General features: G+C 49.3%; 66 protein-coding genes and 2 pseudogenes (1 of these 68 cut by a window edge). 26 read left to right on the top strand and 42 right to left on the bottom strand.

The window, feature by feature from the left end; genetic code table 11:
- From BUB68_RS11465 to BUB68_RS11455, 3 genes are all read right to left on the bottom strand, one after another.
- Window positions 1-291: the 5' portion of a DMT family transporter gene (locus tag BUB68_RS11465; RefSeq protein WP_256625908.1), read on the bottom strand. 144 nt of this gene lie to the left of the window's left edge; the window shows 291 of its 435 coding nt (coding positions 1-291); the start codon lies at window positions 289-291; its stop codon lies beyond the left edge, outside the window.
- Window positions 231-722, bottom strand: coding sequence for a helix-turn-helix domain-containing protein (locus BUB68_RS11460; RefSeq protein ID WP_073091444.1), 492 nt, complete (start codon window positions 720-722; stop codon window positions 231-233). The genes BUB68_RS11465 and BUB68_RS11460 overlap by 61 nt, the downstream gene beginning before the upstream one ends.
- Before the next feature lie 90 nt (window positions 723-812).
- On the bottom strand, window positions 813-1,268 hold the full coding sequence (locus BUB68_RS11455) for a MarR family winged helix-turn-helix transcriptional regulator (protein ID WP_073091441.1): 456 nt from the start codon (window positions 1,266-1,268) through the stop codon (window positions 813-815).
- 189 nt (window positions 1,269-1,457) lie between these two features.
- Here BUB68_RS11455 and BUB68_RS11450 point away from each other — a divergent pair, with 189 nt between their 5' ends.
- Genes BUB68_RS11450 through BUB68_RS11430 form a run of 5 tightly spaced genes read left to right on the top strand, consistent with a single transcriptional unit; the run spans window position 1,458 to window position 4,169 of the window.
- The gene (locus BUB68_RS11450; protein ID WP_073091438.1) at window positions 1,458-1,790 is read left to right on the top strand and encodes a hypothetical protein; all 333 of its coding nucleotides are present in this window, start codon (window positions 1,458-1,460) and stop codon (window positions 1,788-1,790) included.
- A gap of 40 nt (window positions 1,791-1,830) precedes the next feature.
- A complete protein-coding gene (locus tag BUB68_RS11445; protein ID WP_073091436.1) occupies window positions 1,831-2,373 on the top strand; it encodes a rubrerythrin family protein in 543 nt (180 codons plus the stop codon).
- A gap of 41 nt (window positions 2,374-2,414) precedes the next feature.
- Window positions 2,415-3,362: an NAD(P)/FAD-dependent oxidoreductase gene (locus tag BUB68_RS11440; RefSeq protein WP_073091433.1), complete on the top strand. Its 948-nt coding sequence runs from the start codon at window positions 2,415-2,417 to the stop codon at window positions 3,360-3,362.
- On the top strand, window positions 3,356-3,586 hold the full coding sequence (locus BUB68_RS11435; RefSeq protein WP_073091431.1) for a glutaredoxin family protein: 231 nt from the start codon (window positions 3,356-3,358) through the stop codon (window positions 3,584-3,586). Before BUB68_RS11440 ends, BUB68_RS11435 begins: the two co-directional genes overlap by 7 nt.
- 37 nt (window positions 3,587-3,623) lie before the next feature.
- Window positions 3,624-4,169 carry a glutathione peroxidase gene (locus BUB68_RS11430; protein ID WP_073091429.1) on the top strand — a complete coding sequence of 182 codons (546 nt, stop codon included), beginning with the start codon at window positions 3,624-3,626 and terminating at the stop codon, window positions 4,167-4,169.
- A 78-nt stretch (window positions 4,170-4,247) separates the two neighbouring features.
- Here the strand turns inward: BUB68_RS11430 and BUB68_RS11425 are convergent, their stop codons facing one another.
- From BUB68_RS11425 to iorA, 3 genes are read right to left on the bottom strand one after another with little or no spacing between them, the layout of a single operon-like run.
- Entirely contained in the window at window positions 4,248-5,483 is a 1,236-nt protein-coding gene (locus BUB68_RS11425) for a phenylacetate--CoA ligase family protein (protein ID WP_073091426.1), read from the bottom strand.
- Window positions 5,484-5,505: 22 nt separating this feature from the next.
- Window positions 5,506-6,078 carry an indolepyruvate oxidoreductase subunit beta gene (locus BUB68_RS11420; RefSeq protein WP_073091424.1) on the bottom strand — a complete coding sequence of 191 codons (573 nt, stop codon included), beginning with the start codon at window positions 6,076-6,078 and terminating at the stop codon, window positions 5,506-5,508.
- Window positions 6,075-7,892, bottom strand: coding sequence for an indolepyruvate ferredoxin oxidoreductase subunit alpha (gene iorA, locus BUB68_RS11415; protein WP_073091422.1), 1,818 nt, complete (start codon window positions 7,890-7,892; stop codon window positions 6,075-6,077). Before iorA ends, BUB68_RS11420 begins: the two co-directional genes overlap by 4 nt.
- A gap of 473 nt (window positions 7,893-8,365) precedes the next feature.
- On the opposite strand from iorA, the gene BUB68_RS11410 reads away from it, so the two are divergent.
- From BUB68_RS11410 to BUB68_RS11400, 3 genes are all read left to right on the top strand, one after another.
- A complete protein-coding gene (locus BUB68_RS11410; protein ID WP_073091419.1) occupies window positions 8,366-8,836 on the top strand; it encodes a YaiI/YqxD family protein in 471 nt (156 codons plus the stop codon).
- A gap of 25 nt (window positions 8,837-8,861) precedes the next feature.
- Window positions 8,862-9,158: a hypothetical protein gene (locus BUB68_RS15670; RefSeq protein WP_256625905.1), complete on the top strand. Its 297-nt coding sequence runs from the start codon at window positions 8,862-8,864 to the stop codon at window positions 9,156-9,158.
- A gap of 563 nt (window positions 9,159-9,721) precedes the next feature.
- Window positions 9,722-10,714, top strand: a complete 993-nt coding sequence (locus BUB68_RS11400; protein ID WP_073091417.1) for a tyrosine-type recombinase/integrase — start codon at window positions 9,722-9,724, stop codon at window positions 10,712-10,714.
- Between the two features lie 94 nt (window positions 10,715-10,808).
- On the opposite strand, the gene BUB68_RS11395 is transcribed toward BUB68_RS11400, so the two are convergent.
- From BUB68_RS11395 to BUB68_RS11375, 5 genes are all read right to left on the bottom strand, one after another.
- Window positions 10,809-11,012, bottom strand: coding sequence for a protein kinase (locus BUB68_RS11395; protein WP_073091414.1), 204 nt, complete (start codon window positions 11,010-11,012; stop codon window positions 10,809-10,811).
- 152 nt (window positions 11,013-11,164) lie between these two features.
- Window positions 11,165-11,653: a QueT transporter family protein gene (locus tag BUB68_RS11390; RefSeq protein ID WP_073091412.1), complete on the bottom strand. Its 489-nt coding sequence runs from the start codon at window positions 11,651-11,653 to the stop codon at window positions 11,165-11,167.
- Window positions 11,650-11,904, bottom strand: coding sequence for a hypothetical protein (locus tag BUB68_RS11385; protein ID WP_073091482.1), 255 nt, complete (start codon window positions 11,902-11,904; stop codon window positions 11,650-11,652). Before BUB68_RS11385 ends, BUB68_RS11390 begins: the two co-directional genes overlap by 4 nt.
- Before the next feature lie 31 nt (window positions 11,905-11,935).
- Complete coding sequence (locus tag BUB68_RS11380) at window positions 11,936-12,151, bottom strand: hypothetical protein (RefSeq protein ID WP_073091409.1); 216 nt, start codon at window positions 12,149-12,151, stop codon at window positions 11,936-11,938.
- The gene (locus BUB68_RS11375) at window positions 12,142-13,647 is read right to left on the bottom strand and encodes a Y-family DNA polymerase (RefSeq protein WP_073091407.1); all 1,506 of its coding nucleotides are present in this window, start codon (window positions 13,645-13,647) and stop codon (window positions 12,142-12,144) included. Before BUB68_RS11375 ends, BUB68_RS11380 begins: the two co-directional genes overlap by 10 nt.
- A gap of 311 nt (window positions 13,648-13,958) precedes the next feature.
- Here BUB68_RS11375 and BUB68_RS11370 point away from each other — a divergent pair, with 311 nt between their 5' ends.
- Both BUB68_RS11370 and BUB68_RS11365 read left to right on the top strand, forming a co-directional pair.
- Entirely contained in the window at window positions 13,959-14,876 is a 918-nt protein-coding gene (locus tag BUB68_RS11370; RefSeq protein WP_073091404.1) for a LysR family transcriptional regulator, read from the top strand.
- Between the two features lie 111 nt (window positions 14,877-14,987).
- On the top strand, window positions 14,988-16,112 hold the full coding sequence (locus tag BUB68_RS11365; RefSeq protein WP_073091401.1) for a 5-methyltetrahydropteroyltriglutamate--homocysteine S-methyltransferase: 1,125 nt from the start codon (window positions 14,988-14,990) through the stop codon (window positions 16,110-16,112).
- A gap of 27 nt (window positions 16,113-16,139) precedes the next feature.
- Here the strand turns inward: BUB68_RS11365 and BUB68_RS11360 are convergent, their stop codons facing one another.
- The 3 genes from BUB68_RS11360 to BUB68_RS11350 all read right to left on the bottom strand — a co-directional run bounded on the left by BUB68_RS11360 (window position 16,140) and on the right by BUB68_RS11350 (window position 18,365).
- On the bottom strand, window positions 16,140-16,958 hold the full coding sequence (locus tag BUB68_RS11360) for a D-alanyl-D-alanine carboxypeptidase family protein (protein ID WP_081371979.1): 819 nt from the start codon (window positions 16,956-16,958) through the stop codon (window positions 16,140-16,142).
- A 179-nt stretch (window positions 16,959-17,137) separates the two neighbouring features.
- Window positions 17,138-17,680 carry a hypothetical protein gene (locus BUB68_RS11355; protein ID WP_256625903.1) on the bottom strand — a complete coding sequence of 181 codons (543 nt, stop codon included), beginning with the start codon at window positions 17,678-17,680 and terminating at the stop codon, window positions 17,138-17,140.
- Between the two features lie 136 nt (window positions 17,681-17,816).
- Window positions 17,817-18,365: a PadR family transcriptional regulator gene (locus BUB68_RS11350; RefSeq protein ID WP_073091397.1), complete on the bottom strand. Its 549-nt coding sequence runs from the start codon at window positions 18,363-18,365 to the stop codon at window positions 17,817-17,819.
- A gap of 161 nt (window positions 18,366-18,526) precedes the next feature.
- Between BUB68_RS11350 and BUB68_RS11345 the strand changes: the two genes are divergently transcribed.
- Together BUB68_RS11345 and BUB68_RS11340 are read left to right on the top strand one after the other, a co-directional pair.
- Entirely contained in the window at window positions 18,527-19,636 is a 1,110-nt protein-coding gene (locus tag BUB68_RS11345; protein WP_073091395.1) for an alpha/beta hydrolase, read from the top strand.
- A gap of 6 nt (window positions 19,637-19,642) precedes the next feature.
- The gene (locus tag BUB68_RS11340; protein WP_073091393.1) at window positions 19,643-20,908 is read left to right on the top strand and encodes a PucR family transcriptional regulator; all 1,266 of its coding nucleotides are present in this window, start codon (window positions 19,643-19,645) and stop codon (window positions 20,906-20,908) included.
- Window positions 20,909-20,983: 75 nt separating this feature from the next.
- On the opposite strand, the gene BUB68_RS15285 is transcribed toward BUB68_RS11340, so the two are convergent.
- On the bottom strand, window positions 20,984-21,154 hold the full coding sequence (locus tag BUB68_RS15285) for a hypothetical protein (protein ID WP_178139518.1): 171 nt from the start codon (window positions 21,152-21,154) through the stop codon (window positions 20,984-20,986).
- 163 nt (window positions 21,155-21,317) lie between these two features.
- On the opposite strand from BUB68_RS15285, the gene BUB68_RS11335 reads away from it, so the two are divergent.
- The 6 genes and pseudogenes from BUB68_RS11335 to BUB68_RS11310 all read left to right on the top strand — a co-directional run bounded on the left by BUB68_RS11335 (window position 21,318) and on the right by BUB68_RS11310 (window position 26,121).
- A complete protein-coding gene (locus tag BUB68_RS11335; RefSeq protein ID WP_073091391.1) occupies window positions 21,318-21,848 on the top strand; it encodes a phenolic acid decarboxylase in 531 nt (176 codons plus the stop codon).
- Between the two features lie 77 nt (window positions 21,849-21,925).
- Window positions 21,926-22,498 (top strand): cytochrome c3 family protein, encoded by a 573-nt coding sequence (locus BUB68_RS11330; protein ID WP_073091390.1) that lies wholly within the window; start codon window positions 21,926-21,928, stop codon window positions 22,496-22,498.
- A pseudogene (locus BUB68_RS15665) lies at window positions 22,453-24,180 on the top strand (FAD-dependent oxidoreductase). Before BUB68_RS11330 ends, BUB68_RS15665 begins: the two are co-directional and overlap by 46 nt.
- A gap of 149 nt (window positions 24,181-24,329) precedes the next feature.
- The gene (locus BUB68_RS11320; protein ID WP_256625902.1) at window positions 24,330-24,689 is read left to right on the top strand and encodes a cupin domain-containing protein; all 360 of its coding nucleotides are present in this window, start codon (window positions 24,330-24,332) and stop codon (window positions 24,687-24,689) included.
- 71 nt (window positions 24,690-24,760) lie between these two features.
- Window positions 24,761-25,195, top strand: coding sequence for an Rrf2 family transcriptional regulator (locus tag BUB68_RS11315; RefSeq protein WP_073091386.1), 435 nt, complete (start codon window positions 24,761-24,763; stop codon window positions 25,193-25,195).
- 15 nt (window positions 25,196-25,210) lie between these two features.
- Window positions 25,211-26,121: pseudogene (locus BUB68_RS11310) on the top strand (DUF5131 family protein).
- A 244-nt stretch (window positions 26,122-26,365) separates the two neighbouring features.
- On the opposite strand, the gene BUB68_RS11305 reads toward BUB68_RS11310, so the two are convergent.
- Genes BUB68_RS11305 through BUB68_RS11285 form a run of 5 tightly spaced genes read right to left on the bottom strand, consistent with a single transcriptional unit; the run spans window position 26,366 to window position 28,716 of the window.
- Window positions 26,366-26,995: a CatA-like O-acetyltransferase, family 2 gene (locus tag BUB68_RS11305; RefSeq protein ID WP_256625900.1), complete on the bottom strand. Its 630-nt coding sequence runs from the start codon at window positions 26,993-26,995 to the stop codon at window positions 26,366-26,368.
- Entirely contained in the window at window positions 26,992-27,180 is a 189-nt protein-coding gene (locus tag BUB68_RS11300; protein ID WP_073091382.1) for a hypothetical protein, read from the bottom strand. Before BUB68_RS11300 ends, BUB68_RS11305 begins: the two co-directional genes overlap by 4 nt.
- Window positions 27,177-27,872: an MmcQ/YjbR family DNA-binding protein gene (locus BUB68_RS11295; protein ID WP_073091380.1), complete on the bottom strand. Its 696-nt coding sequence runs from the start codon at window positions 27,870-27,872 to the stop codon at window positions 27,177-27,179. The genes BUB68_RS11300 and BUB68_RS11295 overlap by 4 nt, the downstream gene beginning before the upstream one ends.
- Window positions 27,869-28,249, bottom strand: a complete 381-nt coding sequence (locus tag BUB68_RS11290; protein WP_073091378.1) for a DUF488 domain-containing protein — start codon at window positions 28,247-28,249, stop codon at window positions 27,869-27,871. Before BUB68_RS11290 ends, BUB68_RS11295 begins: the two co-directional genes overlap by 4 nt.
- Window positions 28,246-28,716 (bottom strand): GNAT family N-acetyltransferase, encoded by a 471-nt coding sequence (locus tag BUB68_RS11285; protein ID WP_073091376.1) that lies wholly within the window; start codon window positions 28,714-28,716, stop codon window positions 28,246-28,248. The genes BUB68_RS11290 and BUB68_RS11285 overlap by 4 nt, the downstream gene beginning before the upstream one ends.
- 187 nt (window positions 28,717-28,903) lie before the next feature.
- Here BUB68_RS11285 and BUB68_RS11280 point away from each other — a divergent pair, with 187 nt between their 5' ends.
- Window positions 28,904-29,749: a deoxyribonuclease IV gene (locus BUB68_RS11280; RefSeq protein ID WP_371914862.1), complete on the top strand. Its 846-nt coding sequence runs from the start codon at window positions 28,904-28,906 to the stop codon at window positions 29,747-29,749.
- A complete protein-coding gene (locus BUB68_RS11275) occupies window positions 29,746-30,900 on the top strand; it encodes a glycerate kinase family protein (protein ID WP_256625899.1) in 1,155 nt (384 codons plus the stop codon). Before BUB68_RS11280 ends, BUB68_RS11275 begins: the two co-directional genes overlap by 4 nt.
- Window positions 30,901-30,973: 73 nt before the next feature.
- On the opposite strand, the gene BUB68_RS11270 is transcribed toward BUB68_RS11275, so the two are convergent.
- Window positions 30,974-31,600, bottom strand: a complete 627-nt coding sequence (locus tag BUB68_RS11270; protein WP_073091375.1) for a GNAT family N-acetyltransferase — start codon at window positions 31,598-31,600, stop codon at window positions 30,974-30,976.
- Between the two features lie 362 nt (window positions 31,601-31,962).
- Here BUB68_RS11270 and BUB68_RS15280 point away from each other — a divergent pair, with 362 nt between their 5' ends.
- From BUB68_RS15280 to BUB68_RS11255, 3 genes are all read left to right on the top strand, one after another.
- A complete protein-coding gene (locus BUB68_RS15280) occupies window positions 31,963-32,283 on the top strand; it encodes a TetR-like C-terminal domain-containing protein (RefSeq protein WP_178139520.1) in 321 nt (106 codons plus the stop codon).
- A 158-nt stretch (window positions 32,284-32,441) separates the two neighbouring features.
- Entirely contained in the window at window positions 32,442-32,867 is a 426-nt protein-coding gene (locus BUB68_RS11260; protein WP_073091371.1) for a MarR family winged helix-turn-helix transcriptional regulator, read from the top strand.
- 74 nt (window positions 32,868-32,941) lie between these two features.
- Entirely contained in the window at window positions 32,942-33,871 is a 930-nt protein-coding gene (locus tag BUB68_RS11255; RefSeq protein ID WP_073091369.1) for an MBL fold metallo-hydrolase, read from the top strand.
- 92 nt (window positions 33,872-33,963) lie between these two features.
- Here BUB68_RS11255 and BUB68_RS11250 read toward each other — a convergent pair whose 3' ends face one another.
- From BUB68_RS11250 to BUB68_RS11190, 12 genes are all read right to left on the bottom strand, one after another.
- Window positions 33,964-34,386, bottom strand: a complete 423-nt coding sequence (locus BUB68_RS11250) for a GNAT family N-acetyltransferase (RefSeq protein ID WP_073091367.1) — start codon at window positions 34,384-34,386, stop codon at window positions 33,964-33,966.
- A 335-nt stretch (window positions 34,387-34,721) separates the two neighbouring features.
- Entirely contained in the window at window positions 34,722-35,051 is a 330-nt protein-coding gene (locus BUB68_RS15655) for an alpha/beta hydrolase (RefSeq protein WP_256625897.1), read from the bottom strand.
- 11 nt (window positions 35,052-35,062) lie between these two features.
- On the bottom strand, window positions 35,063-35,659 hold the full coding sequence (locus BUB68_RS11240) for an alpha/beta hydrolase (RefSeq protein ID WP_178139517.1): 597 nt from the start codon (window positions 35,657-35,659) through the stop codon (window positions 35,063-35,065).
- 152 nt (window positions 35,660-35,811) lie between these two features.
- On the bottom strand, window positions 35,812-36,639 hold the full coding sequence (locus BUB68_RS11235; RefSeq protein ID WP_073091363.1) for an SDR family oxidoreductase: 828 nt from the start codon (window positions 36,637-36,639) through the stop codon (window positions 35,812-35,814).
- An 18-nt stretch (window positions 36,640-36,657) separates the two neighbouring features.
- Window positions 36,658-37,176, bottom strand: a complete 519-nt coding sequence (locus BUB68_RS11230) for a flavodoxin (protein WP_073091361.1) — start codon at window positions 37,174-37,176, stop codon at window positions 36,658-36,660.
- A gap of 14 nt (window positions 37,177-37,190) precedes the next feature.
- Window positions 37,191-37,895 carry a flavodoxin gene (locus BUB68_RS11225; RefSeq protein ID WP_081342585.1) on the bottom strand — a complete coding sequence of 235 codons (705 nt, stop codon included), beginning with the start codon at window positions 37,893-37,895 and terminating at the stop codon, window positions 37,191-37,193.
- Between the two features lie 16 nt (window positions 37,896-37,911).
- Window positions 37,912-39,252 (bottom strand): MATE family efflux transporter, encoded by a 1,341-nt coding sequence (locus BUB68_RS11220; protein WP_256625895.1) that lies wholly within the window; start codon window positions 39,250-39,252, stop codon window positions 37,912-37,914.
- 181 nt (window positions 39,253-39,433) lie between these two features.
- Entirely contained in the window at window positions 39,434-40,318 is an 885-nt protein-coding gene (locus BUB68_RS11215; protein WP_081342586.1) for a LysR family transcriptional regulator, read from the bottom strand.
- A 95-nt stretch (window positions 40,319-40,413) separates the two neighbouring features.
- Entirely contained in the window at window positions 40,414-41,217 is an 804-nt protein-coding gene (locus BUB68_RS14910; RefSeq protein WP_178139516.1) for a cyclophilin-like fold protein, read from the bottom strand.
- Between the two features lie 253 nt (window positions 41,218-41,470).
- Window positions 41,471-42,463: an aldo/keto reductase gene (locus BUB68_RS11200; RefSeq protein WP_073091355.1), complete on the bottom strand. Its 993-nt coding sequence runs from the start codon at window positions 42,461-42,463 to the stop codon at window positions 41,471-41,473.
- A gap of 25 nt (window positions 42,464-42,488) precedes the next feature.
- Window positions 42,489-43,601, bottom strand: coding sequence for an alpha/beta hydrolase (locus tag BUB68_RS11195; RefSeq protein ID WP_176756819.1), 1,113 nt, complete (start codon window positions 43,599-43,601; stop codon window positions 42,489-42,491).
- A 19-nt stretch (window positions 43,602-43,620) separates the two neighbouring features.
- On the bottom strand, window positions 43,621-44,049 hold the full coding sequence (locus BUB68_RS11190) for a nuclear transport factor 2 family protein (RefSeq protein ID WP_073091353.1): 429 nt from the start codon (window positions 44,047-44,049) through the stop codon (window positions 43,621-43,623).
- 174 nt (window positions 44,050-44,223) lie between these two features.
- Between BUB68_RS11190 and BUB68_RS11185 the strand changes: the two genes are divergently transcribed.
- The gene (locus BUB68_RS11185) at window positions 44,224-45,111 is read left to right on the top strand and encodes a LysR family transcriptional regulator (protein WP_073091351.1); all 888 of its coding nucleotides are present in this window, start codon (window positions 44,224-44,226) and stop codon (window positions 45,109-45,111) included.
- A gap of 38 nt (window positions 45,112-45,149) precedes the next feature.
- Here BUB68_RS11185 and BUB68_RS11180 read toward each other — a convergent pair whose 3' ends face one another.
- The 3 genes from BUB68_RS11180 to BUB68_RS15275 are packed head-to-tail and all read right to left on the bottom strand — an operon-like array spanning window position 45,150 to window position 46,800.
- A complete protein-coding gene (locus BUB68_RS11180) occupies window positions 45,150-46,310 on the bottom strand; it encodes a UxaA family hydrolase (protein WP_073091349.1) in 1,161 nt (386 codons plus the stop codon).
- Between the two features lies 1 nt (window position 46,311).
- Window positions 46,312-46,623 carry a UxaA family hydrolase gene (locus BUB68_RS11175; RefSeq protein WP_073091347.1) on the bottom strand — a complete coding sequence of 104 codons (312 nt, stop codon included), beginning with the start codon at window positions 46,621-46,623 and terminating at the stop codon, window positions 46,312-46,314.
- A gap of 15 nt (window positions 46,624-46,638) precedes the next feature.
- A complete protein-coding gene (locus BUB68_RS15275) occupies window positions 46,639-46,800 on the bottom strand; it encodes a hypothetical protein (RefSeq protein WP_178139515.1) in 162 nt (53 codons plus the stop codon).
- Window positions 46,801-46,944: 144 nt separating this feature from the next.
- Here BUB68_RS15275 and BUB68_RS11170 point away from each other — a divergent pair, with 144 nt between their 5' ends.
- On the top strand, window positions 46,945-47,571 hold the full coding sequence (locus BUB68_RS11170; protein WP_256625893.1) for a LysR family transcriptional regulator: 627 nt from the start codon (window positions 46,945-46,947) through the stop codon (window positions 47,569-47,571).
- 16 nt (window positions 47,572-47,587) lie between these two features.
- On the opposite strand, the gene BUB68_RS11165 is transcribed toward BUB68_RS11170, so the two are convergent.
- On the bottom strand, window positions 47,588-48,505 hold the full coding sequence (locus BUB68_RS11165; RefSeq protein WP_178139514.1) for a LysR family transcriptional regulator: 918 nt from the start codon (window positions 48,503-48,505) through the stop codon (window positions 47,588-47,590).
- Window positions 48,506-48,651: 146 nt separating this feature from the next.
- On the opposite strand from BUB68_RS11165, the gene BUB68_RS11160 reads away from it, so the two are divergent.
- Complete coding sequence (locus BUB68_RS11160; protein WP_014431098.1) at window positions 48,652-49,443, top strand: MBL fold metallo-hydrolase; 792 nt, start codon at window positions 48,652-48,654, stop codon at window positions 49,441-49,443.
- Window positions 49,444-49,519: 76 nt separating this feature from the next.
- Here the strand turns inward: BUB68_RS11160 and BUB68_RS11155 are convergent, their stop codons facing one another.
- The 5 genes from BUB68_RS11155 to BUB68_RS11135 all read right to left on the bottom strand — a co-directional run.
- Window positions 49,520-52,081, bottom strand: coding sequence for an excinuclease ABC subunit UvrA (locus BUB68_RS11155; RefSeq protein WP_073091459.1), 2,562 nt, complete (start codon window positions 52,079-52,081; stop codon window positions 49,520-49,522).
- A 13-nt stretch (window positions 52,082-52,094) separates the two neighbouring features.
- Entirely contained in the window at window positions 52,095-52,571 is a 477-nt protein-coding gene (locus BUB68_RS11150; RefSeq protein WP_073091345.1) for a pyridoxamine 5'-phosphate oxidase family protein, read from the bottom strand.
- Window positions 52,572-52,731: 160 nt separating this feature from the next.
- Window positions 52,732-53,583: a DUF3737 family protein gene (locus BUB68_RS11145; RefSeq protein ID WP_073091343.1), complete on the bottom strand. Its 852-nt coding sequence runs from the start codon at window positions 53,581-53,583 to the stop codon at window positions 52,732-52,734.
- 33 nt (window positions 53,584-53,616) lie between these two features.
- Window positions 53,617-54,114: a cyclophilin-like fold protein gene (locus BUB68_RS11140; RefSeq protein WP_081371976.1), complete on the bottom strand. Its 498-nt coding sequence runs from the start codon at window positions 54,112-54,114 to the stop codon at window positions 53,617-53,619.
- A gap of 50 nt (window positions 54,115-54,164) precedes the next feature.
- A partial coding sequence (locus BUB68_RS11135) for a flavodoxin family protein (RefSeq protein WP_073091342.1) occupies window positions 54,165-54,586 on the bottom strand: 422 nt, incomplete at its 5' end.

The following is a 54,586-nucleotide window of genomic DNA, read 5'->3' as shown; positions in this document are numbered from 1 at the left end:
AGTTCCCACCACGGGTTGGAAAAACATGAAGAGGCCGCCTATGGAGGCATCCATGTAAGTCAGCCCTTTGCTCCAAAGGACGAACCCTGCGGTGGTGGAAATCATGCCCACATAGAGCACGGAGCCCCAGATTTCCGGCTGGGCAAGAGCTGTAAAATCTGCCTCAGAGGCAAGCCACCAAGACCCGTAGGGGCTGAGTGCGATAAAGGCAATCAGCACGCTGTAAAAAGTTAGGGCAAAGATGGAATATTTGTGGTTGTAATAATGAATGTATGCTTCAATCGAACACATAAGATCACGCTTGTAAAGGTCAATTGCAGACGTTCTTCCTGTGTGGTGCTGCGTGCTTTGCTCATGTAGCTTCCGCCTCCTGAATGTTTTCTGGAGTTAAAGTCTCCATGAGCATTATACACTTTTATCCATGATTGGAGCTGATACTTGGAACGAATTTTGTATTTTCGGCAAATATCAAGCTGGCTTGCCTTGCCATTCAAGTAATCGAGAACAGCCATCGTCTTTGTTTTGGGTGCATAACTTCTGTTACCTTTATGGGTATAAAATCCATCAGCACCTTCTGCCTCGTAGCGCTTAATCCACATTTGTACGGAAGCTAGGCTAACTCCTACTGCTTTGCTGATACAGCCCTGAGTAATTTCTCCTCGAAGATAAGCTCTTACATATTCTACTTTTTCTTCTACGGATATCTTCTGTCGATTTGGCATAGAAAACTCCCCCTATGATGACAGTTTTATTTTTTACTGTCTCTCATAGGGGGAGCATATCATGTGCAACAGCCTCTTGTTTGCATATGGTTACTCTAATGTATGGATAATCTGGTAAAGCTGATCCTTCAGTTTGCCAACCTCTTCCGGGGAGAACAGTTCACCTTTTTGATTGACAAGGCATCCCATCTGATAGGGGACTTGCTCTGCTTCCTTCCGGAGGGCCATTCCTTTATCCGTGATGGATACCACCAGGATACGTTCATCTTCCGGATTGCGGTATCTTTCCAGATAGCCCATGGCTTCCAGTTTCTTCAGTACAGGGGTCAGCGTCCCGGAATCCAGATAGAGACGTTTCCCAAGGTCACGCATGGTAACTTTCTTATCTTCCCATAGTACCATCATGGTGATGTATTGGGCATAGGTAAGGCCAATCTCTTTCAGCAAAGGATTATAGGCCGCCACTATTTTCCTGGCACAGGCATATAGGGGAAAGCATAGCTGATTATCCAGCAGCAGCGGGTCAAAGGTCTGTTTGTCACTCATTTCTTGCTCCTCTTTGTTACGGGTAAATCTTTCTATATCTATTCTACCATCCTAATGATATTAAATCAAATGAGATTTTTAAAAATTCCATTTGACAAAATGGAATTTTGCTGTATAATAGAGCATGTAAGATGCAATGAAGGATTTCAAAAGTGTTGTGTAGAATTGACCAAAAGGAGAGCTGAAAACATGGACAAGCAGGAAATCATCAAAGCCTTTCATATGATGTGGGACAAGTTCCCCGAGCCCATCATGCTGATTACCAAAGACCGTCAGATCCATGCGGTGAACAAGAAGGCCGCTTCTCTGGGTCTCAATGACCAGATGAAATGTTCTAGCATCGGAAAGCCCGAACAGCATAAGGGCTGTCTTTGCAATCAGGCAGCAGATGCCAAGGAAGCTGCTTACAAAGCTTATGAAGGGCCGTTTGGCCGGGCTTATGGCTTTTGGATTCCCGTTGAAGGTGCTGAGGAATACATCATTCACTTTGGTGTAGGTTCCACTTTCGAATATCCCATGTGATAAAGATTTGTGCATTGTATTTCAGGAGGAGGAAAACTTTATGAGCATTTACGGACTGACGAAGGGGACGGAACTGGAGAACATGGTTAAGGCCATCATGCAGGCTGAGGCCAATGGCACCATGATGTATTACGCTCTGGCTCGCCTCGCCAAGGAGCAGGGCTATGAGGATATAGCCACGGAGCTCATCGAGTCCGCCAATCAGGAAGCGGTTCATGCCGGATTCTACGCCGTGCTCAACGGCAAGTATCCGCAGGATTTCTGGAACCTCCTGCGTACTGTGCAGAAGGCGGAAATCAACGGTGAAGCACAGGTCAGGGCCATGGCCGATAAAGTAAGGGCCGCAGGTTTTGCCGAGGCTGCTGATGAGATGGAAATTTTTGCCAAACAGGAAGGCCATCATGGCGTGGTCATCGGCAAAATTCTGGAAAAATATCAGCCGGAGAAGAAAGCGCCTGCGGGCAAGGTTTACATCTGCCCGGTCTGTGGTTTTGAGCACGAAGGGGATATAAGCGATGAGCCGGACGATTACGTCTGCCCCCTCTGCGGTCAGCCCAAGAGTGCTTTCAAGGAAGCCGAATAAATAATCTGTTCCCTGTTTTTCAAAGAGAAGGAGCTGATGGCATGGAGAAAAAGCGTATCCACAAGGATATCATCATTATCGGTGCAGGCATGGCGGGGCTGACAGCGGCCCTTTATGCAGGGCGCATGAATCTGGACGTGCTGGTGCTGGAAAACGGCATCATCGGTGGCCAGATTGCCAACGCCACAGGCATTGAGAATTATCCCGGTTTTGCCAAGGTTTCCGGCAAGGAGCTTATCAGTACGCTCCAGCAGCAGGCGGAAAGCTTTGGGGCGGTAATTGATGAGTTTGATTCCATCGTGAAAGTAAGTCTTAAAGGCCAGCCCAAGCTGGTGGAGACGGAGGAACATGTCTATGAGGCCGATGTCATCATCATCGCCTCCGGCATGAACCGCCGCAAGCTGCCTCTGCCGGAGGAGGCAAAGTATGCAGGCAAGGGCGTGCATTACTGCGAGCTCTGTGACGGGCATATGTATCAGGACAAGGTCATCGCCGTCATGGGCGGCGGCAATGCGGCTGTGGATGCTGCCAATTTCCTCACCAAGTATGCCAGCAAGCTCTATCTGATACACCGATCGGATTTTCGGGCTGACGAGGTCTCCCAAAATCGCCTGCAGGAAAATCCCAAGGCGGAAATCTTCCTGCAGACGGAAATCAAGAGTCTGCAGGGTGACGGACGTCTCGAAAGCATCGAGGTGTTGGACAAGGCCTCGGGCGAGACACGCAGCCTGCCAGTGGATGGCATCTTCGTCAATATCGGTGTGGTGCCCAATACGGAGCTCTATAAGGATGAATTGCCGCTGACTCCCAGCGGCCGCATCGAAGCAGGTGAGGATTGCCGTACAGCCATTCCCGGCGTATTTGCCGCCGGTGATGTGCGGGAGAAGGAAATACGCCAGCTGACCACTGCCGCTGCTGATGGTACGGCAGCAGCCCTGCTGGCTGAGAATTATCTAGTGAAATTGAAGGAGGGTAATCCAACATGGTAAAAGTATATTCAATCAATGATTGTCCCTGGTGTGACAAGGTAAAGAAATACCTGAAGAGCAAGAATGTGGAATTTGAAGAACATAATATCGAGGAAAATGATGATGACCGTGATGCCTGCTATGCGCTGACGGGGGATACGATGGTTCCCATCACCACGGCCAATGACAAGGATTATGTGCTGAGCTTTGACAAGGCCAAGCTGGATGCTCTGCTAGGCCTTTGATAAATAGAACGGTAGATGTAAGTAAGGAGAAATAACGATGGGAATTTATGATTTTGTGGTAAAGACCAATAAAGGCGTGGAAAAATCTCTGGCGGACTACAAGGGCAAGGTGCTGGTTATCGTCAACACCGCTTCCAAGTGCGGTTTCACGCCACAGTTCAAGGAATTGCAGGACCTCTATATGAAGTACAAGGGTCAGGGCCTGGAAATCCTGGGGTTCCCCTGCAATCAGTTTGCCGGACAGGAACCGGGCAGCAACAGCGAAGTACAGGAATTCTGCCGCTTGAACTATGGCGTGACCTTCCAGATCTTCGAGAAGGGGGACGTGCGTGGGGAGACTGCCCAGCCGCTGTTCAAATATCTGGTTGAACAGCAGGGCTTCAAAGGCTTTGATGAGGCTCACCCCATTGCCGCCAAGCTGACGGAAGCCCTCCAGCAGAATTTCCCTGAGTACCTGGAAGGGGATTCCATCAAGTGGAACTTCACCAAGTTCCTGGTGGACAGAGAAGGCAACGTAGTGGCCCGCTTCGAACCCACCTGCACGCCTGCGGACATGGCAGGCGAGATTGAAAAGCTGCTTTGAAAAAACGAATAACTGCAAGCAAAAACACCATGGCCGATATCCCTCAGCCATGGTGTTTTCTTGTTATGCATATAGATTTCAGTCAAACCGTTCGTCAATGACGCGCTTGGTTTTCTTTTCACTGCGCGGCAGCAGGCCGAGTTCTACGACCTTGACGATGGGGGTGAAGCCGATGCGGCTCTTGACTTTCTGGGCGACTTTTTCGGCCATCTGCTGGAAGTTGACCGAGCCATTCGTCTCGATGTAGATGCGCATGGTATCCTTGCCGTCGAGATGGGAGATGCGGATCTGGTATTCACTGGACAGCTCGGGGAAGGTATGCAGGACTTCCTCAATCTGTTTCGGGAACACGTTGACACCCTTGATCTTGACCATATCATCACTGCGGCCAACCAGCGTATCGATGCGCGGGAAACGGCTGCCACAGGGGCAATCGCCCGGCACGATGCGTGAGATGTCATGGGTGCGGAACCGAATCAGCGGCGCGCCTTCCTTGACCAGCGTCGTGATGACGATTTCGCCGTATTCGCCATCCGGCAGGTTCTCGCCCGTCTCGGGGTCGATGATTTCCAGATAGATGAAATCATCCCAGTAATGCATGCCCGTATTATGCGCGCAGCTGATGCCGATGCCCGGCCCGTAGATTTCCGTCAGGCCGTAGATATCGTAAAGCTCAATGCCCAGTTCCTTGGCGATGCGCTCGCGCATCTTCGCACTCCAGCGCTCGGAGCCGATGACACCTTTCTTCAGATGGATCTTGTCCTTGATGCCGCGCTTTCCGATTTCCTCGGCCAGCAGCAAGGCGTAGGAGGAAGTTGCTGTGAGCACGGTGCTCTTCATATCCATCATGAACTGCAGCTGCTTATCCGTATTGCCCGGCCCCATGGGCACGACCATCGCGCCGAGTTTTTCGGCACCGTTCTGGAAGCCGATGCCCGCCGTCCAGAGACCGTAGCCTGGCGTGATCTGGATGCGGTCTTTGTTCGTGATGCCGGCGAATTCATAGCAGCGCCTGAACATTTCGGCCCAGTCATCGACGTCCTTGGCCGTATAGGGAATGATGACCGGCGTGCCCGTCGTGCCCGAAGATGAATGGATGCGGACAATCTGGCTTTCCGGCACGGCCATGAGCCCGAGTGGATAGGCATCGCGCAAATCCTGTTTTTCCGAGAACGGCAGGTTCAGGAAGTCTTCTTTGGTCTCTACCTTTTCGATGCCGGCCTCGCGCAGGCGCTGGCCATAGAAGTTGTTTGCCTCCAGCAGGCGCTCAACCTGCCGGTTTACCATATTGAGCTGCTGTTCATTGATCTGCATAGGTTCTCCTCCAATATCTATATCAGCGGGCAAAGGCCAGTGCCTTTTCATTGAGTTCATGGAATCTGGCGGGGACACGTTCGTGGATGGCTGCAAGGATATCCTGTTCGGAAAGCCCCAGTGCGCCACTGCGTACCGCTGCACCGAGCAGGACGACATTGAGCACCTTCATCGAGCCGAGTTCCCTGGCCGCTGCATCACTGTCAACCACTGTCAGCCTGTCGACCTTATGGCGCAGGTAGTCCATGATGCCTTCCACATCATAAGCCGAATCGCCAATCATGGCACTGACGGGCAGGATGGGATGGCTGCTGACGACAACACTGCCTCCTTCTTTGAGGAAAGGCATCTGCCGTACGGCCTCAGCCGGTTCGAAAGCAATGATGAGGTCGGTTCTTTTCTTGCCGATGAGCGGCGATCCCTCGCCGGTTCCGAGCCGCAGATGGCTGAACACGCTGCCACCGCGCTGGGCCATGCCGATGGTCTCGGCTGTCTTGACGGGGATATTCTTTTTCATGGCCGCGGCGGCAATCAGCTTGGACGCGAGAATCGTCCCCTGACCGCCGACGCCGCAGAGAATGATGTCTGTACTCATAATTTCTCGCCTCCTGCTATCGCTCCGACCGGGCAGATGCTCTCGCAAAGCGTGCAGCCTGTGCAGAGCGTCTCATCGATGAAGGCCTTGCCTTCCTGCATGACCAGTGCCGGGCATCCCAGTGAACGGATGCATTTCTGGCAGCCGATGCACGTTTCGGCATTGACCTGTGAACGTGCCGCTGGTTTGGCCAGCACGACGCAGGGCGACTTGAAGATGATCGCCTTGACACCCGGTTCTGCCGCCACGCGCTTGACCGTTGCCACAGCTTCGGCGTGGTCGAGGGGATTTACGGTCTCCACGACTGAAAGGCCAATGGCACGCAGTACCTTTTCGATGCTTACGGCCTGCACGACCTCGCCGCGGATTGTCCTGCCTGTACCCGAATGCGGCTGATGACCGGTCATGGCCGTCGTTGAGTTATCGAGCACGACCAGCGTCATATCGGCCTGATTGTAGAACGCGTTGACCGTCCCCGTGATGCCGGCGGCAAAGAATGTCGAGTCGCCGACAAAGGCAAAGCATTTCGTCTGCGGGTCCATATGGTAGACGCCCTGTGCGATATTGATGCCGGCGCCCATGCACAGGCAGGTATCGCACATGTCCAGCGGGGCCGCATTGCCCAGTGTATAGCAGCCGATGTCACCGCAGTAGATGGTCTTCTGCCCGCGCATGGCCTCTTTTACGGCCACGAAGGAAGCGCGGTGCGGACAGCCTGCACAAAGTACCGGCGGCCGTACCGGAAGAGCAGGTGTTTTTTCTGCCGGCTCATCCGGCTGAGGCTGGCCCAGGAATGCGCTTATCGCCCGACCAACGGATTCGACTGTATTTTCGCCGGCCTTCTGGACATCGCCGGTCAGCTTGCCGCGAATCACCGTCGGCAGATGGTATTTGCCGCAGACGGTCAGCAGGGCCCGTTCGATGACGGGGTCGAGCTCCTCGATGCAGAGGACTTCATCAAGCCCCTGCAGGAACCGGACTGCGAGCTCCTCGGGAAAAGGGAAGGGAGTCGCTACATGCAGCACGGGGAGATGATCATCCTGTGCCAGGTTGTCACGCGTGTACATGCTGCTGACCCCATGCGTCGCAATGCCCTTGCGCAGCTGGCCAAGTTGTTCTGCGCCCGGCAGTATCTTATTGCGCGGATATTCCGAAAGCACCTTGCTGAGTTCAGCATTGCGTGCCTCGATGGCCGCATGGCTGCGTACGGAAAGTTTCGGGAAGATGACCCATTTTGAGGAATCCTTGACAAAGCCCTCGTAGTCATGCTGCTCATATTCGGCCTCATCCCTGACCTCGATGGCCTCGTAGGCATGATCGATGCGCGTTGTCGGGCGCAAGAATACCGGCGTGTGATATTTTTCCGAGAAGGCAAAGGCCTCTTGTACCATCGCATAAGCCTCGGCCACCGTTGACGGGTCAAATACGGGCACCTTGGAAAACATGCCGAATGTCCGCGTATCCTGCTCCGTCTGCGAGGAAATCGGCCCCGGGTCATCGGCAACGACAATGACCAGGCCACCTTTGACACCGATATATTCAAGGCTCATCAAAGGATCGGCCGCCACGTTGAGTCCTACCTGTTTCATCGTTACAAGGGCGCGGGCGCCGCTGTACGCTGCTCCGGCCGCCACTTCGAGCCCTGCCTTTTCGTTGATTGACCATTCCACATGAATATCCGCCGAACCGCGCTTGGCAATGGTCTCAAGAATCTCTGTCGAGGGTGTCCCCGGATAACCTGCCGCCAGATTGACACCGGCCGCCAGTGCACCGAGGGCAATCGCCTCGTTGCCCATCAGGAATTCGCTATGCATGATGCTTCTCTCCTAAAACACTTCATTATTCACATATTACAGAAAATACCATCTTCCATTTATATAACAGCATACGGAGTTGGTTAACAAAATAAAAACATTTATGCATGCTGTATGCATAAAATGTAAATGTTTATCTGCGTGGTAAATATTAATTGTTTTCAGTATAACATTGCAAAGAAAGCATGTCAAAGAAGATGATCAGTTTTTATCATTTTGTCATATACCTGCTCAATACGCCCAAAAGTGATAAGCGCTGTATTATTGAGGGCGAAGCGGTATCAAATCGAAAGATAGTATGGTAGTGGATAAAATGTTGGGGAAATACGGATAGTCATATGTTAAAAATCTAAAATCAAAGTACATATTATGTATAATACATGGTATAATGTATCATTAAACGACCATGATTACCTTGCAAAAAATGAACAAGGCTGTGTGTTGTCGTATGGAAGATTTACTGGAGTCGGAATATGAGAATTTTTGTTGATGCAGATGCCTGCCCGGTAGTGCGGCAGACGGAAGAAGTAGCAAATAAATACAGTGTGCCGGTCACGCTGCTTTGCGATACCAATCATATATTGCGATCTGATTACAGTGAGGTCAGGGTAATTGAGGCCGGAACGGATGCAGTGGATTTTGCTTTGGTTAATCTCTGCCAGGCAGGTGATTTGGTCATTACGCAGGACTACGGCGTAGCGGCTATGGCTCTGGGCAAACAGGCTTACGCAATGCACCAGAATGGTTGGCAATATACCAATGAAAACATCGAGCGGCTGCTGATGGAGCGCCACCTTGCCAAGAAGGCCCGTCGGGCATCAGGCAAGCATCATCTGAAAGGACCGCGAAAACGCTCAGAGGAAGAGAATCTGCACTTCAAGGATAAGCTGGAGAGATTGCTTACGATACTGCAATCAGTTTATGGAACAGGCCCCGGAAGATGATTCGGGCATACAGCAGTTTTGCTCGTTGAAGTACAAAACCAGATTCCGCAGGATGAAGAAAGCTGATGTCAATGGCGAAAATGAGTTGCCTTTGTACACCTATCTGAAAGCCCAGCAGAAATTCAAAGGCTTTGGCAATGGGCTGAAGGCAACTGCCATGAGTTTGCTTCTGAGGAAGCGGGATTGGAACTACAAGAAAAATTCCGATATAAAATGGAATTTCACCAAATTCCTGGTAGACCGCCAGGGGAATGTAATAAAACGTTTTGAGCCAACGGATTCGATGAAGGATTTAGAGGCTAGCATACAGAATTGTTTATAATCAAAGACCGCAGGGCAACAAAGCGATACGAGCCCTGGACACCGACTCACTTCATTCGTTAACTCCAAAAAAGGAGAGACTGAAAAACGAGGCAACTGAAAAAGTCCCTGAGAACTTTTGATGGTTCTCAGGGACTTAATTTTATTCAATCTATAATACAGACAGCCCGCTTAAATCGAATTGTACCCCCAAATAGTACAATTCGATTTAAGCGGGCTGTCGTTCTCGTGGAGCGTGCTTTGTTAAAAAACATATAGTTTTATTAATGACTTCGTAAACATGCCTTATAAGCGATTCTACGAGGTCGTTTTTTAATTAGTTTGCAAAACTAACAATACCTTTATAAGTCAATGAAGGTTTTTACAGACAGCATCTATGATTGCCTGTGCTTTTTGCTTATTTATTCTGGTCACGGATTTTCAACTGTGTATATTTGCAGATATGCACAGTTGATTTGTGGATAAGACCTGCTAAAAATTGCCAACGGCTATATACACAGTTGCACGGTTGCACACCCCTCCTCAACGTGATAGAATTCTAACTAAAGAAGGAGGCGGTTCACCATGGCAGACAATTCGATTGCAACATTACAGGATGAATCTTCGCTGGCCTTATCTCTGGATACCAGTGCGATCACACCTGAATATTATGTGGCTCACTACATGGAGTTTATTCCTATGTATATCGGCCGAGGCCGTCCATCCATGGATACGCTGAACACATACAAAGCCTCTATCGATATGTTTATCAATTGGTGCGTTGAACGAAATTATCCGCCACTGGCAGCTCATGAACATCAGATGCGCATATATTTTCATACGCTTGTTTCTCGCGGCCTGCAGCAAAATACTATTGCTACGAGATTGACCGGTGTCCGGATATTCTTCCGTGTGGCTAAGAAACTAAACTTCATCAAGGTAAACCCTTGTGCGGATATCTCTCTTGGCGTAGCTCAGACAATGGATGAGCATTTCCGCTATTACAGTCCTGAGCAAGTGCAGGCGGTCATTAATGCCTTTGCTGCCGAAGAAGACAAGTTCATACGATATCGGAATACGCTTATCGTCATGCTGATGGGCGTCGAAGGCATGCGTAATGTTGAAGTCACACGCATGAATGATGAAGATGTTCGCTGGGATAGTATGTCTATTTATGTGCATGGTAAAGGACACGATGGCATCATTTATCCTTGCGAAGAAACGTTCAACATTCTGGAAGCTTATCTGGATGCCCGGCCTCCAGTAATTCCAGAACATGGCTTCACGCCTACGATTGTAAATGACTATAACCATGGCAACACCCGGATCTCACGCAACGGCGTTCGTTTTGTAATGAACCGGGCTTTAGAATCCTGCAACCTGAAAGTCAAAGGTTATAGCTGTCATGTATTCCGGCATAGCTGTGGCACCAATCTGTACCAGAAGACAAAAGACCTGCGCGTAGTTCAGGAAACTTTACGCCATAACGACCCAAAGGTAACGGCCAGATATGCTCATGTGCAGGAGCGTATGAGCAAGCGTTATACTTCCAAACTGGCTCCCAAAATCAAGGTTTAAAAAGACTGCGTCCATCCCAGATTTTATGAAAAGGTTCTTTCTCTTTATTTCCAATAACTAAGAGGGTTCTACGTTAAGCAGACCCTCTTAGTTATTACTGTTTGATTTTCTCCAACACTTCGCTTGCAGACAGATCATTGACCTTCATATATTCCATGAGTTCCTGATAATCTTCTTTCCCTTTTTTGCTCTTGAGTTCATCAAGCTGCTCTTTCAAAGCCTTGATTTCACTTCTCTTTTTTTCGATTTTTAATTCAAGAGCTGAAATCTTTTCATCATAATTTGCTTTTCTGGCCATTATAATAACCTCCATAAAATATAATAAATCATTTCATGTCGATACTATTCTACAGAAACTATTTTAATCCCTTCTTGAGGAAAGAAATTATTTATCATTTTTAGTTGCATCATTGATATCTTAATCCTTGATATACAGATGTCACACTTCACTCATACAATCCGAAACATCTTTCTGTATTTGTACAAGGCTTTATGAAGCATCAGACCCAGAACGCCACAAGATATGACTTCGCCCATCCCTACAGCTAATATCATAAGCGGAATTGGCAGCAGTATACCGTATGCGTAACGAAGCACCAAGGGAATGATAATCATATTGGAAACGATCGGAGGTATAACCGCCACAGATAGCTTTCTGTCACGCAGGAACCTGGTTCCTACAGCTCCGATAAAAGTAGCCATTGTACCAAATACAACATCCGGAACAGGTGCTCCTCCTAAAATGTTGGCCAAGAAGCAACCTACTGTCAGTCCCGGTACAGCTGCAATCGTAAACATCGGTAAAATCGTCAATGCTTCCGATATCCTGATCTGTACTTCACTGAATGATATCGGTGCAAATATCAATGTCAGAACGACGTAGATTGCAGCAATTACAGCACCCTGCACCAGCAGACGATGCGATATTTTATTTCTCATATTTTGTCTCCATCAATTGTTACTCTATATTGGCGCATATTGCCTTCGCAGAACTCTTTCTGTTGCTCCCAGGATAGCTTTAATATCCCCAGAAACCCTTCTCTTGTCCAGGGAAGCGTAACCGTAACATCTATCTCGCCTGACGGCAACAGGAAGCTGTGCTCAGCAGTAATGGCATCTTCTATTGTTATCCAGGTATCTCTAAGCTGCCTGGCCTGGTCAGTATTTGATTTTATACTCTTCTTTTTCATCGGTCTAATGTATCGCATTGATGCCTAAAAGTCAATGCCCTTCTTGAACAGATCTTTCCCAAACTGCTACGCTATCTTCATGCTTTTGTGCTGTCTTTTTTACGACTTCTTCGTAACCAGTAAGGGCGGCAAATGGAGCAAATTGTGCAGCCCGTTTTTCTTTTGGCATGCGAGGATGTCTTTTCGGTTCCGGACGCGGCATATTTATGATATCCGCAAATTCCTTGATATCTTTCTTTATCGCCACGCTTTATGCCCTCCGATTTCACTGTTGCGGGCAATGGCACGAGCCTCTTCCTTCAGATTTGTCGCCTTTAGGATGGAATTTTTCCCGAAGCGATTCCTGATGGCCAGCATGGCATGCTGTAAGGATTTCTCGCGCTTTTCAGCCCGTTCTGCAGCAGCTTTTTCTATGCATTCCTTATCGATGTCGGCAAACAGGTTAAATTCCACGGCCTGCTCGTTCGTGTTTGCCAGACTATCTTCCGAAATAAGTCTGCCCACCGTTACCGTAATGCGTCGGACCAACAAATCCGGATCCACAATACGGTCATACAAGGCCAGGACTTCTTTTAAGATCAGCTTCGACGATGATGTATGCCTGGGCAGGCTTGCTGTGCCATGAGCCGCCTTGGGAACCTTGCGTCCATAATGGTCGACATGGATATCGCCAGTATAGCCACGGGCGATATTTTCTATATCATAGCCAACATCCAGGACAATCTGATTCGTGACCAACCGTTTCTCTACCAGATCGAAAACCAGCTGATCCGTCATCTCCCAAGCAATAAGCCGGGCTTTTTTATGGTCATAGGGACAATGCAAGACCTGCCCGCTGCTCAGGCTTGTGCTGGCTGGACGGTACGCCTTTATCTCATCCATGGTGCAGGGTTCATAGCCCCAAGCATGGTCGATCAACAGCTCGGCATTAACGCCAAAGGCTTTATATAGCTCATCCTCGCCCCACTGCGTCAAAGAGCGGCGAGCAATATCCCCCATGCAATAGATACCAATGTCAGCCAACTTTTTCGCATAGCCTTTACCCAATCGCCAAAAATCGGTCATGGGCGTATGCGTCCATAGTTTCTGCCTATATGTCATCTCATTCAGTTCTGCGATACGGACGCCATCCTTATCTGGCGTCATGTGCTTGGCTGTAATATCCATGGCAATCTTAGCCAGGTACATGTTTGTGCCGATCCCCGCCGTTGCCGTAATGCCGGTTTCCTGAAGCACTTCGCGAATCATGGTCAGTGCCAGCTCATGAGCGGTCATCTTATACGTACTCAGGTATGGCCCCGCATCAATGAACACTTCATCAATCGAATATGGGTGTATATCCTTAGGTGCAATATAGCGAAGATATACACCATACACCCTCGAACTGTACTCCATATATAAAGCCATACGCGGAGGCGCCACGATGTAATCGATTGCGAGATCCGGGTCGTTCTTCAGCTCCAACGCATCATAAGACTTCCCTGTCAGTTTTTTGCCCGGGGAGCAGAAACGCCGATAACTATTGGCAAATCTTATTTTCTCGATAACTTCAAATAGCCGTGCTCGTCCCGGCACGCCATAGCATTTGATTGCCGGACTGGCCGCCAGGCAAATCGTTTTTTCTGTCCGTGACGCATCCGCAACTACCAGATTGGTGGTCAGCGAATCAAGGCCACGCTCCACGCATTCGACTGAAGCGTAAAAGGATTTGAGGTCAATCGCTATATATCTTGCTTTCACCATAGCTCATCCCCCATAACTTCTATGTGTAATCTTTTTTCACTAATAGAGTAACACATACGACTGAATCTGGCAAGAATATCATGACGTTTTCCTGACGGCCCAGGCTCCTATATCACACTTGCAATATTTTTCATTGTCAGAATTCAGTTTGACTCGTACAATAGTCAGGAGTGCAATTGTTTTTAGCTTGGAAAGGAGCGACTGGATATGCGAAGAAGAAAACGTCCCAAACTCAGGATTACCATCACGGATCGCCGCGTGATTATGGGATCTCATCGGGGGCTTCAAGACGGAAAAGGTCAGGGAATGATATGACACTTCAACAGTTACGATATGTTATCAAAGTCGTGCAGGCTGGTTCTATGAACCTGGCCGCACAACAACTCTTCATTTCACAGCCCAGTCTTTCTAAAGCGATAGCGGAACTGGAAAAAGAGATGCAGATCAGTATTTTTGAACGGTCAAACCGCGGTGTCGTGCTGACAGACAGCGGCAGCCGTTTTCTCTCCTATGCCCGGCAGGTAGTGGAACAAGCAGACCTGCTTGAACATCAATACAAGATAGACCATCCCATCAAGCGTGTCTTTGCCATATCCTCCCAGCATTATGCCTTTGTGGTCAATGCTTTTGTGGCTTTGGTCCAGGAATATGCCAAAGATGAATACGAATTCTCCCTGCGCGAGTCGCAAACGGCAGACATCATCGAAGAGGTGCGAACGCGGCGCAGTGAGCTGGGCATTCTATACTTGAGCAAGTTCAACAGGGAAATCATGAATCATATCCTGCAGGGAGCGGAATTGGCTTTTGGTACGCTGTTCAAGGCCTCGCCGCACGTTTTTGTAAGCCGGAAAAATCCCCTTGCCCAGAAAGAGTCCGTAACATTGGCGGATTTGCTGCCCTATCCGCGTCTTACTTACGAACAGGGGACGAAGAACTCCTTTTATTTTGCAGAAGAGCTGCACAGCACCGAACAGGTTCCCAAGAGCATTGTGGTAACAGACCGGGCCACGCTCTTCAATCTATTGATTGGCTTAGATGGGTACACGATTTCCTCCGGCATCCTGTCCAGCGACCTCAACGGCACCGAAATCGTCGCGGTTCCACTGGCCAGCCAGGAATATATGGAACTTGGTTTCATCTATCCCAAAGGCCTGCCTTTATCGGCAATGAGCAAACGATATCTTGAACTGCTGAAGGATTATATCGCCGGTTATAGTCAAAAGCTATAACCCGTGAGAGTTTTTCTGTATTAACGATAACCACGCGGTCTGTGCTATACTCGGTTCAACAAAGAAATGAATTTCGTTTATATTGATTGAACAGAACAGGAGTGTTTATTTATGAGTAAAGCACAAGCACCATTTCGTTATGATATCGTTGGCAGTTTCCTGCGGCCGGAACAGCTGAAGCAAAAACGGGCAGCCTTTGCCGCCGGCGAAATCTCAGCTTCTGAACTGAAGGCAGCGGAGGATGAATCCATCCGTTCGCTGATTGAAAAAGAAAAAGAACTGGGGTTAAAGGCTGTGACCGATGGCGAATTTCGCCGTCGTTACTGGCATCTTGACTTTTTGGCCAGCCTGAAAGGCATCGAAGAGGTGCAGGCGGAACAATGGTCCGTCAAGTTCAAGGGAAAACAGCCCAAAGCGGCAACAATCCAAATCGTGGATACGATAGATTTTGATCCGCATACGAATCCCTTCCTTGAGCATTTCCACTTCCTGAAGGAAGCTGCCGGCGATACGCTGGTGAAGTTCACGCTCCCCTCGCCGGCGATGCTCCATTTGATTTGCTGCGTGCGGGCAACGGACTATACCCCTATTCCACAATACACAGACGAAGCAACACTGTATCGTGATATCGCCTCAGCCTATCAGAAAGTTATCAAAGCCCTCTATGATGCGGGCTGCCGCTATCTGCAATTCGACGATACCTCTTGGGGCGAGTTCTGCGATACCGAAAAGCGCAAGATCTATAAAGAACGCGGCTTTGACCTCGATCAGATCGCAGAAGAATATGTAAAGATGATCAACCTCGCATTGGAAGCTAAACCTCAGGATATGAAAATCACCATGCATATCTGCCGTGGCAATTTCCGTTCAACCTGGTTTTCTTCCGGCGGATATGAGCCGGTGGCGGAAATCCTGTTTGGCAGCTGCATGGTGGATGGGTTCTTTTTGGAGTATGATTCCGAGCGTTCCGGCGGCTTTGAACCATTGCGTTTCATCCATGATCAGCAGGTCGTCCTGGGATTGATCACCTCCAAATACCCGGAATTGGAAAAAGAAGCGGATATCATTGCCCGCATTCAGGAAGCAGCAAAATACGTTGCGTTAGATAAGCTTTGCCTGAGTCCTCAATGCGGCTTCTCCTCCACAGAAGAGGGCAATCTTCTTACAGAAGAACAGCAATGGGCGAAAATCCGCCTGCTCCGTCATATCGCGGAGCAAGTCTGGCAGGACGCCTAACAGCGTTCATCCCGGATTGGTAAACCTTCATTCTTGCGAATCTTTGCTAAAAGCATATTCTAACAGTGCAGCCGCATCGTGGTAACGATCTTCATCGCTTTGCGCATGCATGATGACTACGATATATTCCCTGTCATCCCTTTGGGCTGATGCTGACAGACACCACTGTGCAGCCCGTGTATAGCCTGTTTTGATGCCGTTGCACCCCGGATAGCTTTGCAAAAGCTCATTGGTGTTTTCGCAGTATTCCACATAGCCTTGAGGCTTCAGGTAATAGATACTCTTCGCTGGAGTAGAAACCAACTCGCGGAATTTTGCATTTTTCATGCCGTAAGCGGCTATTTTCGCCATATCCCTGGCCGTAGAATAATGCTGGTCATCGGGCATACCATTAGGATTGACAAAATGTGAATGCACAGCCCCAATCTCTATTGCTTTTCGATTCATGATTTCGGCAAAAGCCTCCTGATTGCCACCAATCACTTCTCCTACTGCCAGAGCGGCACCATTATCGGAAATCAGCATCATCTGTTTCAAAAGATCCTGGAAAAACAGTTCCTTGCCAACCGTCAATCTCGTACATTCCACATCTACAGCTAAAGGAGAAATGCTGACAATTCTATTGGGACCACCATTTTCCAATCCTATTATGCAAGTCAGCATTTTCGTCATACTGGCCGGATATTCTCGTTTATCCGCATTCTTTTCATAAACGGTTTCTCCCGTGGCACTGTCTATAACGATGGCAGCATCTGCCGTAATTGCCGGTGCCCCAGCAAAAACCAACTGAACCTGCAGCATCAGGACAACTGCGGCGACGAATATGATCCGCTTTATTTTCTTCATTTCTTATTCCTCCCAGTGATTACGACAACTACTACATATATCCTCATCAATAAAAAGCCCTCTGCATCAAGCTGAGGGCTTTCAGGGCTTTCGTCATTCCATCCTTATGTCATAAAAATCATGCGCGCAATATCACTATACCGAAGTTCATCACATACCTCCGTGTGTTTTGTCCAAGATCAAAGCATATCCTTAATCATCGTTCCAATCGTTACGATTGCATATGACACGATGCAAATCAATATAAATGTGTCCCAGTAGCGCCCCTTGCTTCCTGCCGTCTCGACAATCTTCTGAGATATACTCTCTAAACGAGTATAATCCGCACTGGACAGATATGCTGCAAATCCCGGCAGATGACCGTTTCTTCTGGCCTCTAAGGCTTGATCCGTGAGTGCCTGTATCTTCTTATCCACCGCATCAGAGGGGGCTGCCATATATCGGTTCAGGCGATGCCACACGTTTTCAAACACCATGAGATAGATGCGCTTATGCCGAATATAGTAGCGACGAATGGTTCCCATGGTCACGACCATAAGAAGGATCTCAATCCACGAATAGGTCAGACTGTTATTCCTGACGGATTCGACAATGACAGAAGTTATCAGATAGAGAAGAAAAATCCCCTCGGTTGACTGTGCAAATGCATTTCTCCATAGTTTCACTACCGGGACTGGAGGATTCCCAAAAAAAATTCTTATATTTTTCAATAAATCGTTCACCTCTAACTAAATCTCTCAAAAAATAATTCGGGATGAATTTCATCCCGAATTATTTTAAGCTTTTTCTTTCGATTTTTCAACAGCAAACATATTTCGCAGAATATCTCTGGTCGCTCGGAAGGGCATCCTAGGTCCGTTATCTCTGCTTAATATTCTTCAGCTCCTGATACAGCCAGTCCAATCGCTGTTTTTCCCGTAAGATGGCTTGCTCCAGGATGCAACGATGCCCAAAGTGTTTCTGTTGCTCCCGTTTATCCGCGAACAGCAGCTGCCAGCGGGCTTGCAGGTATTGATATTTTTCCTCGTGCCGGGCGATTTCTTCCTGAAAGAGACGGATAACCAGCGGATTATCTGCAGAGTCAATAAGATATAGTTTCATGGTGAATTCATCCCGGGTAGGCACCAGCGGGTTCAAAGGTTCATCCATCCAGGCGGACAGAAGTTTCTGTCCGTCTTTTGTGATCTGATAGAATTTCTTTTCCAGCTTCTTGCCCACCAGTTCTGTGCGTGAAGAAATCAACCCATCCTCTTCCATGCGTCGCAGCTCCGGATAGATCTGGCTGTGATTGGAGTACCAGAAGTCCCCCAGCTCTTCTTCAAACAGTTTCTTGATATCGTAACCAGCCAGGTCTTCGCGGTTCAGCAGACCCAGGATTATATATTTCAGGACATTTTTTTGTGCCATAGTTCTTCACTGCTCCTCATTGGTTATCTGCAATTAGTATAGCATAGTTTGGAGAGATAAACATGTCTTTTATTATAGGATATTGACAAGATAAAAAAAACAGCTTATGATTATCGTGTAAATAAATACATGATAAAAGCAAACAACGGGAGGTTATCCAGATGAAAGCAGGTAAATTACGGAAACTGTCTGCGGCGATGTTGTTATCTCTGACCTTGGCGGTGCCAATGACTGGCGGCTGCTCCGCAGCAGCAGATAAGCCGGAAAATCTTGTCCATATGCAGCCAACCTATCGGGATGTGCTGGTGGCTGATGTGAAAAACGACAATGGTGCGCCCCGGCAGCTGCGCATGAATGTCTTTGTGCCGCCGAAGGCCGAAGGACAAAAAGTTCCCGTGCTGGTATTCGTCCATGGCGGCGGCTGGGCAAAAGGTACCTATGAAGGCGAGGATGCCCAACAGAAAGCTGCGGATCCTGCACAGGGCGACAACAATAGCCTGATGATGAACGATAATAACTCATCCTATAAGATTTTCAAGGACGTGCTGAACCATGGCATTGCCTTTGTTTCTGTAGATTACCGATTGAACAATGAAGCGACTTTTCCCGCCCAAATCTATGATGTGAAGGCAGCCGTGCGCTTTGTCCGCGCTCATGCCGCAGAATATGGTCTGGATGCAGATCGGATAGCCATTGCCGGGACTTCTGCTGGTGCCCATCTGGCGGCAGAACTGGCCGTGACCAGCGGCAACAAGGCCCTGGAAGGTGATGAAGGCGGCAATTTGGAATACAGCAGCAATGTAAAAGCCTGTGTCGATTATTATGGCCCGACGAACCTTCTGACCATGGCACCGGAGATGGATCCGACCCTGGAGGCTCCGGATAAGGCGGCGGAAACCCATGATTCTGTCCGGGCTAATGAGTCCATCCTGCTGGGATTTACCGGCGAGGGACAGGGCATAGGTACATTGCGCAAGATAGATGAGGCTGGTGATGCTTCTTCACCTTACTGGAACATGGTGGAGATGGCTAAACTGGCCAGCCCTGTATACCAGGTGACCAAGGATGCACCACCATTTTTTATCGCCCATGGCGGCCATGATTCTTTGGTGCCCATCCAGCAGAGCCTCAGCCTGCAAAAAGCCTTGACCGATGCTGGCGTAGAAAACATCTTCATGTGCAATTCCCTGGCGCCCCATGGCTATCAAGGTGAAGATACCAACCAGGCCATGATGAGATGGCTCTGCCGTCAGCTGGGCGTAACGTATTGATTTGTCATGGAAGAAAAAAATCTGGCTTTGGACTGGCTGGAACTGGCGGCCAGTAAAGGAATAAAGGCTTTAGGGCAGAAGCTGCAGAGTAAGTGTGGCAAGAAGTTAATCCTTACGGGACGGCAGGGAATCGCCCATTATCCCGAAACGGGCATTATGGTACCAGCTGTAGTACAGGAACTGCTGGTGAATATGCCAGAGTTTGGGGAAAACCAGTATTATTATGGCAAAAATCAGCGAATGCTGGTGTTCAAAGTTGTGCTGAAGGATATGCCGGATAGTACTCTGCTGCTCATATGGGAGCAGGTAAATACCGAGGAAATCAGCTCCATCAGCAATACTGTGGAGACAGCCCGGTTGGCCCTGACGTGGTATCTGCGGGGGCACAAGGAGTTTGCCAGACGGCTCCATGAGCAGAGGATCGCTTTCTTTGAAGGTGTTTTTATCAAGCACAATATCAGCGTGGAGTCGTTACTTAAGGAGCAGGGTATTGATATTCACAGCGACCGGGAGTATGCGGTGATGCTGATGGATATGGGAGAGAAGCAGCCGCTTATTCCACCGGCAGATTTTCGTGCTAAGTTGTTGCAATTCCGTCAACGCCATCAGACAGAGCTCATATATCCCTTAGAGTGGAATGGCCTGTATCTGGTGATTATTCCCGGGATATACAACCAGCAGGAGTTTAACTTCTTATCCACAGGTAAGCGGGAGGAATTGTTTGCCCGTTGGCAGCAGCTATTTTCCGAAGCCTATAAGGTGGATGTATCCATTGGTGTGGGGCTGAGTTATCCTCTGGCAGAACTTCATCGCAGCTATCGTGAAGCCCGCATTGCCTTGATGTTTCGGCAGATAAAAGGGGCATATGGCTTTGTGCAGAAGTTTGCCGATTTAGGCATCTTCCGGGAATTTTTTGGCTGTGAGCAGGAGCGGATTATTCGTTTTTGCCGCCAGACTCTGGACAAATTATTAGCCTATGACCACGATTGTGATGCGGGCCTGCAGATAACCCTGCGGACCCTTATGGATACGAATTTCAACTACAAGCTGACGGCGGAAAAGCTCTTTGTCCATGTGAATACTGTGCGTTACCGCTGTGATAAGATTGCCCAGCTTCTGGATATTGACCTCAACCATCCAGATACCCGTTTCAATCTTTATGCGGCGCTTAGGGTTGGGGATGTACTCAAGGCACTGAACTTGCTGCAGCCCGGATATGTGGGCAATATAAATCATAAAAACAGTGGAACGGAAACACAGACGCTGTTCTGAAAATATAAAAAGAAATGCACGAGCTTTATGATAGGCTCGTGCATTTCTATATATTTGATGAATGGGAAGCTGGTGTTATGACATGCCCTTTGGCATTTTATCAGCGGCACAGGCTGCGCAGAGGCCGGACATACCGGCACCTACGACAATAATATCGGCATCCATGGTCTTGCCTAGCTGACTGCCATAACTTTGAGTTTCTGCAAAATCTGCCAGCAGACTGGGATAAGAAAGCCAGAAAAACAAAGTAATATAAATTTTTCCTCAGAAATATAAGCGGGCATTATTGGCTAACCTCTTTATTTTTATTATGTATTCAATTACATAATATTGACATATCAGACGAAGAGGAGTATCATTAAATCATAACATGTAAATAAATACATAATTTACAAGGAGGAAACTGACAATGAAATTTAAGGAATTAGATGATTTTCTGGGCACGCATTTTATCTACACCTATGACAACGGCTGGGAATATGAATGGTATGCCAAGAATGACCATACGGTGGATTACCGTATCCACGGCGGCATGGTGGCTGGTCGTTGGGTGAAAGACCAGGAAGCCAATATCGTCAAGCTCACGGATGGCGTGTTCAAAGTAACCTGGACGGAGCCCACGGGCACGGACGTAGCTTTGGACTTTATGCCAAACGAAAATATCATGCATGGCACGATATTCTTCCCGAAATGGGTACAGGACCATCCGTCCATCACGGTTTGCTTCCAGAATGAGCATATCGACCTCATGGAGGAATCCCGGGAGAAATACGAGACTTACCCGAAGTATCTGGTGCCGGAATTTGCGAAGATCACCTATATGGGCAAAGCTGGACAGAATAACGAAGAAGTCATTGCCGAAGGTCCTTATGCAGGCATGACAGACGATATTCGGGCTGGCAGGTATTTTGATGCAGAATACAAACGTTTGAAAAAATAAATTCAGGGAAAGTGCGGAAGTTTGTCAGCTTCCGCTTTTTCAGCACGAAAAGTGCAATATAGAAAAGGGGAGTTTCGATGAAAGGATGGAAAGAAAAACTACAGCATGCCGTAAGATTCTTGGGAAAACATCCCTTGCCTGCCTTGGCTGTCTTATTCCTGCTGGCGATCTTAGGGCATTTTGCCATGCAGCAGGCCGAGCGTTTTCCTAAATTGGCCTGCTCACCCTGTCATGTCATGGGGCCTTATGTAGATGGTTATGACCATGGGGATTTGTTGGCCAACAAACATAAGGAAGCGCATGTGGACTGCATTGATTGTCATGAAAACGGTATTGAGGACAAAGTACAAGAAACTATCTGGTATGTGACCGATGATTTTGATGATCCTCCAGCCAAACGCCATTTTGACAACAAGATGTGCACGAAATGTCATAGCGATATGGATGCGCTGATCGCCAAGACGGATAAAGGCAATGGTGTCAATCCGCATAATTCCCATCTGGGGGATCTGACCTGCACAGATTGTCATAAGATGCACAAACAATCCAAAGCGGCCTGCCAGAACTGCCATGATTTTGAGTTTTTGCATAATCTGCCAGCGGAATGGGAAAAGGTACAAGATCCGCATACAGGGGAGGGATCATTATGAAAGCAAGTGATTTGAGCCGCCGTAACTTCCTGAAGGGCGGAGCAATGGCGCTGGCCGGAGCCGTAGCCGCACCGCTGTTGGCTGGTTGTGGCAACGGCCGCCAACACGAGTTGGATGATGAAGGCAATTTTAAACAGAAAGATCCGCAGCCAGATTTCATGAAGCCGCCAGCCCCCATTGCGGACAGTCAGATTGTCAGCACCGAAAAGGCTGATGTCATCATCGTGGGGGCTGGCATGAGCGGCCTGTGTGCGGCCATATCGGCAGCAGAAGAAGGCGGCAGGGTCATTGTACTGGAAAAGACTAATACGGTGAATTTCCGTGGCTATGATTATGCGGCTGTCAATTCCCGGGTGCAGCAACAGGTAGGCAATCATCTGGACCCCGTGGATGTCACCCGGGAAATCATGCGTTTCGGCGCTTATAAACCCAATCAAAAGGTAGTTATGCAATGGGTGAAGCATAGCGGCCATGTCAATGACTGGCTGCTGGAGATGGCCCTGAAAAAGGGATGTACGGTGCAGCATATCTGGACTTATGATGAGATGGTGGCCGAAGGCGCTACGCTGCCCACCCGTCCATCCATGACCTTTGTGCTGGAACCGACACAGGAAGCAATCGAAAAAGCCCCCAAGGGAATGATTGGGGGCAAGCCTGTTATCGCTATGGCCTATACCCTGCTGTCAACCGCGCAGGATAAGGGCGTGGATTTGCGATTCAAACTGCCGGCGGTGCAATTAATCCGTGAAGATGATAACAAAGGCCGGGTAACCGCTGTCATTGCTAAGGACCCAGAGGGAAAATATCATAAATTCGTGGGCGAGAAGGGAATCATTCTCTGTGCCGGCGATTATGGACATGATAAGGAGATGCTCCATCATTACATCCCCAGTGCCGATACCGTGAAAATCAATCTTTATCCCAGTAAGGCCAATACCGGCGATGGTCATAAGATGGGGCTGTGGGTAGGTGCTGCTATCGATGAAGGTCCTCATGCCCCTATGTATTTTGACTTCGGTATGGTCAATGCCCCGGGCTTGGCGGATTCAGTCATGCGCCAGCCCTAGCTGTCCCTGAATAACTACGGGGAACGCTTCGCCAATGAAGATCTTCCCTACCCTTTTATCGCCAACGGCATGCGACAGGAGCCGGATTACAGCAAATGGAATATCTGGGATTCCAAGTGGCCGACAGAAGCACCCGCTATGCATCAGACTGCTTGTAAGTCTCTCAAAAGTGTATACCATGATCCCAAGCGGCTGCAAAAACTGATTGATGATGGCGTGGTCAAATCGGCTGATTCGTTGCAGGAATTGGCCCGCCAGATGAACCTGCCCTATGAAAAGGTCAAGGCAGAGATAACACGTTACAATGAAATGGCGCGCAAGGGCTTTGATGATGATTTTTACAAGCGCAAAGAGTGTCTGACTACCATTGAGAAACCGCCCTTCTATGCGGCTCATATATCCATAGCCTTGCTGGTAACCTTAGGCGGCTTGAAAATAAATGAAAATATGCAGGTACTCGATAACGAAAAGCATGTTATCCCCGGTCTTTATGCAGCAGGAAACAATTCCGGCAATTTCTATGCCAATGACTATTGTATGACCATTATGGGCAACAGCCATGGACGGGCCTATACTTTCGGATATCTGGCGGGCAAACAGGTTATGAAAGAATAGCCTGATAAAAAATCGAGAGATTTTTCATCAAGCTTTATTACTTTCTGTCTGCTGATTCAAATTCTCGTTGTAATAATTGACATTACAATCAAAAGGCGTTATTATATCATTGTAAGTGAACTTATTACAACGAATAAACGGAGGTAAACATGATGAGCAACTTCAACAAGAGCCATGTGACAGCTGAGGCAAGGACGGAACTGCATGATAGATTGCAGCTGACCGGTGCAGAGATAAGCATCAACAATCTCCCCGCCGGCGCCAGCGTTCCCTTTGTTCATTACCACAAGAAGAATGAGGAAATCTACTTCATCACCGCAGGCCAAGGCAAGGCGGTAATCGATGGGGAAACGGTGGAACTTTCGGCTGGGGACTGGCTGCGGATTTCCCCGGCTGCCCGCCGTCAGTTCTTTGCTGCTGCCCACGAAGGGATCAGCTATGTGTGCATCCAGGTGCGGGAGGGTTCTTTGGAAGAATATACCGCGGATGATGCAGGCATCGAAGCGTAATCCCGATTGACAAGAGAGTCTCATTGTAATACCATTTTTTACAATGAGACTTTTTTCATGGGAGAATGACTATGCAATTTTCTTTTCGTATGCCCGTAGCTGTACACATCATGCTGTGCATTGCCAAATTTGACGGCGTATTCAAGACTACTTCCACCTTTTTGGCCTCCAGCGTCAATGTCAACCCGGTTATCATCCGCAAAACTTTGGGGCAGCTGAAGGCTGCTGGTTTGGTGGAAGTCGCCGCTGGTGTCGGCGGTGCGAAACTGACAAGACCCCCGCAGGAGATTACCTTGCAGGATGTATTCCAGGCGGTGGAAGAAGATGAGGACTTATTCCATATCCAGGATAACCCGAATCCCCAGTGCCCCGTGGGGCGCAATATCCAGCGGGTGCTTGGCGGCCGTCTGGCCATGGTAAAAGACCATATGCTGGCTGATTTTTCCCGAATAACGCTGGCCGACCTGCTGGAAGACATACAACATACGGAAGAAGAGCGCGCCTGAACGATATTGAGGTGAATGCATATGCATGATATATGGAATCCCTGGCATGGCTGTGTCCGCATCAGTCCGGGGTGTGCCAACTGCTATATGTACACCCTCGATCAGCAGCGGGGAAAGTCCGGGGCCGATATCTACCGCACCGATAATTTCAATTATCCTTTGCAAAAAGACCGTCATGGCAGCTATAAGGTCAAGAGCGGCGAACTCATCCGTGTCTGCATGACCGCGGATTTCTTTTTGGAGGAAGCAGACCGATGGCGGGACGAGGCCTGGGAAATCATGTGGCGGCGGCCGGATGTCATCTTCTTTTTGCTGACCAGCGGCCGGAACGCGTGGCAGATTGCCTGCCGGAAGGATTCGGCGATGGCTGGGAAAACATCTGGTTCAATGTAACCTGCGAAAATCAGCAGATGGCAGACAAGCGGCTGCCCTATCTGAAAGAGCTGCCCTTTCGTCATAAGGGCGTGGTCTGTGCCCCATTTATCGGGCCTGTCACGCTCCGCCCCTATATTGAGGAAGGCTTTATCGAGCAGGTAACCTGTGGCGGCGAAAATTATAACGGGGCCCGGCCTTGCAACTATGATTGGGTGCTGGCTCTGCATGACGAGTGCCGGCAGGCGGATGTTTCGTTTTCCTTCATGGAGATAGGTTCTGATTTTATCAAGGATGGCAAACATTACCGGCTGCGGACCAAGCAAAGACAAGCCGAGCAGGCTTTTCGGGCCGGCCTTAATTTCAGGGGCAGGGCCCAGCATTTTGACCTTCGCTACGCCATTGGCCTGCCTGTTCCCCCGGATGAACTCTACCAGCCCCACTATGATGGCCCTAACTGCCATGCCTGCGGCAGCCGTCTTATCTGCAATGGGTGCAGCCATTGCGGCAAATGTGGTGGGAATTCGAATAAATATTTGGACAATAACGCATAAACGTGATAAAATAATAGCAGGAGAGCGTTTAGATACGTGAAAGAACCTCCAAGGTTTGTGTATTGCCTTGGAGGTTCTTATTTTTTTGATAATTTTTTTCACTTAGCTATTGAAAATTGTTATCATTTATGATAATATACTTACAGGCTTTCGTTAAGCTCTCCTAAAATATAATACACACCCAAAAGCGGCCGTACTGCTCATACGGCCGCTTTTGGGTGTCTGCATCTCACAGCCATCTACCTCAACCTTTGCCACAATATTGAATTTCCATCTGCAACTGTTCTAAAAATTTCGCTGCATGCCCCCCATCCATTTGCACATGGTGAAACTGAAAGGACACCGGTAAAACGGTTTTGAAAAAACCTTTACGATATTTTCCCCACATAACCATTGGATTTGAGAATTTTTCCGTATACTGATTCACAATACAATCCAGCTCTGTCTGGATCATGGCTGATGTGCCAATAATCATGCAGTCTTCCAGGAAACTGCTTTTGCATTCCTGCGCCGCTTTTTCCGTTAATGTCAAGTAGTCCCGATTGAATTGCTCTAAATCAGCAGAAAAGGGAATATCGCAAGAGCTGATCCCGCCTTGCTTATTGGCCACAATGACATTTATCCCCATTTTGTCGAAACGATATAGTTTCCCATCTTCTGGCAACAAATAAAATTCTTCTATCTTGCTGGCAGCCCTGCCAATGCACCAGCACATTAGCGCTGTGAATCTTATGCCACGGTTCTTGCTCATCTTCAACAAGCGGCTGACATTTATCGTCTTTACTAATGTCACCATTGGCATGGGCGACGTCATCCATAGGGAAAAAGCCTCCGCACGAGGGCTTTCCTGTGGTAAAAGCTCAGTTTTCATCATTCCTCCTGCATAATATTCCCACCAGACCTTATCCAAGCATCCAAAAAGGCCATCTGTTCCTCGGTATGGAACCAATGCTCGCCACCTTCCATAACGGTCAGCCCCGCCTGATGCTTTTCGGCAAAATCCTCCCCGAATTCGGTATGGATTTTCGCTCTCCCTTTATCCTCTGCAATATCAATCAACGCCGTTTCTTCGGCTGGGACAGGACGAAGCTATCGTCGATTCTCTGCTGTATCTCCATCATCGGTATGCTGCCGTCCAGACATATCGTATACCAGTACTTCCGGTTCATATGCCAGCCAGAAAAATACTGCTTTCCATCCACCAAAGCGGTTACCTGTTCTGCCGTGCCATGCAGGTTCATGATGCGGATGGGCTGGCTGCCGCCCAAGCCAATCTTATTCGGATGGACCTTCATGAATACCGCATACCACTTCCTGCTCAGATGGGAGCGGATAACTGCCGCCTCCGTATCCTTCCAGGGATATTCGATTTCGTCGCCATAAGTATCTTTTACATAACGCAGAAGCTCATCAACATAGGCACTGTGGAAACTGCCATGCTCGCCGCAGGCCTCGCCAATGCGGTCAAGCACTGCCCGGTAAGCAGCCCGGACTTCCCCCACAAAGGCTCCCTGAGCATTTTCCACCAGATGCAGTACATAAGGCTCTTCGGCTTCCGTATCCAGCAGCAGGGTGGACACCATGCCGTCCTTGCCGACCTTTACATGAAGCCGGAAACTTCCTGCCAACAAATCTTCTGTATAAAAATAGGCATCATCCTCATGGGCAAAACCAAAGCGTTCCAGTTTATCCAGCAATATTCTGGGCAGTTCGCCTGAAGATAACGCATGCCACTCATCGGTCAATCTCATTGATCATGCACCCTCATCTGCAGTCTCAGCCATTCTCTAAGTACCAGGGCATGGTTCTCCTGCTCGTTTTTGGCGGCATATACCAGTGTCAGAGCCTGTGATTCCAGCAAACTGTGACATTTATCGGCAAAGCCTGCCGCAGCTTCGTTCTGATTCAGTTCCTCTATATATGCCTGGGAGAAACCGTCAAAAGGCATTTCCCCCTGATGATACAGTTTGCGGATTTCCGTGCTGGGCGTGATGGCTTTTGCCCATTCATCAAGATGAGCGGCGTCCTTCTTTATCCCTCTGGGCCAAAGTCTGTCCACCAGCCCCCTGTATCCATCCTGCTTTTCATAAGGTTCATATATACGCTTCAACAATATTTCATGATTCATCCTTTATACCTTCTTACATAGCGAGGCCCTTCTTCGCCAACGATTCCATTGGGCACGAAGCCGCATTTGGCCAATACCCGCTGTGACGCTGTGTTGGCCGGTTCTGCTTCGGCCTCTACACGCAGCACCCCGGCCTGCTGCAAAGCCCAATCAACGGCAGCCATGACGGCCTCCGTGGCATATCCCTGGCGCTGGAACTCCTCTTTTATGCCATATCCTATCTCCACGGAGCCATCTTCATTGCGGCCTTTGAAACACAAATCGCCCACCTGCACGCCATCATGGCGTGTTATCATCCAGATCGCATACCACTCGCCCTGTTCAGGATGGGCAAGATACCCATCCAGCATTTCCCGGTAGGCCTGTATGAGTTCCTCGTCGGTCTGTCTCTCGATAAATTGCTCCATTTCCGCCTGTGATGCTGCATATAGCTGTAAACGCTTTGTTTCTAATGTTATAGGATTCATATTCCCCTGCTCCTCCAGCATGCATTATTGACATCGTCAGCCTTATAATGATAGAATACCACTAATCGAATACATTGAACACTACTTCCGTCACAGGATGGAGGAAAAAGTGTCCAAGTATTGACATAGGTTCAGTTTCAGGCTGCAAGTCAATGCTTGGGCTTTTTGTTTTAGGAGAGCTGCTTATATGACCAAAAACACCATGCTTCATATCGGATGCCATCTATCATCAGCCAAAGGCTATCTGGCCATGGGCAAGGATGCTGTCAGCATCAAGGCCGACACCTTCGCCTTCTTCACGCGCAATCCCCGCAGCGGCAAGGCCAAGGATATCGACCCGGCTGATGTGCAGGCCTTTCGCACCTTTGCTGAGGAGCATCATTTCACCAAACTGGTGGCCCATGCGCCCTACACCATGAACTTATGTGCCGCCAAGGAAAATATCCGCACCTTTGCGCATGAGATGCTGGTGGATGATTTGCAGCGCATGGAAGCCACGCCGGGCAACTACTACAACTTCCATCCCGGCAGCCATGTGGGCCAGGGAAGTGAACAGGGCATTGCCCTGATTGCCGCTGAGCTTAACCGTGTCCTCACCCCAGCCCAATCCACCACAGTGCTTTTGGAAACCATGACGGGAAAAGGCTCTGAGGTGGGTCGTACCTTCGAGGAACTGCGGGCCATCATGGACCAGGTGGAACTGCAGGACAAACTGGGGATATGCCTCGATACCTGTCATGTCTGGGATGGCGGCTATGATATCGTCCATGACCTGGATGGAGTGCTGCAGGAATTTGACCGCATCATCGGCCTTGAACGGCTCAAAGCCATCCACCTCAACGACAGCCTGAATCCCTGTGGCTCCCACAAAGACCGCCATGCCCGCATTGGCGAAGGCTGTATCGGGCTTGAAGCCCTGACCCGTGTCATCAATCATCCCCAGCTGCAGGACCTGCCCTTCATCCTGGAAACGCCCAATGAACTCCCTGGCTACGCGCAGGAAATTGCCCTGCTCAGAGAAAGAAAGGAATGATTGCCTTGCATATTGTCGTTGCCATTGACTCCCTCAAAGGGAGCCTGACTTCTCTGGAAGCTGGAGAAGCCATCCGTTCCGGTATCCTCCGTGTCTATCCCGATGCCCAGGTAAATGTTTTGCCCTTGGCCGACGGCGGCGAAGGGACTGTGGAGGCCCTTACTTTGGGCATGGGCGGAGAGCTGCAAAGGGTAAACGTAACCGGCCCCTTGGGCGAAAGCATCGCTGCCCAATACGGCATCATCCCCGCGAAAAAGACTGCCATCCTGGAGATGGCAGCTGCTGCCGGCATAACATTAGTACCCAAGGAGCAGCGAAATCCCCTCTACACCACCACTTATGGCGTCGGTGAAATGCTGCGAGATGCCATCGGCAAGGGCTGCCGCCATTTCATCATCGGCATTGGCGGCAGTGCCACCAACGACGGTGGACTGGGCATGCTTCAGGCCTTGGGCTATAAGCTGCTGGATGCACATGGCGCACCGGTTCCCTATGGTGCCAGAGGTCTGGAAAAGCTGGCCATCATTGATGATGCAGACGTGCTGCCGGAGCTTCGCGAATGCACCTTCCGCATTGCCTGCGATGTCACCAATCCCCTCTGCGGGCCTCAAGGCTGCAGCGCAGTATTCGGCCCGCAGAAAGGTGCCGCCCTTGACGATATAACCCGCATGGACGGCTGGCTGCAGCATTATGCGGAACTTGCTTGCGCTCAATACCCCCATGCCAATCCCCAGGCCCCCGGGACAGGCGCCGCCGGCGGTCTGGGCTTCGCCTTCCTGACCTTTACCAACGCCACCTTGGAATCCGGCATCCAAATCGTCCTAACGGAAACCAAGCTGGAAGAACAGATTGCAAAGGCGGATTGGGTGATTACCGGCGAGGGCCAACTTGACGGCCAGACCGTAATGGGCAAAGCCCCCATCGGCGTTGCCAAAATTGCCAGGAAACACGATAAACCGGTTATCGCCTTTGCCGGCTGCGTAACCCCCGATGCCCGCCTATGCAATGAACAGGGCATAGCGGCCTTCTTCCCCATCCTGCGGCAGGTTACCACCCTTGCCGAAGCCATGGACCCCCACAATGCCCGCCAGAATATGACGGATACCGTGGAACAGGTTTTCCGGCTTCTTCAAATCCAATCCGCTCGATAAAAAAAGCCTCCAGGAAGCATTTTGCTTTCTGGGGGCTTTCCTTTATCGAAACATCATCCGCCGATATTACCACCTAAAAAATCTGCCCTGGCAGTACCAGCTTTTCCTTTTTGGGAAACGACCGGTCAAAGTCCTCTGCCTCAGCTTCGTCCACGAAATATCCCGGCGGGGTAGCGTATTCGCCGATGATGCCCGCAAGGTATCCCGGTATCAACTCCCGGCACAGGAAGAAAGAGGCATCCGCCCCTTCCGGCAGGCCATGATAGCGGATGCCGAACTTACTGGCATAGTCAAAGCCGCTTTTGCCGTAAAAGCCGATATTGCCCTCGAAACACAGGGCACCGCAACCCAGTTCGGCAGCTTTCTGCAGACTGAAGTCCAACAGCAGCTTGCCATACCCCTGCCCCTTTAGTTCCGGGCAGATGCAGATGGGCCCCATGGTCATGATGGGAATCTCCCTGCCATCATCGGCTTTGATGTGAGCCCGCATAAAGATATTCTGGCCAATCAGATGGCCATCCTTCTCCATGACGAAATCCAGCTCCGGCACAAAGGCTGGGTCATTTCGCAGACAATGCAGAACATAGTGCTCCAGACAGCCAGGCCGATAGACATTCCAAAAGGATTCCCGTACCATGTTTTCTACTTCACGATGTTCCTCAATTTTTTCCAAACGAATACGATAGTCATTTTTGCTCATTGTTTTTCCTCCTGATGATTGATGACTGCAATACAGGGAGGTCGGTGTGAGATTACAATTAAGCCAACCTCCCGGTCAGCCTGCAATCTCCAAGGTGTTGTTTCTCAAACAGCAAGCTCCTCAACAATAAAAAACAATATCTAGTCGAAGAAAACATTCGACACTTCGTATTCTATTACTATATCCAGCAGTTGTCAACTTGCAGGTTCCTGCTGGTATGTGCATGCACAGAAACTGATTCTGACGTCATCTTTTTCCAACAATCTCCGGCTACCATCGCCGCCAATATAAGGCCGACAGAGGCTGTTTTCATTCCGCCTCGTAAGATGCAAGAAAAGGCATCCCAAACCACAAATCAATGAATTAGGAAGACCGGTACTGAAAAAAAGGATATCAAAGCAGAGATTACGCATATTCTGTATCATATAAAGGACAGCAGCAGCTATATCCGTGGCATCTTAGCCTGTGAAAGCGGTGAGATGTTCATGCGCTATTTTAAGGCGTATCTGGAAAAGGTATTTGCCAATGAGCTGAATAAGCATAAACAGGATGTGCCACAGGAGTATATGCTGAATCATATGGTCTGCGATTTTGCAGAAACCGTCAGATGGTGGACGGGACATGAACAGTATTCGCCAAAGGAAATCAGTGATTTCTTCTTTAGCACGACACCATTTGCATGATAAATCATCCCTACATAAAATTGAAACGGGCATAACAATAGTGTGAATCAGCAGAGGAAAAATTCTATTAAACGAAAAGCCATCCCAATCATAAAATACCTAAAATGACTGGTCAAAATATGCTATAATGATTTCAGTTATCTAATGAGGAGACTGTTATGCTACAAGAAACCACAGGCTATATCATTTGCCGCACAGCTCGCAAGATTCATCAGTTCATGACAAAAGTATTAGCCGATTATAACATCACCCCGGAACAATGGGTGGTGCTGCAAATTGTCAGCAAGGAGAAAAACCTTTCTCAACAAGAATTAGCTGAGCGCTTGGAAAAAGACAAGAACAGCACCAAGGCTTTGGTGGACAGACTGATAAAAAAAGAATTATTGACCCGTCAAAAAGATGACAGCGATAAACGGTTCTATAAGCTGCAAGCCACCCCCGCTGGGATCTTTCTCACCAAGGAACTGGCAAAACTTGACTATGACTTTATGCGGGAAACCGAATCCGGGCTTACAGACGAAGAATTAACCAGCTTTACAAAAACCCTCACTAGACTGGAAGAAAAAATCACGGCTAAGCTGTGATTTTTTTCTTGACAATAGTATGTCAACGTACTATTGTATTAGTATGTTAACATACTAATATCAGGAGGCATCTAATGATGAATTTCTATTCACCTATTTCCAGAAAAAACTTTCTCAAAGGCAGTCTGGCTCTAACCGCCGGCTTGTTATTGGGTGATCCACAGGCATTCGCTGCATCCACAGAATATCCCCATTCGCCGGAGGAAGCTACCGGTGAAACAGCCATGCACTATTTATTTGACCGCACGCCCATCGAACCCGCGCAAGTCTTTGACAACCTTTTCTACATTGGCTCCATCTCCGTAGCTCAATTTGTTGTGCGCACTAGTGAAGGTCTTATCATGATTGACTCCGGCTGGGATGAACAGGATGCAGACTATGCCGCCGCCAGCATGAAAAAGCTAGGCTTATCCCCTGCCGACACCCGCTATATTCTCCTTACCCACGGCCACAGCGACCACTATGGTGGTGCCCAGTTCTTCAAGGATAAATATGCACCGCAGGCAAAAATCGGCATTAATATCATTGACAGCAACTGGTATTCGGTAATTCCCGCTCAAAATGCTTTTTCCGGTGTACGTCCCCATATTGACATTGAGCTGAATGACCGTCAAATCATAACCTTAGGCGACACAAATATTTTTCTCGTACTCACTCCTGGTCATACCCCGGGCTGCCTGTCCATGATTGTCCCAGTCACTGATCATGGTGAAGAACATCATGTGGCCATTTGGGGCGGCACCGGCACACCAGCCAATCTGGAAATGAATTACCTCTATCTAAGCGCAGTAAACTACTTCGCCAAATACACCGCTGATTTCCAGGTTGATGTAGAAATGAGCGCCCATGGCTGGGTAGACGATACCTTTCCCCGTTTGGAAAAACTCAAACACCGCCGCCCTGGCCAGCCCCATCCCTTTGTTATCGGTCAGAAAAAATACCGTAAATATGAAGATGTCTTCCGGAAAATGGCACAGGAGGCCATAAAAAAATACCAACCGTAAACCACCCTTTCAAGCCAGTAATTCCCCATCCTGCAAAGTTTCATGCAGGATGGGGAATTGTCATCTGCGGCTTTTTGATGATACGCCTGTCATTAGATAAAAGCTTTTTCCATATGAATATGCGGGCATCCCTCATCGAGGTATTCGTCACCACTAGCAATATAACCTAATGCTTCATAGAAAGGTCGTCCCCTTACCTGTGCCGATAGTTCCAAGGCTGGAATGCTGTTCTTTTTTATCCACGCTTCCACCTTACGCATAATGAGACTGCCATATGATTTGCCGCGATATTTCTTGCGAATGGCTAGTCTACCTAAAGTGTACTTTCCCTTATCTTTTGACGGGAAAACACGGCAGCATCCGGCAATTTCACCATCTACATACAGCAGATAGTGATCTGCGATTTCATCAATATCGTCGAACTCATCATGAAAACCTTGCTCTTCAATGAACACTTCCTGACGAACCAGCATAGCATCCGGATGAAGCAAATTTGTTACTACAACCTCTGTCATATCAAATACTATCTCCTTCCACAGTCATTACACGTTAACACGGCTGAACTTAGAAGCCACGCAAAAGCTCTCGCTGTCCGAATCTCCGGCTCCTTAAAATGCCCGCCAGTATTCCATTCCAGCGTACAGTTAAGACCCTGCTCCTTAAGCCATGCGCAGCCATCCCGTATGCAATCCCCCACACTTGACATAACTGCATTTTTGGTCTTTTCTTCTTTATCGCCAAGGCTGAGGTATACGTTTGGGCATTTAATCGCCGTGCTCTTCATGTAGTCAACAAACCTCGGAAACCAGATAGATGGTGAAGCAGCAGCAATGCCCGCGAATTTATCGGTTTAGTAAGCAGCCCAAAGGGAAAACAGGGCCGCCAGCGAATATCCGCCCAGATAATAGATTTTGCTTTCGTCCTGACAAAGCTTTAGGATTTCGGTCAACAGTTCTCCTGCACCATCGCCAAAATCATCCTTTCCAAAAACCGCAGTTGCCGGCCACGGAGATAAATCAAGGTTCCAGCTTTCCACCTTGACGGCCAACAAGCGAAATTCTTTGCCGGACAGCCTCTGAATTTCTGCCACTTCATCATCCATTCCTGCTATATCATGTTCATCCACAGTCTGAACGAGTGTAATAACCGCATGGGGATTACCATATTCGTATGTAACCATCAAGCAGCCTCCTAGAATTTTGTGACGAAAATCCAATCATCAAGAAAAGCCATCTGTTCCTCCGTATGGAACCAATGCTCACCATTTTCCATAACCGTCAGCCCTGCATGATGCTTTTCGGCAAAATCCTTCATCGTTGCCAGCGATGTCAGTTGGTCTTTTTCGCCATACAGAATCTGCGTTGGCACATTCCATTTAAGGGGATGATTTCTGACGTAGCTCAGATACTCCCACGATAAATCCTCGCCGAATTCGGTATGAATTACACCTTGAGCTTCCAGTTCCGCCTCCGTTACATTGGCCCATCTCATCATATCCAGAATAAGACGCTCCATGTCCACAATGGGTGAAATGAAATATGCCTTCTGAATAAGCCCGTCTATTCCCGCATTCATGCTGAAAAATGCCCCAATGCTGTTGGCAATCAGGATAATCTCCTCACCCTTTTCTGTCAGCTGCTCAACAGCAGTCCGAATCTCCCGGCCAGTCTCCCCAGGCGAAAAGGTCTGATAATCCAGCCCGTTAACCTTATCCTGGGGAAAAAGCGGCTCATAATGTTTGCTTTCCTCAGCATTTCCACCTTTACCATGTATATACAAAACCTGCATGTTCAACCGCTCCCCTTACCCATCCATCCGACAACACATCGCTTGGATCTTGACATAATAAAAGATCTTCTATGACTTGTTAATAGTTTATCATAGAAGACCTTTTGATTCGATAGGATATCAAATTACAGAGACTTTTTTATACGCAATTTTTATGGCTGCAACGGCCCATAGTAATAAGCGGCTGTTGCCCCACCATCTACCAAAAATGTGGAACCCGTGATAAACTGCGCCCGTTCGCTCATCAAAAGCTCTGCTACATCAGCTACTTCATCAGCAGTGCCTGGGCGGCCTGCCGGGCATTTGGCAAACATATTCTTGTAAAAATCACCACGCGGTCCATTAAATTCATCTATGGCCAAAGGTGTAACGATAATTCCAGGCGCAATATCATTTATCCTTGCACCCCGTTCGCCCCAGCGGACAGCTTCATACATCGTACGCTTTTCATTGCAGCGTTTGGCCAGCTGATAGGCATGCAGGGTATCCTTTATCTTTTCCGGCTGTAAAAAGTCAAGTTTCAACAGTTCCTCTGTCGGCGTCATCGCCAGTGCCCTGTCCTGCTCCGGCATAAGTGCCGGCAGACGATGACCGGACTGGCTGGAGATAATTACGCCTGCACCGCCCTTAGCGATAACTTTGCCGACTTCTTCCATCAATACTGCCGTTCCATAGAGGTCAACCTGCAAGATCACTTCAATCGGTGCCTGTGACGGCGAAACACCTGCGCCACAAATCAAATACTTCACTTCACCATATTCCGTTGCTTTTTGCACCATAGCCTGAATGGAAGTTCGCGAAGACATATCCATCACAAACGGCTCCACATCAAAGCCTGCCTGATTCATGATTTCAGCAACCACCTGTGCATTGTTTTCGTTTTTATCCCCAAGAATAATCTTCTTGCCATAGCCCATGCGACGGGCAATGGCCATGGAAATCTGGCCAGCCCCGGTGACCACCATAACATCTTTGCTCATTTTCTCTGCAACCTTTCCTTAAACAAGATTTTTCTTAGCCCAGGCAGCTACCTCAGCTTCGGAACTGGCGGCATCTGCACCATGAATAGCCAGCCCTTCACCAACCGTTGCGCCCTGACAGTATTTTTTCAAAGCCGTTGGTGCTCCGGCAAGCCCGCTGCCCTCATGTGTCATCAAGGGGAAGACCTTTTTCCCGGTGAAATCCAATGCTTCAAGCTGAGTGAATACCGCCACCGGATAGGTGCCCCACCAGCAAGGGCCAGCCACCACGATATTATCGTATGCTGCCACTGACGATAACATTTCCACAAGTTCCGGACGGGCACTCTTCCGCAGTTCTTCCTTGGCCTCTACTGTGCACTGAGTATAGTCAACAGCATAGGCCTTCTTCGTCACCACTTCAAAGAGGTCTGCCCCGACCGCCTTCTGGATAAACTCAGCCACAATTTCCGTATTGCCTTTGGGCAAGTCCTCAATACTGCCGTTTACATAATTTTGTCCCTTCCGGGAATAATAGATTACAAGTGTCTTTGCCATTTTCGCCAGCTCCTTTACTGCTGATAGCCTAATTTCTTTAACCACGCTCTGACCTTCGTGCGTGCCGCCTCTGGATTATCCTGCACGGATTTCCCCCGCAGCCCCAGGCCCTCGCCCTTTATTTTTGCTCCTTTGGCATAGCGGGGGATTCCCCTGTCTTCCAAGCCGGTCATGTTATCACCTGCCGAGGTGCAGAAGGGAATAACCGTTTTCCCCTGCCAGTCATAGCTTTCCAGGAATGTATACACCGGCATGGGCAGGTCGCTCCACCAAATGGGATATCCCAGGAAAACCGTATCATACTGAGCAAAGTCCTTTACCATAGCCGCAAGTTCCGGTCGTGCGTCCCGGGCTTTTTCCGCCTTAGCCTCCTCGGTGCATTCCCGATAATCGGCAGGATACTCCTTGACCGTTTTTATTTCAAAGATATCCACGCCGCCTAGTTCCTGTGCAATGATATCTGCCACAATGTGGGTATTGCCCTTTTCGATATAGCCGACCTCGTAATTATCTCCCTTGCGGGAAAAATAGGTCACCAGGATTTTTTTGCCACCATTGTGGGCAGCAGCCTCAGCAGAAGGAGTTATCCCTGCCGCTACACCGCCGGCAGAAGGGACAGGTGTCGAGGCGACCGGCTTTGTTTCCTCGCCACAGCCGACAAAAGCCAGTCCCAGGATGCCCAGCCCTGCCATGCGAATAAAATCCCTGCGTTTCATCATTCCAATTCTCCTCTCATTAAGCTATCACAGGCGTGACAAATCTTGACAACAACCTGCGGCGATAGCGCATATACACCACGAACAGGATAGCACCGGTAATGGCCCAGCTGGCGGGATACGTCAGCAGCAGCGTACTAAACGCAGGGGCTGCGGCAAATACCGTATACACCCAGATAATCCACGTTCCGCAGATGGTCACCAGAGCAATCATGGCTGGCGGTGTGGAATAGCCATAGCCACGCATAGTGCCCGACAAGACCTCTGTCACCCCGTTCAGGAATTGCAGCAACGTCACATAGACGATGCGGATCACACCCAGTTCAATAATCCACGCATCCTGTATAAAAATTCCCAGCAGTGGTTTGGCAAACAATGTGGTCAATCCACCTAAAAATAGCATAACCGCCAATTCGCTAAGCAGGGCAATTTTCGTAATCTGAAAGCAACGCTCAATATTTTTGGCCCCAAAATTCTGCCCGATAAAGGTCGTAGTGGCCTGACCGATAGCACTTAGGAAGCAGTAGACATTGATCTCAATGGCAAATGCCGCCGCCGAGGCCGCCATCACATCTGCCCCCAGACTGTTGATGGCACTTTGCACCACCAGATTGGACAGACAAAAGATCATTCCCTGAACCCCAGCAGGTAAACCAATACGAATGATTTCCTTCAATTCCTTGGCCGCATAACGCAGTTTTCGGTATTCCAGGCGGATATAGCTCTCACTGTGCCGCAATTTGCGCCACAGGATAGCCGCATTCACATAGTTGGCAATCACAGTAGCACCGACAACTCCCGCCACGCCCCAGTCAAAGACCACTACGGTCAGCAGATTGAGGACGATATTCAAAAGAGCTACGACCATAAGACTGTACAAGGGTGTATGACTGTCACCGTTGCTACGAAAGATAGCCGACTCAAAATTATAGATGGCCAGCGCCGGCAGCCCCAAGAAGTAAATCCGCAGATAAAGCTCCGCCATGGGCAGAATCTCTGCCGGCACTCCCAGCATATTCATGATCAGCCCGGTAAGAGCCTCACCGGCTGCGAGAAGGATTGCCCCCATGAACAGGGACATGATAATCGCCGTATGCACAGCCCGGCTGGCCCGCTTCTCATTACCAGCGCCGATACGCTGGGCAATAACCACATTCCCCCCCAGCGACAAGCCCAAAAGCAACATGACCAGCAGACTGATGGGCATCGCATTATTCCCCACCGCCGCCATGGCACTCTTGCCCACAAACCGCCCCAAAACCATAGTGTCAGCCGTATTGAAAAGCTGCTCCAGCATGCCCGTGAATGCCAAAGGCAAGGCAAAGATCAGAAATTTATCGGCAATTGATCCGTTCAGCATATCCATATCTCTGCGCTTAAAAAACAACATTTTCTGTACCACTTCCTTATCAATTCAATTTCTATTTCTATTTTATCTTTTCCTAGAATCTAAACAATCTCGATATCGCCCCATATCCATTAGAAAAACTAATAAAGGAGCCACTGACCAAACAGTGACTCCCATTAACATCCAGATAAATTCAAACCATAAACATGCTTTCCAGCATGGCGGCAAAATCCTCCAAATAAGCTTCCTCGCGGTTAGCTTTCCAAAAGATATAATAATCCTGCGTTACCAGCCGCCCTTCATGCTGCAAGGGGATATAGCGTATGTCTCCCACCCGGCCGACCTGTACCTTGCGTCTGGTTTCCAGATAGAATCCCTGGCCTGACAGCACATAGAGCCGGGCCTGTTCCTGACTTTCGGCCAGCAGGAAATCTCCCTGAACGCCGAAGTATTCACGATAAAAGGCTTCGTCATTTTCCCTTTGCTCTGGGGAGGAAACCAGTATGCAGGGCAGGCTTTTCAGGTCGTCCGTGTCAATCTGTTCCAAAGCTGTCAGGGGATTTGCCGCCGACAGTTCTGCATAGACCTGCTCCGTAGCGAGAAAATAGTTCACATAGTGTTCCGATGGCTTGCGGCGCAGATCATTGATAGCAATGTCCAGCCTGTCTGTCCGCAGTCTGTCGTAAAGCTCCTCATGGGTGCCACTGACCAAATGCAGCGCAACCTGAGGATATTTCTCCTGAAAGACAGGCAACACCTGCTGCAATTCACTGCCCCGATACTGCTTGGGATAGCCAAGCTTCAACACGATCTGCCCGCCGCTGGCAAGCTGGCGGGTTTTTTCCACCAGCTTATCTGCATCATGCAAGAGGACAATGCTCTGCTTGTAAAAATATTCCCCGGCAGGCGTCAGCGAAAACTTCCGCTTCTCCCGTATCAGGAGTTGCACACCCAATTCTTTTTCGAGAGCCTGTATCTGCTGGGATATGGCTGACTGGGATATATAACAGGCCTCCGCGGCCTCGCTGAAATTCTTATACCGCACTACCGCCTGAAAATAGCGCATCTGCTTTAACATGATTACGATCCTCCTCCGTTTGGCATTGTGTCAGATATTCTGTCTCCCCAGCTTTTATCCTTGCCTCTATATAAATCTGCTAAAGTCTACTAAAATCAATAAGTCGAAGCCACAGCCCGCATCATCAACCACTGCCCATTCTTCTTTTCCATATCAAATTTCAACTGCAAAGGCCAGGTATGGCGGCTGCCTCCAAATACTTCTGCTTCCACCCGTGTTTGACCGGTCAGGATTGCATGAGTCTCATCCACCAGCTGCACATCAATCTGTTCGGTATCCTGTGAGAAATAGCTCAACCGTCCATCGGCAATGCAGGCAATATATTCGTCCTTGGGCTGCACCATACCGGTCATATGGGTAAGTGTAAAACCATCATCGAGCATCTCTCCGATTCCCGCAATATTGCGTGTCTCATAGAGCATATACCCATACATGGTGCGGTACATTGCTTTCATCGTCTCTACATCATGTTCCATTTGCGGTTCCTTTCGTTCGATCCTCATTTCAATAGAATCTCCCAGCTTATCAAACAGATGCAAGTCTGAGGTAATCCTGCCCATACGAATCAGATTTCCTTGATGAGAAACCCCTGCCTTATCGAAGAAAATCGCCAAGGACGGTCCGCCGGTATAAAAGGTAATATCACCATTTTCATAATCTTCGATAGCATTTCCCTTATCACTCAAAGCTGGGATATGTGTATAATATTCCCGATCATCGGAACGCTTCAGTGAAATGGTCAACGGCAGCCGCGCCAGAAACTCCCTGGAAGTCTCACTGTCATCCAGTACACCTTCAACCTTTACATTTCCTGCCGTCATTACAATGGGAATACGTCCCGTTCCCTCTGCAAGAACCTGAGTCTTTTTTTCCACGTCTCCAGCAGTTTTCCCTTCCATTGCTCCACATCCAGTCAGAATAAAAAGAGATACAATCAAGAAGATTCCATATTTCTTTTTCTTTGTAAACATAATATTACTACCTCTCCTTTACTCTGTCACGGAATCCAACGTCCGGAAGAGAATTGTCTTGTTCTACCTTTATTCTATACTTCACAGTTAATGCTATCAATCTGCGTTCTGAGGAAATCCATAAGGATTTCTTATAGAAAACACCGCGACTTCAAAATCGCGGTGCTTTCCCATGGCTTAATCAATAGAGACCAGTCTTGATATGTGGTACGTAAGGAGCTTCCAGCGCCTTGATTTCTTCTTCGTCCAACTTGATATCCAATGCAGATACCGCTTCTTCTACGTGCTGTACGCTGGTGGTGCCAACGATGGGCGCCGTAATGTATGGTTTGCTGAGCATCCATGCCAAGGATTCCTGTGCCATGGTACGACCGTGCTCTGCCGCAATCTTCTCCAGATTATCAACGACAACCTTATCCTGCGCGTCTGTTTCACCCCATACCATGGGTGAAACTTCATCGATGACATTGCGTGCCGTAACAGTTCCCCAAGGATGAGCCGTCCGGCCACCTGCCAGCGGACTCCATGGTACGACTGCCAGCTTGCGGTCCTGGCAAAGGGGCAGGATTTCCCGTTCCTCTTCCCGATAGATCAGGTTGTACTGCGGCTGCAGGGAAGCAAACTGCGTCCAGTTATGCTCCCTGGCAATATTCTGGAGGCGCTCCAGCTGCCAGGCAAATATAGTAGAAGCGCCAATATAACGTGCTTTGCCGCTCTTCACCACATCATGCAGAGCTTCCATGATTTCTTCCATAGGGGTATTGGTGTCAAGTCTATGAATCTGGTAGACATCTACATAATCAAGACCGAGACGCTGAAGGCTGTGGTCAATCTCTGCCATGATATTCTTGCGGGAAAGGCCGCCGCCATTGGGGCGTCCAGGACGCATCTCGAAATTTACCTTCGTGGTCACGACAATCTCATCACGGTTCAGGCCGAATTCACGGATATAATGGCCTGTGATTTCCTCACTGCTGCCCATTTGATAGACGTTGGCCGTATCGAAATAATTGATTCCGAGGTCAATGGCCTTCTTGAAGATTTCCTTGCCCTCTTCATAGTCCTTGGCCCAAGGAAATACACCATTCTCCTTGCCCGGCTTGCCAAAACTCATCATCCCCAGGCAAATGCGGGAAACATCCATGCCTGTATTGCCAAATTTTACATATTCCATGTTCACATTCTCCTCTCAGTGCTGCTTATTTTGACAGACCTTTTTCGTCCAGCCATTTGAGCGCCAGTTCCATGATCTGCTTGTTGTTCTTCTCCTGCATCAGGAAATGCGAATTTCCCTTGATACCGATATCCGGCAGATGTACCAAAGTCGCATCACCACCGTGACGATTTATAGCCGCGACAAACTGTTGTGCCATCGCATACTCAGTTCCCCACTTATCCTCGCCAACATTTTCCGAACCGATTTTTATATAATCTCCATAATACAGCACGATGGGAATTCTGGTGAGTTTCAGAAAATCCTCCATGGGAACCCCCATTGCCGAAGCAGAGAGCGCCTTAAAACGTGCGGCAGTTAATGTGGGCATTTCAGATTCCGGGAACACAAAGGGCGTTCCTCCCGGCTCATAGGCAATAATAGCCTTCACTTTATCTGTACGAATAGCTGTACGCCAGCCAATTGTTCCGCCCATAGAATGAGAAACCAACACCGCCCCATCCTTCTGGCGATTAAAAAGTTTAGCCAGTACATCAGCATTGAGGTCGTTGTCCAAGGGGCCAGAACCAATCGTCCAGCTCTGCTGGAAAGCCTGATAATTTTCTTCGCCTTCCGGGAACTGGGCATTAGGAACCGGGTTGCCCTTCTCATCATAATGGCCAATACGCGAAAGCACATATAGTGTTTTATCTCCATACATGGGATTACTTGCCCAAGGTGTGTCCGGCGTTACTGCCTCCGTGGAAAGATTGGCTTCGCCACTACGGGGCTGGTCTACCAGATATACGGAATAACCGGCTCGCAAAAACATCGTATTGAACCCTTCCCGTCCATCCGGGCCGGATTCCCATGTACGTTTTGACTGAGCACCACCATGCTGAAAAATCAACGGCAGTTTTTTGGCTTTGACGGGCTTTTGATACTCCACATAAGCAAAATCGCCATAAGCTCTCTGCCCATCTTCTGCAACAAAATTCTCCTGCGTGAATTTTCCTGCATGCTGTTTATAACTGCCGCCCACCGTAAATGAACCTTGCTCCTCGATGGTAATTGGCGTAGCAGATACAAAACCAATATTAAGTGACAACAGCACACTTGCCGTAAGAATGCTACGATATATCCTTTTTTTCAAGTACATTTTCTATCTCTCCAGCCTCTTATAAGTCCTGTTTCTTCGTAATGACAAAATGCTGCTCACGCTCTTTGATGAGCCACTTGCCAGCCTGTTTCACGAGTTTATCCGTATAGCGGATGTAGTTGTCCGACACCACAGTATGGCCGTTTTCTTCCATCACGAGGGCCGCCCGACAGTAATGCACGTCCACAGCCGTATCGCCATCTACCGTAATGACCTGCTGACCATTTTGATGATGCGATGCTTTGATGCCGCCGGTAAAGGCGCTGAACTGTTTTTCCAGCGTGTCCCGTCCATGAATATCCATCGTGAGCTTATCGCCCATATAGACCATGACATGAACATCTTCGGTAAAATAAACCATCTGCGCCGGCACATTGCACTCCAGATTGGCAAAACCGTCAATAACCTCGCGAATCGCTTCTTTTGCTTCTAACATTTCCAGTGACATTTGACATTCCCCTTTCAGCGTATCTGCATTTCCTTTTGTTGATTTCATTATAGCGATGTTATATCAGAATATCCAATTGTAAGTTTAGATTATCAATTTAATTTTCCTATTAAACCGTTGCAATTTCGAAGGCCAACCGCTATACTGCAAATAGAAACAAAGGAGGCCTCACCGATGAACACCAAGCAAATGGAATATATCCTGGAGCTGGCACAGGTGCTGAATTTCAACCGCGCAGCCGAAAATCTCTTTATCTCACAGCCCACACTGACCTATCAGATAAAGGCTGTGGAAAACGAGATTGGTTTTGCCCTCTTTGAACGCTCCGGCAAAGGGGCTATGCTTACACCGGCAGGAGCACAATTTGTCGGCACCTTGCGCACGCTTTACGGACAGCTGAAGGAGGCCATTGAGCAGGGGCAGAATTTCAGCGCCAAATATGCCGAAAGCATCCGCATAACGCTGCCGATTCGTTCCGCCATCTACTTTCTGCCACAGGTCATTGCGCAATTCAGCCGCAGTTTTCCTACGGTCAATGTCATTCCCAGTTTTGACTGGCAGCACGGACAAGAATCCTTCCTGCAAGGCGAACAGGACGTGACCTTTGCCATGGAATACACGATGAAGCGCGTACCGGATGTGACCTGTCATCACCTGTTTGACAGTCACATCTACCTGATTACCGAGAAAAATGACGCACTGACAAAAAAGCCGCTGGTTACGCCCAGCGACTTAAAAGGTCGTACACTTATGGTAGGCGGCGGCTCCCCGCCCGCTCTGCGTGCTTTGCAACAACGTATGATTAGTGAAATTCATGTGGATTATTTTAACAGCCCTGACCACGACAACACACTCACCAATGTGGCTGCCCACAAGGGGGTATGTCTGGCACCGGGTTTCTTAAATGACCATAACGGCGAATTTGCCTGGCTCGACTTTGACAGCGATGTCGTCATTCCCTGTGGCGTTTACACGCATAAAAATGACAAGCGCCAATCCCTGCACGCCTTTATTGAGCTTTTGCAGCACTTCTACCGTGACCAGCCGGATTTCAAGGTCTGACATCATAATATGCTCTATCCTGTTCCCCCCTACGCCAATTACACGAATCTGCACACATGGTCAACCGCAATATCCGAAAAGCCATAAGCTTCTGCTTTGGTGAGTTTGCCATTTGCAATCTCATGGAGCTTTGCCAGCAGCATCCCACCGCTTTCCTCAATAGTCTGCTCCCCTCGGATAATGCCCGATAAATCCACGTCCATATTATCTTCCATCCAACTATAGGTATGTTCATTGGCCGTCACTTTCAGCACCGGCACAATGGCATTGCCCGTAGGCGTTCCCCTGCCCGTGGTGAAGATGATGACCTGACAGCCGGCAGCTGCCATGGATGTTACGGAAGAAATATCGTACCCTGCCGTATCCATGACAATGGCCCCGCGCTTCGTAGGCGGCTGCGCCTGTTCCAGCACCTCCACGATGGGACGGGTGCCGCCTTTGCGGATGCAGCCAAGGCTCTTTTCATCAATCGTGGACAAGCCTCCTGCTTTGTTGCCCGGTGTCGGCTGTCCCGCTCGGCAATCCTGCCCTGCAGAGAGCAAATGTTTTTCATAGTCCTCGCACACCCGGATAATCTGGTCGTGGATTTCCGGTGTGGCGCCCCGACGGGCCAGCACATGTTCGCCGCCAATCCACTCAATGGACTCACTCATCATGGCGGATGCGCCCAAATCCACCAGCCTGTCACTAAGATTACCCACCGCAGGATTGGAAGCAATCCCGGAGGTAGCATCGCTGCCGCCACATTCTATCCCCAACAGCAATTCGCTGATGGGGAATTTTTCTTTTTGCTGCAGCCCGGCTTCAGCCGCCATTTCCCGGGCAGCCCGCACAGCTTTTGCAATGGTCTTTAAGGTGCCGCCTTCTTCCTGTATGCCAAAGGAAACTACCGGCTTGGAACATCTTGCCTGTATCTTTTCCCGCAGCTTGGCATGGGGTACGGTTTCACAGCCCAGGCCGATGATGACTACGCCGTACACGTTAGGATTCAGCGCAAAGCCCGTAAGCACCTTCTGACTCATTTCCGTATTGGCCGCCACATCACTGCAGCCGGTGTTAAAGACGATATTCACCGCGCCCTGCACCTGACTTGCCACAATTCGGCAGGATTCACTGCCGCAGGCACAAGTGGGCAGAATCAAAATATGATTGCGGATGCCGGGGCGGCCTTCTTTGCGTCTGTAACCATAAAATTCCATGTCATTTGCCCTCCCTGCTCATTATATACTCACTAGCGTAGTCCCGGGGAATGCTGCGGATATTCTCATGCGATACCCAGCCGCCCTGCGGAATATCCTGCAAGGTTTCCCCGATGATTTCCCCGTACTTATAGACCATTTCACCCTTGGCGATAGGCTTCAGGGCAATCTTGTGCCAAATGGGAATCGTTTCGACAGCCTTAACCTTGGCACTGCCGCCACCGTGACAGATAACCATGTCCTCAGGTTGTGCTTCGCTGGTGCAGGTGGCCACATTGTCCTTCTCGTCCAGCAGAATCGCTTTCTTTTCCATAGCGCTCTCCTTTCGTCAAATAGCCTCGTCCATATCTGGCAGATATTTCCCATAGAGCATATTCCACCGCGCCGGAGTCATGTCCTGCTTTTTCCGCAATTCCAGTTGATAAATTTTCACTGCCTTATGCGTTCTTGCCATCATCTTTTCCGCCAGAATCTTCATTGCCTTTTTCATCGTCATTACCTCCCGCTTCACACTGTTTTTTCTGTCTTCATCATAGCGTATTCGAACCGAAATAAAAAACACTTATAATCGATTTATCTATTGAAAAAACCGATTGATTTCGCTATGATGAAACCAGTTAAAGGAGGTACTGCCATGAATATCCAGCAAATGCAATACTTCGCCGAGGTTTGCCGTCACGAAAATGTTACCAAAGCGGCCGCCAGCCTGCATATGTCCCAATCCACCCTGAGCCTGTCCATGAAGAACCTTGAGGCGGAAACCGGCCTGAATCTGTTTCGTCATGTAGGGCGCAATATTCAGCTCACCGCTGACGGGCAGGCCTTGTTTCAGGAAGTGGAAAAGATGCTGAAACAGGTCAAACGCTTTGAAGCCAATGTCAAAGTGATTGCCAAACGGCATAACCGCCTGCAACTGGCCGTGCCTTCGCAGATTGCCACCATTATCCTGCCGCTGCTTTTGGGCGAATTTTTCCAGCAGCATCCGGAAATCCAGCTGGAAATCACAGAACCTGCCGGCGGCGTAGCGCTGGATATGGTGGAGCGGGAAGAAGTTGACCTGGCCTTTGTCCACGATGCCGAAGGACGGCCCAATCTCACCCTGCGCAAATTATCGTCCTGGCCCATCTGCCTCTGCGTCCCACGCAGCCATCCGTTGGCCGATAAGCCCAGCGTCACTTTGGCCGAAGCAGCAGCTTATCCGCTAGTGCTGCTCAGTCGTAAATTTGCCGACGCTCCTGAACATATGAATGGTACACCATAAATTATCGCGGAATATATCAAAGTGGCCAAATAACTTTTTCTTTGCCATTTTTAGGCAGCCAAGCGAGCAAAAAGGCGCGAAATTTTTGGCTGGCTTTCGTGAGGATTGTTGTCTTGTCCCAGACAAGATATACGAACTGCCCCAGGTCATCGCCCGTGCCCAAAGGTTTTACAACGATATCCGGATGATGATTCAACACGGCAGCGTAGTCATAGCCCAAGTTTATCGCCTGATGCCGGAGAATCAGGTCGGTGATGAGCATTTCATCGGCCGTTTCAGCAACCAGGTCTACCTGCAAACCCGGCAGCAGGATATACTTATCGATATTATGCCGAAAGCATTGATAAGCCCGCCCCTTGCTGACAATGCGCGCACCTTCCAAATCTGCATAGGTAATGGTTTCTTTACCGGCCAGCGGATGCTGGCGATGCAGCCGCGCGCAGTACCGGGAAAAGAACAGGGATTCAGCTGCGAAACGATTTTGGTCAGCTTCTCCTGTGACGATGGCAAAGTTGCATTGCTTTTCCAATACGCCCTTCAAGGCTGCATCATCTGTCGTATCCACGGTGCTGAGAATAATATCCGGGCATGCCTGGTGAAAATCCCAAAGAAATTCTGCCCCCAAGTAAGCCATGATATGGTCCAGTGCGTAAATCGTCACCACACTTTTGGATTGGGAGGCCAATGTGCTCATGCTTGCAATGCTCCGATATTCTGCCAGCAGCCGCTGCACATGCGGTAAAAGTGCATTGGCATAATCAGTCGGAACAAGGCCATGCGGATTGCGGATAAAGAGCAGTTGCCCCAGTTCTTCCTCCAAAGTCCTAAGCATCTTGCTGACGCCCTGCCGCGACACGTATAGCTTATCAGCAGCACTTTGCATATTGCCCTGCCGATAAACTTCGAGAAAATATTCCATTTGTTTCTGATTCATCCAATCCCCCCTCCTCTTTATTTTATAGCAACCTTTTAGTTGCGTCAAAAGAGAATCTCTTTGCTTGTTGTACTTCGGTATGGGCATTATACTAGAAGCATAACCTAGCTGACGCAATTTAGAAGCTACGAAAAGGAGACATGACCATGAAACTGACGCAAATCCGCAATGCCACTAACCGCCTTGAATATGCCGACAAAACGTTCCTGATTGACCCGTGGCTGATGCCCAAGCACCAGTTTTCCTTTGTCGATGTTCCCGGCAGACCTTATCATGTGCCGGATGAAATGAAGGAGCATTTGCCCATGCCCTTCTATGACCTGCCCATGCCGATGGAAGAAATCCTCGCTGGCGTCGACTATTATCTGGTAACGCATATCCATCCCGACCACATCGATATGTCTATGGATGGTACTGTGGGCGCACCTTTGGACAAGAATGTGCCTGTAATCTGCCAAAATGAAGCAGATGCCGCTATATTCCAAAAATCTGGCTTCCACGATGTAACCGTACTGTCCGAAACCGGCATGCTGTTTGGTCCGGCAAAGCTGACCAAGGTACCGGCCCTCCATGGCACGGTAAATCCCTGTGGTGATGCCATGGGTGTGATGTTTGAAAGCGCCGCTGAAAAAATCTTTTATCTGGCCGGGGATACGGTCTGGTATCCCGCAGTAGCCGACACATTGAAACGCTGGCAGCCGGAAATCGTGGCACTCAACTGCTGTGCCGCCGAGACGGTGGAAAATGGGCGCCTCATCATGGATGCTGAAGATGTCCACTGCGTTGCCAAGACTATGCCTAACGCCAGACTGTATCTGACACATCTGGATAATGTGGCCCATGCCGCACTTACCCGCCATACGCTCAAAGGCAGACTGGCCGATCGTAATGTAACCAATTATGATATGCCAAAGGACGGACAGTCTGTAATGTATTAATGACTCTAACTCCAACAAAGCAAAATAATCCCCCATCCTGCATTTTTCATGCGGATGGGGGATTATTTATTTCATGCTAATTTTTCATTTCGCGTGCGATATATTTTCCCGTAATGCTCTCCTTGCTTACGGCTGCCATTTCCGGCGTGCCGCAGACTACGATACGGCCGCCCTTGGCACCGCCTTCCGGCCCCATATCGATAATGTAATCCGCATTGACGATTACATCCAAATCATGCTCGATGACAATTACAGTTGCTCCGGCTGCCACCAAGCGGTCAAAGACCTGCAGGAGCACCTGCACAACCAAGGGATGCAGGCCAATGGTCGGCTCGTCAAAGATAAAGACAGAATCGGCCTGTGTCTTTCCCATCTCACTGGCTAGTTTCAAACGCTGGGCTTCGCCGCCGGAGAGGGCAGGCGTATCTTCGCCCAGCGTCAGATACCCCAGGCCTAAGTCGTTCAAAGTCGAAAGTTTCCCATAAATCTTTTTCTGCTTGGCAAAGAGCGGCAGCGCCTCCTTTACGGTCAGGGAGAGGATTTCCGGCAAAGTATAGCCATGCTCTGCACCTTCTGCCTGCCAAAGGATTTCTTTGACCGCGTCGCTATAACGCTGCCCGTTGCAATCCGGACAGGTGATTGTCACATCGGGCAGGAACTGCACATCGAGAGAAATCTGCCCCGTGCCATCACAGGTTGGGCAGCGCAGCTTGCCCGTATTATAGGAAAAAGCGCCCGCCTTCCATTTTTTCTCTTTGGCCAAAGCCGTGCCCGCGTAGAGCTTGCGCAATTCATCGAGCACTCCGCTGTATGTCGCTACCGTGGAACGGATGTTGATGCCGATGGGCGAAGCGTCAATCAGATTGGCTCGGCGTATACCTTCAGCGCTTATAGCTTTGACCTGCGGCGGCAGTTTGCGGTCTTCAGAGCTAGCTGAAAGCGCCGGCAGCAGACATTCGAGCACCATGGTGGTCTTGCCGGAACCGGATACGCCGGTAACCACCGTCAGCCGCCCCTTGGGAATATCTGCCTGCAAGGGCTTTACCGTATGCAGCGGATTCGTTTCCAAATGAATCGTTCCCAAATCAAACATCTCTTCCCAGGGCGCACGTTCCCGCAAGCTGCCATTTGCTCCGCCGCGCATAAAGGGGGCAATCTTGGAGACTTTGCTTTTCGCAGCCGCCTGCATATCCCCGGCAAACAGCAGATTACCGCCCTCGCTGCCCGCCAAAGGCCCCAGTTCAATCATATAATCGGCATGCTGCAGCACATGCACATCATGGTCCACCAAAACCACGGAGTTGCCATCACGCAGCAAGCTGTCAATCACATCCAAGAGCCCTTCAATATTGGCCGGATGCAAGCCGATACTCGGCTCATCGAGGACGTAAAGTACCCCTGTGGTTTCATTGCGCACGGCTCTGGCCAGCTGCACACGCTGGCGCTCGCCGGTAAAAAGGGTGCTGCTGGCACGATCAAGGGAGAGATAACCCAGGCCCAGCTCCTTCAGCCTGCGGGCGTTATCCAAAAAAGACTCGGCAATGCTTTCGGCCATGGGGCGCATTTCCTGGGGCAGGGTATCCGGCACAGCCTTCACCCAGGGAATCAGCTCATCAAGGGTCATGGCCGTGGCCTCGGCCAGATTTTTCCCGGCCAGTTTAGTAGAGCGCACCTTCGCTGACAGCCGTGTGCCCTGGCATTCTGGGCAGGCAGCCTCATGGAGGAATTTTTCCACCCGCTTCATGCCCTTTTCGTCCTTGACCTTCGCCAGGGCATTTTCCACCGTATATACTGCATTATAATAGGTGAAGTCCATCTCAGCGGCCACATTGGTCTTTTCATTGACATAGAGAATATGCCTTTTCTCTGCCGGGCCGTGAAAGACAATCTCCCTCTCTGCGGGGGTCAAGTCACAGAAGGGCACATCAATCCGCACCCCCATTTCCTTGGCGATATCCTTCATCAATGACCACATCAGCGTCTGCCAGGGAGCCACCGCCCCCTCGGCAATGGACAGGCTTTCGTCAGGCACCAGGCTGGCCTCGTCAACCGTACGCACAACGCCTGTGCCGGAGCAGCGTGAGCATGCGCCTTCGGAGTTGAAGGCCATGGCCTCAGCCCCAGGGCCATAAAACTCCTCGCCGCAGACCGGGCATTTCGTGGGCAGCATCAAGGCCACATCCATATTGGGCGGGCAAAGATGCCCCTTGGGGCAGGCATGGCTCCCCAGGCGGGAAAACAGCAGGCGCAGGCTGTTCAACAGTTCAGAAGCCGTGCCAAAGGTACTGCGTACTCCCGGAATCCCAGGACGCTGATGAAGGGCCAGAGCCGCCGGCACATGGCGGATTTCCTCCACATCGGCCTTGCCCGCCTGGGTGATGCGGCGGCGGGTGTAGGTGGACAGCGCCTCTAGATAACGGCGGGAACCTTCCGCATACAAGGTTCCCAGCGCCAGGGAAGACTTCCCCGAGCCGGATACCCCGGCAATGGCCACCAGCTTGCCCAAAGGGATGTTCACATCAATGTTTTTCAGATTATGCACCCGGGCACCTCTGACGATGATATTTTTAGGGCGCTCTTTACCTTTGTTTTCGCCTGCAATCGAAATTTCCTCACGAACACCAGCTATATCAGCCATAGCATAAATCTCCTCACGATTCATTGACCAATTTCCCGGTCATATGCTCAGGAATCAAAGCCAGGCATTGCACTCTGGACAGGGCATGTTTCAATTCTTTTTCCAGATACGCTTCATCATCGGTGAATTTTCGCACCAGGGAGCTGCAGATTTGTCGCGTCTTCTCCTCATCTGTCACCAGCTGCATCCGCCCAAAGACTACCACGCTCCTAACATTGAGGGCCCAATCACCCGGCTTTTGCCAGCCTTCATCGTGAACACAGTAACTTACCTTGTCACAAGCCTTGATGGCATCCATCCTGTGTCCTTCTTTGGCACTGTGGAAATAAAGGATGCCATCCTCCTCGCAGTACAAGTGATTCATGGGAATGCCATAGGGATAGCCATCATCCCCCAACATAGACAGCACGCCCCGCTTCGCTTCTCTTAACACTTCCCTGCACTCTGCCTCCGGCAGCTGCTGCTTGAATCTCCGCATCTTCCGAAACATATTTTACCTCCTACAAAAACAGCGCCATCTTCTTATCTGCCAAGACCTACCGATAAGAAAATGACGCTCCTCCCATTACCCGGTGGCAATAGGTGTCAACTCATATTATGCTTCATAGCATAGGGCAAAAAAACGACTTTGTCAATGTCAACTACTGTTCTTAGGCACAGCGACTTGCCTGGGGCAGAATGATGCGGCCCTGGGCTACCGGGTCGTCCATGATGATTTCCTTAACCCCCGGCACCTTGATTATGCCGGATTTAGGATTTTTGATGCTGTCCACCACGGTCGTAACCTCTGCTTCGACCTCGGATTTTTCAAAGGCCAGATCCGTATCCACCATACGGCAGTTCTTGAGTTTCAGCCCCTTGCAATAGCAGAAGGGCTGTGTTCCAATGATGGTACAGTTCTCCAGAGTCAGATTCTCCGAATACCAAGCCAGATATTCTCCCCGAATCACACTATTGCGGACAGTAACATTTTGGGCATGCCAGAAAGCATCTTTGGTATTCAGTTCACAATTTGTAAATTCCGCCTCTCTAATGTACTGAAAGGAGTATTTGCCCTGCAAGGTTACATGGTCAAAATGCAACTGTTCGCTGCGCAGCATAAAATATTCGCCTTGCACAGCCGTATCGGCCATTTTGATATTTTTGACCGACCAGCCAAACTCCGTTGAAATGATATCACTACCATCTATGCGCACATCAGCACACTCCCGCAGGGCTTTGATGCCATGCAGCTTCGCACCTGCAATGTGAATATCCCTTGAATACCATAGGGCCGCACGGCAAAGTTCCGTAAGCTCGGAATTTTTTATCTGCACATGTTCATCATGCCAGAAAGGATAGCGCAAATTGAAAAAGCAGTCCTGCACATCAATATCGCGGCCTTCCTTCAACGCACTTTCCCCATCTGCGGGGCCATCAAAGCGGCAATTAAGGAGCTTCACCCCGGTCTTGCCATACAGTGCCCGTTCTTCATCAAATGCCTGTTCTCTATATTCTTCCATTCTCCTTACCTTTCTGTTAAAAATCCTATTTTTTCACTGGGCCACGAGCTGCACCGTTACGCCATCGCGATTCAGCAAAGCAGTCAATTCCTGCTGTGACAAGTCAATATGCCCCAGCCGCGTATAAGCCCAGGAATTGGAACCATAGAAAATAACCAGCTTATTCCCCGCATAGAGGACAATATCACCGTATTGGGTAGTTATCTGCTTATCTGCACTGGTAATACTTTGACCAATAGCGCCCACCTGCTCAAAGCCGCCATAAGGTGACATTTTGATGGTCAACGGCAAAAGTTTCTGCAATGCCGCCGTGGAAGCATTCTGTTCCCAGGTAACGGGAACAACTTTATCATCAATGATGAGTTTCATCGCCTGCTCCTTCTTAGGTTCTGCCACGGATTTATTTTCCTGTGGGACAGCCTCCTGCACCTTACTGTCGGTATCCGCAGTAGTCTCCTGCGCACCTGTACAGCCGGATAGCAGCAGCATCACCGACAGCATGACCACACTTATGATTTTTCGATTTGGCATTGCCATCTCTCCTTATGCCCATACAGCTGCAAGGCATTATTTTGCAAACTTCAAATATTCTTGCCAGCCTGTCGGGCTTTTTCCAGTGCGGCATTGCCAGCAATATCACCTGTGTCCGTCACACCGCCACAAAAAAGCGTCTCTTTTAGTTCTGCCTTGTCAAAGCAGTCTACCCAGCCCTGCACGCCGATGCGGGTTCCGGCCACCGTGTCTTCTTCATCCTCTGCCGCCGTAGCCAGCAGATAAACTTCACGGAAACGATAATCCGAGGGGAACAACGGATTTGCCCGGTCCAGCAAGGTCTTTAACTGGCCGCACATACCATAGTAATAGACCGGCGTTGCCAGAACGACCACATCCGCCTGACCGATTTTAGCCGTGATTGCATTGGCATCGTCGTTTATCACACACTGCATGGTCTTTTGGCAGGCCAGACAGCCTTTGCAGAAATTTATAGTCTTATCCCGCAGGG

Origin of the sequence: Pseudoselenomonas ruminantium (assembly GCF_900142515.1) — a bacterium.
GTDB classification, from domain to species: Bacteria; Bacillota; Negativicutes; order Selenomonadales; family Selenomonadaceae; genus Selenomonas_A; species Selenomonas_A ruminantium_D.
Note: the sequence above shows the minus strand (reverse complement) of the source record. Positions and strands in the feature narration are given on the sequence as shown.

What these genes read in the sequence shown, in the direction of transcription:
- BUB68_RS11425 (WP_073091426.1), bottom strand. Translation starts at nt 5,483, where the DNA reads ATGCAGATCAATGAACAGCAGCTCAATATGGTAAACCGGCAGGTTGAG.
- BUB68_RS11145 (WP_073091343.1), bottom strand. Translation starts at nt 53,583, where the DNA reads ATGGAAGAATATAGAGAACAGGCATTTGATGAAGAACGGGCACTGTAT.
- BUB68_RS11170 (WP_256625893.1), top strand. Translation starts at nt 46,945, where the DNA reads ATGAATATCCAGCAAATGCAATACTTCGCCGAGGTTTGCCGTCACGAA.
- BUB68_RS11390 (WP_073091412.1), bottom strand. Translation starts at nt 11,653, where the DNA reads ATGAGAAATAAAATATCGCATCGTCTGCTGGTGCAGGGTGCTGTAATT.
- BUB68_RS11305 (WP_256625900.1), bottom strand. Translation starts at nt 26,995, where the DNA reads ATGATGAAAACTGAGCTTTTACCACAGGAAAGCCCTCGTGCGGAGGCT.
- BUB68_RS11235 (WP_073091363.1), bottom strand. Translation starts at nt 36,639, where the DNA reads ATGAGCAAAGATGTTATGGTGGTCACCGGGGCTGGCCAGATTTCCATG.
- BUB68_RS11445 (WP_073091436.1), top strand. Translation starts at nt 1,831, where the DNA reads ATGAGCATTTACGGACTGACGAAGGGGACGGAACTGGAGAACATGGTT.
- BUB68_RS11340 (WP_073091393.1), top strand. Translation starts at nt 19,643, where the DNA reads ATGGAAGAAAAAAATCTGGCTTTGGACTGGCTGGAACTGGCGGCCAGT.
- BUB68_RS11385 (WP_073091482.1), bottom strand. Translation starts at nt 11,904, where the DNA reads ATGAAAAAGAAGAGTATAAAATCAAATACTGACCAGGCCAGGCAGCTT.
- BUB68_RS11215 (WP_081342586.1), bottom strand. Translation starts at nt 40,318, where the DNA reads ATGTTAAAGCAGATGCGCTATTTTCAGGCGGTAGTGCGGTATAAGAAT.
- BUB68_RS11440 (WP_073091433.1), top strand. Translation starts at nt 2,415, where the DNA reads ATGGAGAAAAAGCGTATCCACAAGGATATCATCATTATCGGTGCAGGC.
- BUB68_RS11360 (WP_081371979.1), bottom strand. Translation starts at nt 16,958, where the DNA reads ATGAAGAAAATAAAGCGGATCATATTCGTCGCCGCAGTTGTCCTGATG.
- BUB68_RS11370 (WP_073091404.1), top strand. Translation starts at nt 13,959, where the DNA reads ATGACACTTCAACAGTTACGATATGTTATCAAAGTCGTGCAGGCTGGT.
- BUB68_RS11460 (WP_073091444.1), bottom strand. Translation starts at nt 722, where the DNA reads ATGCCAAATCGACAGAAGATATCCGTAGAAGAAAAAGTAGAATATGTA.
- BUB68_RS11150 (WP_073091345.1), bottom strand. Translation starts at nt 52,571, where the DNA reads ATGTTTCGGAAGATGCGGAGATTCAAGCAGCAGCTGCCGGAGGCAGAG.
- BUB68_RS11330 (WP_073091390.1), top strand. Translation starts at nt 21,926, where the DNA reads ATGAAAGGATGGAAAGAAAAACTACAGCATGCCGTAAGATTCTTGGGA.
- BUB68_RS11375 (WP_073091407.1), bottom strand. Translation starts at nt 13,647, where the DNA reads ATGGTGAAAGCAAGATATATAGCGATTGACCTCAAATCCTTTTACGCT.
- BUB68_RS11220 (WP_256625895.1), bottom strand. Translation starts at nt 39,252, where the DNA reads ATGCTGAACGGATCAATTGCCGATAAATTTCTGATCTTTGCCTTGCCT.
- BUB68_RS11290 (WP_073091378.1), bottom strand. Translation starts at nt 28,249, where the DNA reads ATGAATCATGAAATATTGTTGAAGCGTATATATGAACCTTATGAAAAG.
- BUB68_RS11250 (WP_073091367.1), bottom strand. Translation starts at nt 34,386, where the DNA reads ATGACAGAGGTTGTAGTAACAAATTTGCTTCATCCGGATGCTATGCTG.
- BUB68_RS11255 (WP_073091369.1), top strand. Translation starts at nt 32,942, where the DNA reads ATGATGAATTTCTATTCACCTATTTCCAGAAAAAACTTTCTCAAAGGC.
- BUB68_RS11320 (WP_256625902.1), top strand. Translation starts at nt 24,330, where the DNA reads ATGATGAGCAACTTCAACAAGAGCCATGTGACAGCTGAGGCAAGGACG.
- iorA (WP_073091422.1), bottom strand. Translation starts at nt 7,892, where the DNA reads ATGCATAGCGAATTCCTGATGGGCAACGAGGCGATTGCCCTCGGTGCA.
- BUB68_RS11140 (WP_081371976.1), bottom strand. Translation starts at nt 54,114, where the DNA reads ATGCCAAATCGAAAAATCATAAGTGTGGTCATGCTGTCGGTGATGCTG.
- BUB68_RS11435 (WP_073091431.1), top strand. Translation starts at nt 3,356, where the DNA reads ATGGTAAAAGTATATTCAATCAATGATTGTCCCTGGTGTGACAAGGTA.
- BUB68_RS14910 (WP_178139516.1), bottom strand. Translation starts at nt 41,217, where the DNA reads ATGGAAGGGAAAACTGCTGGAGACGTGGAAAAAAAGACTCAGGTTCTT.
- BUB68_RS11275 (WP_256625899.1), top strand. Translation starts at nt 29,746, where the DNA reads ATGATTGCCTTGCATATTGTCGTTGCCATTGACTCCCTCAAAGGGAGC.
- BUB68_RS11350 (WP_073091397.1), bottom strand. Translation starts at nt 18,365, where the DNA reads ATGGCACAAAAAAATGTCCTGAAATATATAATCCTGGGTCTGCTGAAC.
- BUB68_RS11185 (WP_073091351.1), top strand. Translation starts at nt 44,224, where the DNA reads ATGAACACCAAGCAAATGGAATATATCCTGGAGCTGGCACAGGTGCTG.
- BUB68_RS11455 (WP_073091441.1), bottom strand. Translation starts at nt 1,268, where the DNA reads ATGAGTGACAAACAGACCTTTGACCCGCTGCTGCTGGATAATCAGCTA.
- BUB68_RS11345 (WP_073091395.1), top strand. Translation starts at nt 18,527, where the DNA reads ATGAAAGCAGGTAAATTACGGAAACTGTCTGCGGCGATGTTGTTATCT.
- BUB68_RS11240 (WP_178139517.1), bottom strand. Translation starts at nt 35,659, where the DNA reads ATGCAGGTTTTGTATATACATGGTAAAGGTGGAAATGCTGAGGAAAGC.
- BUB68_RS11410 (WP_073091419.1), top strand. Translation starts at nt 8,366, where the DNA reads ATGAGAATTTTTGTTGATGCAGATGCCTGCCCGGTAGTGCGGCAGACG.
- BUB68_RS11175 (WP_073091347.1), bottom strand. Translation starts at nt 46,623, where the DNA reads ATGGAAAAGAAAGCGATTCTGCTGGACGAGAAGGACAATGTGGCCACC.
- BUB68_RS11430 (WP_073091429.1), top strand. Translation starts at nt 3,624, where the DNA reads ATGGGAATTTATGATTTTGTGGTAAAGACCAATAAAGGCGTGGAAAAA.
- BUB68_RS11285 (WP_073091376.1), bottom strand. Translation starts at nt 28,716, where the DNA reads ATGAATCCTATAACATTAGAAACAAAGCGTTTACAGCTATATGCAGCA.
- BUB68_RS11280 (WP_371914862.1), top strand. Translation starts at nt 28,904, where the DNA reads ATGACCAAAAACACCATGCTTCATATCGGATGCCATCTATCATCAGCC.
- BUB68_RS11225 (WP_081342585.1), bottom strand. Translation starts at nt 37,895, where the DNA reads ATGATGAAACGCAGGGATTTTATTCGCATGGCAGGGCTGGGCATCCTG.
- BUB68_RS11335 (WP_073091391.1), top strand. Translation starts at nt 21,318, where the DNA reads ATGAAATTTAAGGAATTAGATGATTTTCTGGGCACGCATTTTATCTAC.
- BUB68_RS11200 (WP_073091355.1), bottom strand. Translation starts at nt 42,463, where the DNA reads ATGGAATATGTAAAATTTGGCAATACAGGCATGGATGTTTCCCGCATT.
- BUB68_RS11190 (WP_073091353.1), bottom strand. Translation starts at nt 44,049, where the DNA reads ATGTCACTGGAAATGTTAGAAGCAAAAGAAGCGATTCGCGAGGTTATT.
- BUB68_RS11400 (WP_073091417.1), top strand. Translation starts at nt 9,722, where the DNA reads ATGGCAGACAATTCGATTGCAACATTACAGGATGAATCTTCGCTGGCC.
- BUB68_RS11165 (WP_178139514.1), bottom strand. Translation starts at nt 48,505, where the DNA reads ATGAATCAGAAACAAATGGAATATTTTCTCGAAGTTTATCGGCAGGGC.
- BUB68_RS11230 (WP_073091361.1), bottom strand. Translation starts at nt 37,176, where the DNA reads ATGGCAAAGACACTTGTAATCTATTATTCCCGGAAGGGACAAAATTAT.
- BUB68_RS11395 (WP_073091414.1), bottom strand. Translation starts at nt 11,012, where the DNA reads ATGGCCAGAAAAGCAAATTATGATGAAAAGATTTCAGCTCTTGAATTA.
- BUB68_RS11260 (WP_073091371.1), top strand. Translation starts at nt 32,442, where the DNA reads ATGCTACAAGAAACCACAGGCTATATCATTTGCCGCACAGCTCGCAAG.
- BUB68_RS11450 (WP_073091438.1), top strand. Translation starts at nt 1,458, where the DNA reads ATGGACAAGCAGGAAATCATCAAAGCCTTTCATATGATGTGGGACAAG.
- BUB68_RS11195 (WP_176756819.1), bottom strand. Translation starts at nt 43,601, where the DNA reads ATGTACTTGAAAAAAAGGATATATCGTAGCATTCTTACGGCAAGTGTG.
- BUB68_RS11365 (WP_073091401.1), top strand. Translation starts at nt 14,988, where the DNA reads ATGAGTAAAGCACAAGCACCATTTCGTTATGATATCGTTGGCAGTTTC.
- BUB68_RS11155 (WP_073091459.1), bottom strand. Translation starts at nt 52,081, where the DNA reads ATGGCTGATATAGCTGGTGTTCGTGAGGAAATTTCGATTGCAGGCGAA.
- BUB68_RS11180 (WP_073091349.1), bottom strand. Translation starts at nt 46,310, where the DNA reads ATGGAATTTTATGGTTACAGACGCAAAGAAGGCCGCCCCGGCATCCGC.
- BUB68_RS15275 (WP_178139515.1), bottom strand. Translation starts at nt 46,800, where the DNA reads ATGAAAAAGGCAATGAAGATTCTGGCGGAAAAGATGATGGCAAGAACG.
- BUB68_RS11270 (WP_073091375.1), bottom strand. Translation starts at nt 31,600, where the DNA reads ATGAGCAAAAATGACTATCGTATTCGTTTGGAAAAAATTGAGGAACAT.
- BUB68_RS15655 (WP_256625897.1), bottom strand. Translation starts at nt 35,051, where the DNA reads ATGGTTACATACGAATATGGTAATCCCCATGCGGTTATTACACTCGTT.
- BUB68_RS11295 (WP_073091380.1), bottom strand. Translation starts at nt 27,872, where the DNA reads ATGAGATTGACCGATGAGTGGCATGCGTTATCTTCAGGCGAACTGCCC.
- BUB68_RS11160 (WP_014431098.1), top strand. Translation starts at nt 48,652, where the DNA reads ATGAAACTGACGCAAATCCGCAATGCCACTAACCGCCTTGAATATGCC.
- BUB68_RS11315 (WP_073091386.1), top strand. Translation starts at nt 24,761, where the DNA reads ATGCAATTTTCTTTTCGTATGCCCGTAGCTGTACACATCATGCTGTGC.
- BUB68_RS11420 (WP_073091424.1), bottom strand. Translation starts at nt 6,078, where the DNA reads ATGAGTACAGACATCATTCTCTGCGGCGTCGGCGGTCAGGGGACGATT.